General features: G+C 52.1%; 45 protein-coding genes. 38 read left to right on the top strand and 7 right to left on the bottom strand.

Translation table 11 applies throughout. The features are described 5' to 3' along the window. Window positions 1-479 precede the first annotated feature (479 nt). The 6 genes from larE to ACTQ3A_RS10860 all read left to right on the top strand — a co-directional run bounded on the left by larE (window position 480) and on the right by ACTQ3A_RS10860 (window position 7,316). Complete coding sequence (larE, locus tag ACTQ3A_RS10885; protein ID WP_441099760.1) at window positions 480-1,325, top strand: ATP-dependent sacrificial sulfur transferase LarE; 846 nt, start codon at window positions 480-482, stop codon at window positions 1,323-1,325. A gap of 104 nt (window positions 1,326-1,429) precedes the next feature. Continuing rightward, window positions 1,430-2,209, top strand: a complete 780-nt coding sequence (larB, locus tag ACTQ3A_RS10880) for a nickel pincer cofactor biosynthesis protein LarB (protein ID WP_441099648.1) — start codon at window positions 1,430-1,432, stop codon at window positions 2,207-2,209. A 164-nt stretch (window positions 2,210-2,373) separates the two neighbouring features. Beyond that, window positions 2,374-3,753, top strand: coding sequence for a nickel pincer cofactor biosynthesis protein LarC (gene larC, locus ACTQ3A_RS10875; protein WP_441099649.1), 1,380 nt, complete (start codon window positions 2,374-2,376; stop codon window positions 3,751-3,753). 136 nt (window positions 3,754-3,889) lie between these two features. Next, window positions 3,890-4,819: an alpha/beta fold hydrolase gene (locus ACTQ3A_RS10870; RefSeq protein WP_441099650.1), complete on the top strand. Its 930-nt coding sequence runs from the start codon at window positions 3,890-3,892 to the stop codon at window positions 4,817-4,819. 128 nt (window positions 4,820-4,947) lie between these two features. Beyond that, complete coding sequence (pgeF, locus tag ACTQ3A_RS10865) at window positions 4,948-5,832, top strand: peptidoglycan editing factor PgeF (protein ID WP_441099651.1); 885 nt, start codon at window positions 4,948-4,950, stop codon at window positions 5,830-5,832. Between the two features lie 194 nt (window positions 5,833-6,026). Next, complete coding sequence (locus tag ACTQ3A_RS10860) at window positions 6,027-7,316, top strand: aminotransferase (RefSeq protein ID WP_441099652.1); 1,290 nt, start codon at window positions 6,027-6,029, stop codon at window positions 7,314-7,316. Between the two features lie 597 nt (window positions 7,317-7,913). Here ACTQ3A_RS10860 and ACTQ3A_RS10855 read toward each other — a convergent pair. Continuing rightward, the gene (locus ACTQ3A_RS10855) at window positions 7,914-8,786 is read right to left on the bottom strand and encodes a phosphoribosylaminoimidazolesuccinocarboxamide synthase (RefSeq protein ID WP_441099653.1); all 873 of its coding nucleotides are present in this window, start codon (window positions 8,784-8,786) and stop codon (window positions 7,914-7,916) included. Window positions 8,787-9,209: 423 nt separating this feature from the next. Between ACTQ3A_RS10855 and ACTQ3A_RS10850 the strand changes: the two genes are divergently transcribed. The 3 genes from ACTQ3A_RS10850 (at window position 9,210) to ACTQ3A_RS10840 (ending at window position 13,557) form a co-directional block, all read left to right on the top strand. Beyond that, window positions 9,210-10,463: a cation diffusion facilitator family transporter gene (locus ACTQ3A_RS10850; RefSeq protein WP_441099654.1), complete on the top strand. Its 1,254-nt coding sequence runs from the start codon at window positions 9,210-9,212 to the stop codon at window positions 10,461-10,463. 116 nt (window positions 10,464-10,579) lie between these two features. Continuing rightward, complete coding sequence (locus ACTQ3A_RS10845; protein WP_441099655.1) at window positions 10,580-11,290, top strand: HAD family hydrolase; 711 nt, start codon at window positions 10,580-10,582, stop codon at window positions 11,288-11,290. Between the two features lie 176 nt (window positions 11,291-11,466). Further along, the gene (locus tag ACTQ3A_RS10840; RefSeq protein WP_441099656.1) at window positions 11,467-13,557 is read left to right on the top strand and encodes an LTA synthase family protein; all 2,091 of its coding nucleotides are present in this window, start codon (window positions 11,467-11,469) and stop codon (window positions 13,555-13,557) included. A gap of 242 nt (window positions 13,558-13,799) precedes the next feature. On the opposite strand, the gene ACTQ3A_RS10835 is transcribed toward ACTQ3A_RS10840, so the two are convergent. Then, window positions 13,800-14,897 carry a PTS transporter subunit IIC gene (locus tag ACTQ3A_RS10835; RefSeq protein ID WP_441099657.1) on the bottom strand — a complete coding sequence of 366 codons (1,098 nt, stop codon included), beginning with the start codon at window positions 14,895-14,897 and terminating at the stop codon, window positions 13,800-13,802. Between the two features lie 334 nt (window positions 14,898-15,231). Between ACTQ3A_RS10835 and ACTQ3A_RS10830 the strand changes: the two genes are divergently transcribed. From ACTQ3A_RS10830 to ACTQ3A_RS10745, 18 genes are all read left to right on the top strand, one after another. After that, window positions 15,232-15,669, top strand: coding sequence for a GatB/YqeY domain-containing protein (locus ACTQ3A_RS10830; protein ID WP_441099658.1), 438 nt, complete (start codon window positions 15,232-15,234; stop codon window positions 15,667-15,669). Between the two features lie 87 nt (window positions 15,670-15,756). Beyond that, complete coding sequence (locus ACTQ3A_RS10825) at window positions 15,757-16,464, top strand: Crp/Fnr family transcriptional regulator (RefSeq protein WP_441099659.1); 708 nt, start codon at window positions 15,757-15,759, stop codon at window positions 16,462-16,464. Window positions 16,465-16,466: 2 nt separating this feature from the next. Then, on the top strand, window positions 16,467-17,411 hold the full coding sequence (locus tag ACTQ3A_RS10820; RefSeq protein ID WP_441099660.1) for an AEC family transporter: 945 nt from the start codon (window positions 16,467-16,469) through the stop codon (window positions 17,409-17,411). A 233-nt stretch (window positions 17,412-17,644) separates the two neighbouring features. Beyond that, window positions 17,645-17,881: an acyl carrier protein gene (gene acpP / locus ACTQ3A_RS10815; protein ID WP_441099661.1), complete on the top strand. Its 237-nt coding sequence runs from the start codon at window positions 17,645-17,647 to the stop codon at window positions 17,879-17,881. A gap of 161 nt (window positions 17,882-18,042) precedes the next feature. Continuing rightward, complete coding sequence (locus tag ACTQ3A_RS10810) at window positions 18,043-18,615, top strand: acetyl-CoA carboxylase biotin carboxyl carrier protein (protein WP_441099662.1); 573 nt, start codon at window positions 18,043-18,045, stop codon at window positions 18,613-18,615. Window position 18,616: 1 nt separating this feature from the next. Next, entirely contained in the window at window positions 18,617-19,993 is a 1,377-nt protein-coding gene (accC, locus tag ACTQ3A_RS10805; RefSeq protein WP_441099663.1) for an acetyl-CoA carboxylase biotin carboxylase subunit, read from the top strand. A gap of 95 nt (window positions 19,994-20,088) precedes the next feature. Next, on the top strand, window positions 20,089-21,960 hold the full coding sequence (locus ACTQ3A_RS10800) for an acetyl-CoA carboxylase carboxyltransferase subunit alpha (protein ID WP_441099664.1): 1,872 nt from the start codon (window positions 20,089-20,091) through the stop codon (window positions 21,958-21,960). Window positions 21,961-22,025: 65 nt separating this feature from the next. Continuing rightward, the gene (locus ACTQ3A_RS10795; protein ID WP_441495316.1) at window positions 22,026-23,072 is read left to right on the top strand and encodes a beta-ketoacyl-ACP synthase III; all 1,047 of its coding nucleotides are present in this window, start codon (window positions 22,026-22,028) and stop codon (window positions 23,070-23,072) included. A gap of 189 nt (window positions 23,073-23,261) precedes the next feature. Further along, window positions 23,262-24,227 (top strand): nitronate monooxygenase, encoded by a 966-nt coding sequence (locus ACTQ3A_RS10790; RefSeq protein ID WP_441099666.1) that lies wholly within the window; start codon window positions 23,262-23,264, stop codon window positions 24,225-24,227. A gap of 88 nt (window positions 24,228-24,315) precedes the next feature. Beyond that, window positions 24,316-25,293, top strand: coding sequence for an ACP S-malonyltransferase (locus ACTQ3A_RS10785; RefSeq protein ID WP_441494828.1), 978 nt, complete (start codon window positions 24,316-24,318; stop codon window positions 25,291-25,293). A 156-nt stretch (window positions 25,294-25,449) separates the two neighbouring features. Further along, a complete protein-coding gene (gene fabG, locus ACTQ3A_RS10780) occupies window positions 25,450-26,193 on the top strand; it encodes a 3-oxoacyl-[acyl-carrier-protein] reductase (RefSeq protein WP_441494829.1) in 744 nt (247 codons plus the stop codon). 34 nt (window positions 26,194-26,227) lie between these two features. Next, window positions 26,228-26,377, top strand: a complete 150-nt coding sequence (locus tag ACTQ3A_RS10775; protein ID WP_441474282.1) for a hypothetical protein — start codon at window positions 26,228-26,230, stop codon at window positions 26,375-26,377. After that, complete coding sequence (fabF, locus tag ACTQ3A_RS10770) at window positions 26,374-27,636, top strand: beta-ketoacyl-ACP synthase II (RefSeq protein WP_441494830.1); 1,263 nt, start codon at window positions 26,374-26,376, stop codon at window positions 27,634-27,636. The genes ACTQ3A_RS10775 and fabF overlap by 4 nt, the downstream gene beginning before the upstream one ends. A gap of 148 nt (window positions 27,637-27,784) precedes the next feature. Next, window positions 27,785-28,222 carry a 3-hydroxyacyl-ACP dehydratase FabZ gene (gene fabZ, locus ACTQ3A_RS10765; protein WP_441099671.1) on the top strand — a complete coding sequence of 146 codons (438 nt, stop codon included), beginning with the start codon at window positions 27,785-27,787 and terminating at the stop codon, window positions 28,220-28,222. Window positions 28,223-28,531: 309 nt separating this feature from the next. Beyond that, on the top strand, window positions 28,532-29,050 hold the full coding sequence (locus ACTQ3A_RS10760) for a MarR family winged helix-turn-helix transcriptional regulator (protein ID WP_441487021.1): 519 nt from the start codon (window positions 28,532-28,534) through the stop codon (window positions 29,048-29,050). Window positions 29,051-29,577: 527 nt separating this feature from the next. Continuing rightward, window positions 29,578-30,465 carry an AraC family transcriptional regulator gene (locus ACTQ3A_RS10755; protein ID WP_441487020.1) on the top strand — a complete coding sequence of 296 codons (888 nt, stop codon included), beginning with the start codon at window positions 29,578-29,580 and terminating at the stop codon, window positions 30,463-30,465. Between the two features lie 124 nt (window positions 30,466-30,589). Continuing rightward, window positions 30,590-31,027 (top strand): MarR family winged helix-turn-helix transcriptional regulator, encoded by a 438-nt coding sequence (locus ACTQ3A_RS10750; protein ID WP_441487019.1) that lies wholly within the window; start codon window positions 30,590-30,592, stop codon window positions 31,025-31,027. Window positions 31,028-31,052: 25 nt separating this feature from the next. Then, entirely contained in the window at window positions 31,053-31,238 is a 186-nt protein-coding gene (locus ACTQ3A_RS10745; RefSeq protein ID WP_441494831.1) for a 4Fe-4S binding protein, read from the top strand. 295 nt (window positions 31,239-31,533) lie between these two features. On the opposite strand, the gene glgD is transcribed toward ACTQ3A_RS10745, so the two are convergent. Together glgD and ACTQ3A_RS10735 are read right to left on the bottom strand one after the other, a co-directional pair. Then, entirely contained in the window at window positions 31,534-32,649 is a 1,116-nt protein-coding gene (gene glgD, locus ACTQ3A_RS10740) for a glucose-1-phosphate adenylyltransferase subunit GlgD (RefSeq protein WP_441494832.1), read from the bottom strand. Between the two features lie 3 nt (window positions 32,650-32,652). Beyond that, window positions 32,653-33,792 (bottom strand): glucose-1-phosphate adenylyltransferase, encoded by a 1,140-nt coding sequence (locus tag ACTQ3A_RS10735; RefSeq protein ID WP_441494833.1) that lies wholly within the window; start codon window positions 33,790-33,792, stop codon window positions 32,653-32,655. Between the two features lie 617 nt (window positions 33,793-34,409). Between ACTQ3A_RS10735 and ACTQ3A_RS10730 the strand changes: the two genes are divergently transcribed. Next, window positions 34,410-36,350 carry a glycoside hydrolase family 2 protein gene (locus tag ACTQ3A_RS10730; protein WP_441494834.1) on the top strand — a complete coding sequence of 647 codons (1,941 nt, stop codon included), beginning with the start codon at window positions 34,410-34,412 and terminating at the stop codon, window positions 36,348-36,350. 82 nt (window positions 36,351-36,432) lie between these two features. Further along, window positions 36,433-36,666: a hypothetical protein gene (locus tag ACTQ3A_RS10725; RefSeq protein WP_441099679.1), complete on the top strand. Its 234-nt coding sequence runs from the start codon at window positions 36,433-36,435 to the stop codon at window positions 36,664-36,666. Window positions 36,667-36,790: 124 nt separating this feature from the next. Here ACTQ3A_RS10725 and ACTQ3A_RS10720 read toward each other — a convergent pair whose 3' ends face one another. Genes ACTQ3A_RS10720 through ACTQ3A_RS10710 form a run of 3 tightly spaced genes read right to left on the bottom strand, consistent with a single transcriptional unit; the run spans window position 36,791 to window position 38,900 of the window. Further along, window positions 36,791-37,570, bottom strand: coding sequence for a DUF4097 family beta strand repeat-containing protein (locus ACTQ3A_RS10720; protein WP_441494835.1), 780 nt, complete (start codon window positions 37,568-37,570; stop codon window positions 36,791-36,793). Next, window positions 37,567-38,568, bottom strand: a complete 1,002-nt coding sequence (locus ACTQ3A_RS10715) for a permease prefix domain 1-containing protein (RefSeq protein ID WP_441099681.1) — start codon at window positions 38,566-38,568, stop codon at window positions 37,567-37,569. The genes ACTQ3A_RS10720 and ACTQ3A_RS10715 overlap by 4 nt, the downstream gene beginning before the upstream one ends. Continuing rightward, window positions 38,565-38,900, bottom strand: coding sequence for a PadR family transcriptional regulator (locus ACTQ3A_RS10710; RefSeq protein ID WP_441099682.1), 336 nt, complete (start codon window positions 38,898-38,900; stop codon window positions 38,565-38,567). The genes ACTQ3A_RS10715 and ACTQ3A_RS10710 overlap by 4 nt, the downstream gene beginning before the upstream one ends. A 439-nt stretch (window positions 38,901-39,339) precedes the next feature. Here ACTQ3A_RS10710 and ACTQ3A_RS10705 point away from each other — a divergent pair, with 439 nt between their 5' ends. The 9 genes from ACTQ3A_RS10705 (at window position 39,340) to ACTQ3A_RS10665 (ending at window position 55,380) form a co-directional block, all read left to right on the top strand. Further along, on the top strand, window positions 39,340-40,509 hold the full coding sequence (locus tag ACTQ3A_RS10705; RefSeq protein WP_441099683.1) for a bifunctional lysylphosphatidylglycerol flippase/synthetase MprF: 1,170 nt from the start codon (window positions 39,340-39,342) through the stop codon (window positions 40,507-40,509). Between the two features lie 52 nt (window positions 40,510-40,561). Then, the gene (locus tag ACTQ3A_RS10700; RefSeq protein WP_441494836.1) at window positions 40,562-41,251 is read left to right on the top strand and encodes an alpha/beta fold hydrolase; all 690 of its coding nucleotides are present in this window, start codon (window positions 40,562-40,564) and stop codon (window positions 41,249-41,251) included. 393 nt (window positions 41,252-41,644) lie between these two features. After that, window positions 41,645-42,112 (top strand): GNAT family N-acetyltransferase, encoded by a 468-nt coding sequence (locus ACTQ3A_RS10695; protein ID WP_441494837.1) that lies wholly within the window; start codon window positions 41,645-41,647, stop codon window positions 42,110-42,112. A gap of 298 nt (window positions 42,113-42,410) precedes the next feature. Then, window positions 42,411-45,017, top strand: coding sequence for an ATP-dependent chaperone ClpB (gene clpB, locus ACTQ3A_RS10690; RefSeq protein WP_441494838.1), 2,607 nt, complete (start codon window positions 42,411-42,413; stop codon window positions 45,015-45,017). A gap of 209 nt (window positions 45,018-45,226) precedes the next feature. Next, on the top strand, window positions 45,227-45,409 hold the full coding sequence (locus ACTQ3A_RS10685; RefSeq protein WP_441495315.1) for a DUF4250 domain-containing protein: 183 nt from the start codon (window positions 45,227-45,229) through the stop codon (window positions 45,407-45,409). Window positions 45,410-45,783: 374 nt separating this feature from the next. Next, entirely contained in the window at window positions 45,784-46,569 is a 786-nt protein-coding gene (locus tag ACTQ3A_RS10680) for a class I SAM-dependent DNA methyltransferase (RefSeq protein ID WP_441099688.1), read from the top strand. Window positions 46,570-46,773: 204 nt separating this feature from the next. Then, window positions 46,774-47,667: an Hsp33 family molecular chaperone HslO gene (gene hslO, locus ACTQ3A_RS10675; protein WP_441099761.1), complete on the top strand. Its 894-nt coding sequence runs from the start codon at window positions 46,774-46,776 to the stop codon at window positions 47,665-47,667. Between the two features lie 83 nt (window positions 47,668-47,750). Continuing rightward, window positions 47,751-51,197, top strand: a complete 3,447-nt coding sequence (addB, locus tag ACTQ3A_RS10670; RefSeq protein WP_441099689.1) for a helicase-exonuclease AddAB subunit AddB — start codon at window positions 47,751-47,753, stop codon at window positions 51,195-51,197. 1 nt (window position 51,198) lies between these two features. Further along, complete coding sequence (locus ACTQ3A_RS10665; RefSeq protein ID WP_441494839.1) at window positions 51,199-55,380, top strand: UvrD-helicase domain-containing protein; 4,182 nt, start codon at window positions 51,199-51,201, stop codon at window positions 55,378-55,380. The last annotated feature ends 202 nt before the right edge of the window (window positions 55,381-55,582 follow it).

The raw sequence follows: 55,582 nt of genomic DNA, 5'->3' as shown, positions 1-55,582 counted from the left end.
AGGCCATTGGTTCACGACGCATACAGTCGCAGTCAATATGGCTATGACAAAAGAAAGACTGATAAACAGTGGCTTCTATGATTTAGCCACGGCCTATCAGTCTGTGCACGTCAACTATTGAAAGCGCCGTATACCGAACGGTACGTACGGTGTTGTGAGAGGACGGCGGTTAGTCACCGCCTCCTACTCGATTCGGGTAATGCGTATCGGGTAATGCGCATCGGATAATGCGCACCGGGTAATGCGTATCGGGTTATTTGCATCGTGTGATTTGTGTCCGTCGCTTTGCGTTCTGAGTTTTGTGCCGTGCGTTTTGCTGTTACCGGTGCTGTGAAGGTCAGTTGCAAATCAATCTGCCCGCATATATAATGTTCCTATATGGACATCATAGATGCGGGCTGTTTTTGTAAGAAATGCCTGCGGTTGTCGACACAGAGGAGGAGCGGATGATGACGGCGTTCAATGTACCGGTGGAGGGAATTGATCAGGAACTGGAAGGGAAGCTTCAGATCCTGCGAAGGGAGATCGAGGGCTTCGGAAGCCTTGCGGTCGCCTTTTCGGGCGGTGTGGATTCGACTTTTCTGGTGAAGACTGCGCATGATGTACTGGGGGACAGAATGATTGCTGTAACCGCAAGGTCAGAATCCTTTCCGGAGAGGGAACTCAGGGAGGCGGAGGAATTCTGCGAGAAGGAAGGAATTCGTCATGAGGTGGTGCTTTCGGAGGAGCTGGAGATCGAGGGATTCCGGCATAATCCGAAGAACCGCTGTTACCTGTGCAAGCATGAGCTTTTTGAGAAGATCTTGGGCATCGCGAGGGAAAACGGGATTGCTTTCGTCGCGGAGGGATCGAATATGGATGATAACGGCGATTATCGTCCCGGACTTACGGCGGTAGCCGAGCTTGGCGTTAAGAGCCCGCTGAGGGATGCGGGTCTTGATAAAGCGGAGATTCGCAGGCTGTCGAAGGCTATGAATCTCCCGACGTGGAACAAGCAGTCCTTCGCCTGTCTGTCTTCGAGATTTGTATACGGAGAGGAGATTACGAGGGACAGGCTTCACATGGTGGATCAGGCCGAGCAGCTTCTGCTGGATCTCGGATTTCATCAGGTACGGGTGAGAATCCACGGCGGGACAATCGCCAGGATCGAGGTTCTGCCGGAGGAGTTTCCAAGGCTGATGCGGGACGAAATCCGCAGGACAATTGTGATGAGCTTCAAGAATTATGGATTTGCATATGTGACGATGGATCTTCAGGGATACCGTTCCGGCAGCATGAACGAGACGCTCACCAGGGAGCAGAAGGAACATGGAACCGAGGCATGACTCGTAGATTTCCAGACTGTACAGGCGGAAGGGCGTGAGAATTACAGCGCACTGGAAAGATGTGCTGCAGCGGTTTCCAGATGTACGGGCAGAAGGGTGTGAGAATGTCGGATATAAGGAAAATACTGGAAAAAGTGAAGAACGGCGAGATCGGTGTCGCACAGGCGGAGAAGCTGCTCGACAGAGGCGGCATCGAGGAGATGGGGTACGCGAAGCTGGACATGAACAGGGATGCACGGACCGGTTTCCCGGAGGTTATCTACTGTGAGAGAAAGACGGATGATTTCCTGGTCAGTATCTACAGAAAGATGCTCGGACAATATGGAGAGGTGTTGGGCACCCGCGCGAGTGATCACCAGTACCGGATGATCAAAGACGTGATTCCGGAAGTGGTCTATGATCCGGTTTCTCATATCCTCAAGGTGGAAAAAAAAGATAAGGTGAGAAGCGGCAGAATTGCCGTCTGCACCGCGGGGACAGCGGATATTTCCGTTGCGGAAGAAGCGGCGCAGACGGCTGAATTTTTTGGATCTGCGGTGGACCGGATCTATGATGTGGGCGTCAGCGGGATACATCGGCTGTTCGCACATATGGAGGAAATCCAGGCAGCAAACTGTGTCGTTGCGGTTGCGGGAATGGAGGGGGCACTGGCGAGTGTTCTCGGAGGACTTGTCCGGAATCCGGTGATCGCAGTTCCGACATCGGTTGGTTATGGAGCCAGTCTGAACGGACTCTCGGCCCTTCTGACGATGATCAATTCCTGCGCGAACGGGATAGCGGTAGTGAATATCGACAACGGGTACGGCGCCGGATATATGGCTACGCAGATCAACCGTCTTGCTGTCCGGGGCAGTGTAACGGAAACGGACGCAGATGGCCGGTAAGAAGTCTGGATAGTCTGTGGTATGTGATTTTTCTATGAGGCAGCGGAAGCAGCCGGGCGGGGATGTCGTCGTCAGAAATCGTCAAAAAGGAAGGTCTTTGGATAAGGAGATCTTTGTTCTGACGGCTGCGAGGGAGCGAAGTGGAACCGGAAAGGAATGACAGAATGGGGATGAGGAATCAGGGGAAAAAATATCTGTATCTGGACTGCGCGTCCGGAATCAGCGGGGATATGGCAGTTGCGGCGCTTCTGGATCTGGGCGCGGACCGCAGAGCTCTGGACCGGGCGCTTGGAAGCATTCATGCGGAAGGCTTCCGTGTCGAAATCGGAAGAGTGAGGAAATCAGCCATAGACTGCTGTGATTTTCGTGTGATTCTGGACGAGGAGCATGAGAATCACGACCATGACGCGGCTTATCTTTACGGCAGCCGGGAAATGGCGGGGGAGGTGCCGGCACATAAAGCGCATCACGCGCACCGGACGCTGGAGGAGATCGAGAATATCCTGGCGGATGTCGATATGTCGGATCACGCACTGGAGCTCGCAGGCAGAATTTTTGAGATTCTGGCGGAGGCGGAAGCCAAAGCACACGGGGTTCCGACGGGGCAGGTCCATTTTCATGAGGTCGGAGCCATTGATTCCATCGTGGACATTGTGGCGGTCTCGGTATGTATGGACAGCCTTGAGACAGATGGGGTGATCATCCCGAGGCTCTGTGAGGGAAGAGGAATGGTACGCACACAGCACGGACTTCTGCCAGTTCCGGTTCCCGCGGTCATGAATATCGCTCAGGCTGGCGGATTGAATCTTGAGATCTGCGACAGGCAGGGGGAATATGTGACGCCTACGGGAGCAGCGTTTGCTGCCGCGGTCATCACCTCTGACCATCTTCCCGGAAGATTCCGGATCCTTGCCACAGGACTGGGAGCGGGGAAGCGGGAACAGGAGGTCCCGGGAATCCTGAGAGCTATGCTGATTGAACCCGTGGAGGTTCCGGAATCGGAAAGCCCTTGCGCCGGAGCTGCAGAGCCGTGTTCCGCCGGGAGCGGGATTATAATCGGAGCAGAAGCGGCGGGGGCAGAGAACAGGAACTTTTCCGACGGCCTTACGGCCGGTGACGGCATATGGAAGCTGGAAACCAATATTGATGACTGCAGCGGCGAGGCCCTCGGCTATACGCTGGAACGGCTTCTGGAGAAAGGGGCAAGAGATGCCCATTATACGCCGGTCTATATGAAGAAGAACCGGCCGGGATGGCTTCTCACGGTGCTCTGCGACGAGCAGGAAATTCCGGCTCTGGAGCGGATCATCTTTGAGGAGACGACGACGATCGGAATCCGCAGAGTCCGGATGGAGAGAGATACGCTTCCCAGAAAGGCGGAAAAGGTGATGACTCCTTATGGAGAGATTGAGGTCAAAACCGTGAGCATCGGCAGCAGGAAGAAGGTGTATCCGGAATATGAAAGCGTTGTCAGGGCAGCCAGGGAAACGGGGGCGGCCTTTGAGACGGTTTATCTGAGTGCCCGGGATTCCTATGAGGAGTGAAGGTAGGAGGAGTGTAATTGCGGTTTTAGAGGAAGGCAATCGGGGCTTAGGGAAAGGTAATTGGGGTTCAAGGGGAAGAATTTCATACGACAGTTGAACTGGAGATCAGGGAAACTGAGACAAGGGAGGTTTTTACATGAAAAGGGATTTCAGATATCCTTCAAAGGATGGGAGAACATCGATTCACGCGATCGAGTGGATTCCGGATGGTGAGGTCAGTGCAGTCGTTCAGGTGGTTCACGGCATGGTGGAATTTGTCGATCGATACGACAGAATTGCGAATCTTCTGAACACAAAGGGAATTTATGTCGTGGGGAACGACCATCTGGGACACGGCGCGTCCGTTGTCAGCGAAGAGGATTACGGCTATTTTGCGGAAAAAGATGGAAACCGCTGTGTGATTGGAGACATTCAGAGTCTGCGTGAGATGACTGAGAAAAAATATCCGGGCGTACCTTATTTTATCCTGGGACACAGCATGGGCTCCTTCCTGACCGCGCAGTATATTGAGGAGTACGGGGAAGGGCTTTCCGGGGCGGTGATCTCGGGAACCGGATATCAGAGCGCGGGTACGCTCAGGACAGGAAAGACGATCTGTAAAACGATCGCTGCTATTAAGGGCTGGAGGTATCGGAGTCCGTTTGTCAATAACATGGCACTGGGCTCCTACAACAAAAAATTTGAGCCTGCGCGGACAGCCAATGACTGGCTTACCCGCGATACGGCAATCGTCGATGCATACTGCGCGAACCCTTGGAACAATTTTATGTTTACCTTGAACGCATATTACAATCTCTTTACCGGGATTGAGACTGCTGAGAAGGAAGAGAATATCAGCAGAATACCAAAGGAGCTTCCGGTTTTGATTGTGAGCGGCGGAGATGACCCGGTAGGAAATTTCGGAAAGGGGCCCGCGAAGGTAGCGGAGAATTTCCGGAAATGCGGAGCGCGCGACGTGAAATGCAGGATATATCCCGGTGACCGGCATGAAATTCTGAATGAACTGGATCACGAGGTGGTTGACGGGGAGCTGATCGACTGGATCACGGATAAGAGCAGAAAGTAAAGCACCATGGCCCGTAAGCGGAGGGGCAACAAGCTGTATGCGCTGCGCCGGTTCTGATTTTTGTCCCAAAAATCAGGAAAAAACTGCAAGCGGGGTGCCACAAGCTGTATGAGTTATGGGAGGAATAGATGGCATATTCTTCAACTGATAAGATTAAAATAGCACTGAACAGGAAGGAGAATACGGACCTGCCTGTTCTGGCGGGTGAGCGGATTCCGCTTCTGAAGTTTCCTTCCCTGGACCGGACGGGGATTGTGGAGCATGGATTTACCACGAGGATAGGCGGTGTGAGCGGAACGGAGCCCGGAATGGAGCACCTTCGCTCCCTGAATCTGAGTTTTTCCAGAGGCGACCGGGAGGAGAACGTGCGGGAGAATTTCCGAAGAGTTGCTCAGGAATTCGGAGTTGATTCAGACCGGTTTGTTTTCTCTTCGCAGATGCACACATCAAATGTCCGGACCGTGACGGAGGCGGATGCTGGAAAGGGTCTGACAAGACCGCAGGATCAGAACGATGTGGATGCCCTGGTGACGGATGAGCGCCGTCTGGTGCTGAGCATTTTCGTTGCAGACTGCGTTCCGGTGGCGTTCGTGGATCCGGTGCACCGCGCAATCGGCATGGCACATTCCGGTTGGAGGGGAACTGTGGCAAGAATCGGAGCGGCTGTCGTACAGAGAATGCGGGAAAATTACGGAACCAATCCGGAAGATCTGATCTGTGCGATCGGACCTTCCGTCTGCCGGGACTGTTATGAGGTAAGCGACGATGTGGCACAGCGTATGGCGGATGAATTTCACGGACATGAGAGTGAGATTCTGGAGGACAGGCATAACGGGCACTATCAGCTGGATCTCTGGGAGACAAATCGGATCGTCCTTGAGGATGCCGGTGTGTCGGCGGAGCAGATCTCTGTAACGGGGGTGTGCACCTGCTGCAATCCGAAGGTACTTTTTTCTCACAGGGCCAGCCACGGGATGCGGGGAAATCTCGGAGCATTTCTGATGCTGAAGTAAAGATGAATATTAAATGAACAAAAAATTCTTTTCTGCAAGGTTTTGCCTGTCAATAATCCACAATTTTGCAAGATACTGATGAAATACTTGCATATCGGTGTTATAATAGCACTCGATGGTCTGAAAAATACGAATGGATCCTCCATTTTGTATCAGACAGGATCAGATAAACCGCATCGGAAGGAGTACAGGATATGAAGCCTTACAAGGAAATGAGCAAGGAAGAGCTTGCGTCGGAGATCGAATTACTCAGAAAACAGTACAAGAAGTACCAGGGGATGGAATTAAACCTGAATATGGCACGCGGAAAGCCCTGTCAGGAGCAGCTGGATCTCTCGATGGGACTGATGGACGCTCTTACGTCAGATGCGGATCTTACCTGCGAGGACGGGACGGACTGCAGAAACTATGGAGTTCTGACCGGAATCCATGAGGCTAAGGTTCTGATCGGAGATATGATGGAGAATAATCCGGATGATATCATCATCTATGGAAACTCCTCTCTGAACGTTATGTATGATACAATTTCACGCGCGTATTCCCACGGAATCATGGGGAATACACCGTGGTGCAAGCTGGACAAGGTAAAATGGCTCTGTCCGGTCCCGGGATATGACCGTCATTTCGGAATCACGGAATATTTCGGCTTTGAAATGATACCGGTGCCGATGTCTCCGACCGGCCCGGATATGGACATGATCGAGAATCTTGTCGCAAACGATGATTCCATCAAGGGAATCTGGTGCGTTCCGAAGTACTCGAATCCGCAGGGATATTCCTATTCCGATGATACGGTGCGCCGCTTCGCCAGACTGAAGCCGGCGGCAAAGGACTTCCGGATTTTCTGGGACAATGCCTATGGAATTCATCATCTCTATGACGACAAGCAGGATTACCTGATTGAGATTCTCGCCGAGTGCAAGCGTGCCGGCAATCCGGATCTCGTATACAAGTTCGCGTCTACCTCCAAGATCACCTTCCCGGGCAGCGGCATCGCGGCAATGGCTACGTCGCCGAACAACATGAAGGACATTCTGGAGACCATGAAGCATCAGACAATCGGCCATGATAAGGTCAATCAGCTTCGTCACGTGCGTTTCTTCAAGGATATTCACGGCATGGTGGAGCACATGAGAAAGCAGGCGGATATCATCCGTCCGAAGTTCGAGGCGGTGGAGCAGATTCTGGACGAGGAGCTTTCCGGACTGGAGATCGGTACATGGACGATGCCGAAGGGCGGTTATTTCATCAGCTTTGACGCTCTGGACGGCTGTGCGAAGGAAATCGTAGGAAAGTGCAAAAAGGCGGGAGTTCAGATGACTGGCGCCGGAGCTACATGGCCTTATGGAAAGGATCCGCACGATTCCAATATCCGTATCGCTCCGACCTATCCGCCGATCGATGATCTGAAGACGGCGGCGAAGCTTTTCACCCTCTGTGTGAAGCTGGTAAGCGCGAATAAGATTTTTTCTGAGATGCAATAAAACATATCGAGTCAGACGCACCCGGAGACATATTGTCTCCGGGTGCATTGTTTACGCGAACAGTGAGCCGCAGCCGAATGCGAAGTATTCGTGTGCGGCGAGCGTCGCGATAGCGAGATAAAACTCGCGCAGCGTGTTTTATCTCGTTGGTTTTTGAAACTGTTTCCGGTTTTATACGCACGCAGGGCATAGGATGAAGTCGATCATGTCGGCGTTGCCCGGGGCCGCTGTCTTATGCGTACGCGGGGCATAGATGCCCCGGCTGTGCGTTCAAAGAGTATATACGCAAAAATCGGGAAACAACCCGAAGAAGATAGATAGAAAAAAACGAAAAAATAAGAAACGGAACTGCTCCAGCATGCAGTTCCGTCTCTTATTAAATAAATAAAGGAAGGAGAAACCGATATGAAATCGGTCAATGAAAAAGAAATTAAGTAGTTTGCTTTGTACTATGGTTTACAGTCTAGCAGGGGGATGTGAATTACCTTTGATGATAAAATGAACATTATGTGAACGATTCCGCAGTTTATCGAAATTTACGAAAACCTAACACAGACAGAAATGCAGCTGCCCGGAGGACAGCTGCATGTACGTTCGTTATTTCAGATCGGAACCGGTCAGAAGCTTGTAGGCTTCCTTGTATTTCGCGATCGTCTTGTCGATGACATCCTGAGGAAGGTTGTAATCGCTGTCCGGATTTGCCTTGAGCCAGTCGCGGACGAACTGCTTGTCGAAGGACGGCTGTGAATGTCCCGGCTCATAACCCTCTGCGGGCCAGAAACGGGAGCTGTCGGGAGTGAGCATCTCGTCACCGAGAACGACATTGCCGTTTTCGTCGAGACCGAATTCAAACTTTGTGTCGGCGATGATGATGCCTTTGGAGAGCGCATACTCGGCGCATTCCGTGTAGAGCTTGAGGGTATAGGTTTTCAGGCAGTTTGCGTAGTACTCGCCGTGTCCCGGGTAAAGCTTCTCGAGAACATCGATGCTCTTCTCGTAGCTGATATTCTCGTCATGATCGCCAATCTCTGCCTTGGTGCTCGGAGTGTAAATCGGCTCCGGAAGCTTGTCACATTCTCTGAGTCCGGCAGGAAGCTTGATTCCGCATACAAGGCCTGTTTTCTGATAGCTTGCCCAGCCGCTTCCTGTGATGTATCCTCGAACAATGCACTCGATCGGGAGCATCGTCAGCTTCTTGCAGAGCATGCTGTTGCCGTCGAACTGCGGCTGTCTGAAGAATTCCGGCATATCTTTGACATCCGTGCTGATCATGTGGTTCGGCAGAATATCCTTGGTGTAATCAAACCAGAATCTGGACATCTGTGTGAGGACGGTGCCCTTCTTGGTAACTTTGTTCTTCAGAATTACATCAAACGCAGAAATACGGTCTGTAGCGACCATGATCAGGCTGTCGCCGTTATCATAGATCTCGCGGACCTTGCCTTCCTTGATTGGCTTAAATTCCTTCATGAATTTTCCTCCTGTTGGGTAATGGGTAACCCGTACATCATCTGCTGTTATCGCCTTATAGTATAAGAAGAAACACCTTCAAAGGCAAGAAGAAAAGAACAGAAATCAGGAGAAATCCCCGGGAGGGAAAGACAGAACCACGGTAATATCCGGGTGGATGAGGGGGAGATCCGCAAATGACGAGAAAATGTACAGAAAATAAAGGAAGATGGCTTGATATCGCTATCTGATTTTCTTATAATCGATACACATGTCGTTTGTGCCGGGTACGCACGGGCACAGGCAGGTTTTGGAAGAGAGAACTCAGAGGCACCATTATCTGGGATGACTGATACGCACTGGCGTGGGCACGCTTCAGAGGGAGCAGTAATGAAAGATAGTAAAACAGACAGAACAGGTAAAAAACCCGGAGAGAGGAAAAACATGGAAAGTAATGAAGCAGGAGAAGGGAAAATCATGGAAAATAAAAATCCCGGAGACAGAAAAGACATCGAAGGCGTTCACGAAGCCGGAACAGGCGAGACAGAAAACGCGGAGCGGGGACAGGAATTGCCGGAAACGCTTCAGGATTCTGGGCGTGACCGGGTGATCATCCGGACGAGTATCACGGGAATCATAGCAAATGTGCTTCTCGCGGTATTCAAGGCGATTGTTGGAATGCTGTCGAATTCGATAGCGGTCGTTCTTGACGCGGTAAATAACCTGAGCGACGCGATGTCCTCGGTGATCACCATCGTTGGAACAAAGCTTGCGGGAAAGGCACCGGACCGGAAGCATCCGATGGGTTACGGCAGGGTGGAATATCTGAGCTCTGCCATTATCTCCCTGATTGTGCTCTATGCGGGAATCAGCTCTATGCGGGAATCAGTGGGAAAAATCATTCATCCTGAAAAAGCGGATTATTCCGCACTGACTCTCGTGATCATCGCGGTTGCTGTTGTCGTGAAGATCGTTCTCGGACGCTATGTGAAGCGTATCGGTGAGAAGGTGAATTCAGATTCTCTGGTGAATTCCGGACAGGACGCGACGCTGGACTCCGTCATTTCGGCATCGACGCTTGCGGCTGCGTTCATCTATATGTTCTTCCATATTTCGCTGGAATCCTGGCTCGGCGCAGTGATTTCCGTTGTCATCATCAAATCCGGAATCGAAATGCTCAGAGACACCCTGAGTCAGATATTGGGAGAGCGTGTGGACAGCGAGCTGTCGCGAACGGTAAAGGAAAAAATCGAGGAGGTAGAAGGTGTCTACGGAGCCTATGATCTTGTCCTGCACAGCTATGGTCCGGATAAATGGTTGGGATCGGTTCACATCGAGGTAAAGGATACCTGCACGGCAGATGAAATCGATGAGCTCGAGAGAAGAATCGCGCATAAGATATACGGCGAGACAGGTGTCATTCTGACGGGCATCGGCATCTATTCCATGAATACACAGGATGATTTGGCGAGAAAGATTCAGACACGGGTGACAGAAATCGTCATGTCCCACGATCATGTTCTGCAGATTCACGGATTTTACCTGGATGAAAAGGAAAAAACGATTCGCTTTGACATGGTGATCGACTTCTTCGTACCGGACAGGGAGGCTCTTGTGGAGGATGTATGCGGAGATGTCAGAAGAGAATTCCCGGGTTATCAGGTGGTGATCCAGCCGGATACGGATGTGTCAGACTGAATGCAGGGGCATGCAGGCTGCGGGAGGTATAGTTTACAGATCCAGCCGGATACGGATGGGTCAGACTGAGCAAAGAGACATGCGCAGAGGAAGAACCTTGATTAAGTGGGAGGAACATGAGAAAAGCAGTATTTTTTGATCTGGACAACACATTGTACAGCTATGATAACGCCGATGACGCGGCACAGAAAACGCTGAACAGATTCTGTGCGCGGCAGTTCGGTCTGTCGGAAGAATTCACCGGGCGGAGAATCCACGAGATCATGGATCAGCTGATCGGGGAGATGGGATGGAAACAGGCTGCGACCCACGACAGGCTGATCCGCTTCAGCCGCTTCCTGCAGGATATCGGGCAACCGGTTTTCCCGTATGCAGGTATGATGTATGACATTTACTGGGACACGCTGATTCAGAATATGACGCCGGAGAAAGGCGTTTACCGGTTTCTTGGGGAGTTGAAAAATCGGGGATATTATGTGGCCTGCGCGACCAATATGCTGTCCTGGATCCAGTACAGAAAAGTCCGTAAGCTTGGGATGGGAAGTCTGCTGGAGGATCTGATTACGAGTGCCGAGGTGTGCACGGAGAAGCCGGACCCGGAATTTTTCCGCTTCTGTGTGAAAAAAGCGGGTTTCCAGCCGGACGAATGTGTCTATATTGGAGACAACTACAGGCTGGATGTACTCGGCTCGAGGGAGGCGGGCCTGCGGGGAATCCTGTATCAGACGGCGGAGCTTGCCGCAAGGCATGAAGGCGCGGAGCCTGGCGCGGCGGTGATCCGGGATTACTCAGAGCTGGAGAAAAATCTGAAGCTGATTGAGATGTAATTTGTGTTTCAAGGATTGCGCGGAAACAGGAACTGCAGGTATTTTTTGTGAATAAAATGTGAAAAAGACTTGATTCGACGCGGATTTATGATATGTTAGTAAACAGTGTCTAACCGCGTCATCCGAAAATACTTTTTCAGGATGAGAATTCACATCAGAAAGTTGGTACGGCTGAAATGAAGATATCTTTTAATATCACCAAAAAGCGAATGCTCTGCTTTGGCATTCTTCTGGCGGCGGCGGTTGTGATGTATGCGATCACCCGATATATGCTCTGGACGCTGCTTCCCTATGCCGGCGTGCTGTTTGTTGTCACGAATATTGATTTTGAGCTGAGCGACAGGGTTCCGTGGGTCTGGACGGCGATTCTGTTTGTTCTGAGCTGCAAGTTCACGGAGTTCTGCGTGCAGCATGTAATCCTGGCGCCTGATTTTTTTATCAAGACCTCAAAACATACACATTTGATGAATGTTCTGCTGATTCTGTCGGTCTATTTCCTGTTTCAGCTGATTCTCAGCCGGCCGTCCTGGTCCGCAATCGCGGCACACTGTGCGCTGACGGCTTTTGCGTACACGAACTATTTTGTATACACGGTTCGTGGAAATGAAATCGTATATTCGGATCTGATCACGGTCGGAACCGGACTGAGTGTTGTCAAGAACTACTCGTTCATTCTGCATGACAGAGGCGCGTATATCATTATGCTGAGCATCCTGTATGTGATGCTTGTCCGGAAAATCAAGGTGAAATACACCTGGCACTGGCTGCAGAGAATCATCAGCGCGGCCCTTATGATTGCGCTTTTCGGCTATGTGTTTCAGAAGACAGCGAACACAGAGACCCAGACATGGGAACAGAAGGGAACTTATCAGAACGGCTTTGTTCTGAATTTTGTCCTCAGTGTCCGCGACAACTTTGTCCAGCCGCCGGAGGGTTACTCTGCCAGTGCAGTGAAAAAACTGGAGGATACCTATAAGGACGCGGATGCGGTTCAGAATGTGACCACAAACGAGGAGGTCAAGAATCCGACGATCATCTTCATCATGGATGAGTCCTTTGCGGATCTTTCCGTACTGGGCAATCTGGAGACCAATGTGGGTGACTACATGCCGTTCATTCATTCCATGAGCGAGAATACGATAAAGGGCTATGCCCTGTCGTCTGTTTTTGGCGCTAAGACGCCGAACTCCGAGTGGGAGTATCAGACCGGAAATTCCATGGCGTTCCTGCCGTCCGGATCTGTTGTGTACCAGCAGTATATGAACAATACCCCGTTCTCCATTGTATCCACATTAAAAAATATGGGCTACACGACGGTTGCCATGCATCCCTACTACGCAAGCGGCTGGAGCAGAAAGACTGTGTATCCGAAGCTTGGATATGATGAAACGTATTTCATGGATGATCCGGCGGGATTTTTTGATCAGACAAATATCATGCGTGACTATATCACGGATCAGGAGCTCTTTGACAAGATTATCAACCGCTACAACGAGAAAAAAGACGGAGAGAGTCTTCTGATCACCGGCATTACGATGCAGAATCACGGCGGTTACACAGGCACGTATTCCAACTTCACGCCGACGGTAACGGCAGAACCGGGAATTTTCAGCGATGTCAATCAGTATCTGACCTGCGCGCAGGCGACCGATACCGCGGTGAAAAACCTGGTCGAGTACTTCGAAGGTGTTGATGATCCGGTTGAGATCGTATTCTTCGGAGATCATCAGCCGAGTCTGGACGAGTATTTCTACCGGTATCTGAACGGAAAGGGAATGTCCGGACTGACCATGGACGAGCTGGAGAACTTCTTCAAGGTGCCCTTCTTTATCTGGACAAACTATGATACAGATGCAACCACGATTGACTGCACCAGTTTGAACTATCTGTCTACTCTGACGCTGGAAAGAGCGAATATTGAACTTCCCGCGTATAACAAGTTCCTGGCGGAGATGATGAAGACCGTGCCGGCGATCAATTCCCGTGGATACTATTCGGAGACGACGAAGCAGTTTGAGCATCTGGAAAACGCAACCGGTGACGAGGCAAAATGGATCAGGAACTATAATATACTGGAATACAATTCGATGTTTGACAAGGACAACCGGAGTGATGTGTTCTTCCCCTACATCACCGGGGAGAGCACAGCATCGGATTCGAGTGCAAAGAGCGGAGGAACTGCCGCGGACAGTTCCTCCGGAGATGAAGAGGGAGGGACTTCTTCGGGAAGTTCCTCTTCCGAAGAGAGCAAAGAGGCGGCAGGCTGAACCTGCCGCCTCTTTGACCATATGTAATAAGATCGGTGCGAACGTGTGAAATCCGAATATGCGCGAACAGTGAGCCACATCCGCTCACACATTGTGTGAAGCGGTGGGGCTCACGCCGCGGAAGACCGACGAAGTCGGTCACCTGCAGGATTGCGGGAGTGCAAAGCACGGAGCAATCCGTAGCCTATACAGTGTGTGGCACGATTTATCGTAAGGGCGTGTATGTATGAGCAGGCGACGGGTCAATTCTGCTTCAGGGTGAGATCTCCGTCCTTTACCCAGCCTCTTCTGCGGCAGAACTGATTGATCAGCGGGCAGATGACGGCGGGAAGGATGAAGCAGATCAGAACCAGTCCGATCCAGTCGCTGGCGGTTATCGCTGTCTTCGTCCCGGCAGCGATATCATTCAGCCAGCCCTGGAAGACCCCGATCTGTCCGACGAGACCGCAGGTGCCCATTCCGGAATCAATCGCCGGCCCATTCATCTGCATGCGGAAGACGCAGGTGGCGATTGGTCCGGTAATGGCGGAGGTGACGATCGGGGCAATCCAGACCTTTGGATTTTTTACGATGTTGGGCATCTGGAGCATGGAGGTTCCGATTCCCTGGGATACCAGACCTCCCCATTTATTCTCGCGGAAGGACATCACAGCGAATCCGACCATCTGGGCGCAGCAGCCGGCAACGGCGGCGCCGCCGGCGAGGCCGGTGAGCTGGAGAGCCGCACAGATTGCGGCTGAGGAAATCGGAAGGGTCAGAGCAATTCCGACGACGACAGATACCAGAATGCCCATCAGGAGCGGCTGCAGCTCTGTCGCCCACATGATGAAATTGCCGACCATCATCGCAAGTTTTCCGAGTGGTGGCGCGATCAGGGCGGAAAGGGCGACACCGACACCGATGGTGACGAGCGGTGTGACAAGGATATCGACCTTGGTCTCTCCGGCGGCCATCTTCCCGATCTCCGCGGTAATGATTGCGACAAATAGTACTGCGAGCGGTCCGCCTGCGCCTCCGAGGGCGTTCGAAGCAAAACCGACTGTGATCAGTGAGAAGAGGACCAGGGGCGGGCACTGAAGAGCCCGTCCGATGGCAACGGCCATCGCCGGTCCGCTCATCGCCATGGCGAGGCCGCCTACGGTGTAGTCAACACCGGAAACGGTTGCCACGGTAGCGGAGAGAGCTCCGATGTGAAACAGGGTACCGATGGTGTTGATGATGGTGCCGATCAGAAGAGAACAGAAAAGTCCCTGAGCCATGGCGCCGAGCGCATCGATGCCATAGCGCTTCAGGGATATTTCTATGTTCTTTTTCTTAAGAAACGCCTTGAACTTTTCCATTTTTCTTTTTTTCTCCTTTTCTTCCTTTCCCCATTTTGTCTGCCGTTCCGATTTTCCACCTGCGCCGGAGCGGCTATTCTGCCAGTGCAGGTGTTCCGTTCGGAGCAGCTATTCTGTCAGTGCAGGTGTTCTGTCCGGATACGTGACAAGACACATGTCTGCGCAGATTATATAACACGAGGGAAAGAAAAGTCAATGGAATTGCTGGTGCTGCAACAGAGCGCGAAATGGCGCGGAAGTGCTCATTCCTGCAGGATTGGGAGAGTGCAGCTGTTTTATTTGCGCCGTGTGCGTGTGCCGTGATATACTGTAGACCGAAAAGAGGTGTTTAAGAATGCAGTTTGAGAAATTACAGAAGGATATGATCGCGGCCATGAAGGCTCGCGACAAAATCAGAAAGGATACAATAGCTGCGCTGGTTTCCGGGGCGAAGAAGATCGCGATTGATGAGGGAAGCCGTGACAATATTACGGAGGAGATCACGGACCGGGCGATCATGAAGGAGCTTCGCGCCGCGAAGGAGCAGTATGACAGCTGTCCGGATTCGCGCGCGGATCTGAAGGAGGAGTACAGGAACCGCTATGAGATCATCTCAGCTTATGCGCCGAAGATGATGTCTGAGGAGGAGATCCGCGAGGTTCTGACCGGCAGATTTGCCGATGTCATTGCGACGAAGAACAAGGGGCAGATCATGAAGACGGTCATGCCGGAGCTGAAAGGCAAGGCGGACGGAAAGACCATCAGTAAGGTTGTAGCGGATCTCTGCAAATAAGGTATGAACTCGAAGTCCTCTGCGGCCGGCCCGGCCAGTATGTGGCACGACTTACCAGATCTGTTTTAGAAGGGAGAGCTCCGGAACATGCGTGATAGAAATGCGGAAATCAGGAAGAATTGCAAGGACGCGATGAAGAAGAGCTATTTGTTCCGGGGGCTCGCGGAGGAAGAACTGGAGGTTCTTCTGGACAGTGATTATCTGCGTTTCCGGGAGTACGGAAGAGAAGAACGCATTTTTGAGGAATCAGACCGACCGAAAGATATCATGGTTCTGGTCACGGGAAATCTTCTGATTGCTCAGGACACCATGAACGGGAAGAGGATGATTTTGTCCAGAATCACGGATCCCGGGGATACCTTCGGGGAGATCTATGTGTTCAAGCAGCTTCCCGCGTATGATATGTATGCGGAGACGATGGAGCCGTCATCGATTCTGATGGTGGCCGCGGATCTGCTTTCCGGGGAATGTGAAGACGCATGTGCGAAGATCGCGGAAAAAATGATGCGGAATCAGCTTGGGATGTTCGCCGCGAAGGCCTATATGATGAACCGGAGACTGCGCATTCTCGGGAGCTCCAGCATCCGGGAGAAGATCGCCAGGCTTCTGATCGAACGGCAGGGCGGCGATAACCGTGTCCGGGTGATGCCGCGCGAGGAGATGGCGGATTACCTGAATGTGACCAGACCGTCTCTTTCCAGAGAAATCAGCGCGATGGTCCGCGAGGGAATTATCCGGAATGAAGGACAGACCCTTGTCATACTGGATCAGGAAAAGCTGGAGGAGTATGTGTAATTATGTCAAACCTGATCTTTAGCATGAATGCGACGCTTCCGATTTTCCTGGTCATGATGCTCGGATATTTTTTCAGAAAAAAAGATATCATCGGGGAGGCGTTTGCGTCCAGGATGAATACCTTTGTATTCCGGATAGCCCTTCCGGTGAGTCTGTTCGGCCAGCTGGATTCGGTGGACTTCTTCAAGGTGTGGGATACGGAGTATGTCTTGTTCTGTTTTCTGGCGACGCTGGTGAGTGTGGGAATCGGTATTCTGGTCTCGTTCGTATTCCGGGACAGAGAGGTCCGGGGCGAGTTTGTCCAGGGATCCTACCGGAGCAGTGCCTCGCTTCTGGGAATGGCGTACATTGAGAATATTTACGGGAAGGCAACCATGGGGCCTCTGATGATGCTCGGCTGCGTTCCCCTGTACAATGTGATGGCGGTTCTGGTCCTTTCGCTGATGGGCGGAGGCTCGAAAGGCCTCGACCGAAAGCAGCTGCGCCATGCGCTGAAGGGGATTGTCACGAATCCGATTATCTGGGGAATTGTGCTGGGGTTTGCGTGGGCGCTGACCGGATTGAAGATGCCGGTGATGTTTCAGACAACGATCGAATACATTGGCAGGCTCGCGAGCCCGATGGGGCTTCTGGCAATGGGTGCAAGTCTGAATTTCGGCAGCATCCGCGGCCGGCTGGCTCCGATTCTTACCGGATCGCTCCTGAAGCTGATCGGTTTCGCCGCACTTTTTCTTCCCGTGGCGATCTGGCTCGGATTCCGGACGGAGAAGCTGATCGCGGCGCTGATCATGCTCGGATCCGCAAGCACGGTTGCCGGTTATGTGATGGCAAAGAATATGGGACACGACGGAGTTGTGTCGTCGGGAATCGTGATGATCACGACTCTCTGCAGCGTATTTACGCTGACGTTCTGGATCTGGCTTCTGCGATCCATGGGCTTTGTATAAGTGAATATGAGCATTCTCCTTTCGGGAGCCTTGGGGCTGCCGCACGATATTCTGGTGCGGCAGCCCCTTTATCTTTCACCATCTTATATTTAAAAATATTTAAATAAATAATTTGAAATATATTGACATCTGCATTGAGCAGCAGTATAGTAACCCTCGAAACAAAAACCTAAAATTATTTAACTAAATAATTGAAGGTAATTAACGCTAGAATGACGATAAGGAGAATGAAAATGGATACATTTGAAAAGGTAAAAGAGATTATCATCGACACACTGAGCTTTGACGGTGACGAGATTCGCCCGGAATCGGATTTCTTCAAGGATCTGAAGGCAGATTCACTCGATGTTGTTGAGCTGATGATGGCTCTTGAAGAGAACTTCGGTATTTCGATTCCGGATGAGGAGCTTCCGAACCTGCATACGGTGGAGAGTGTTGTGAAATATATCGAGGATCACAAGGAAGACTGAGAACAGACGGACAGGATATCGGGCACGGACGGACAGGATACCGGGCACAGACGGACAGGATACCGCGCACGGACGGGCAGGATACCGGGCACAGACCGCTCTGGAAGGGATCGGCCGTAGTCGCATTCGTTCAGAAGTCCGGACGATTTTGGAGGGCAGGAATGAGTTATACAGTGGAAGAGCTTCAGATACTGATGGAGAGTTTTGGAAAATCGGGGCTGACCAGATTTCGATATTCGACTCAGGAAGAAACTCTTGAATTCAGAAATGAGCCGGGGACTGGTCATTTCTCTGTTGCGCCGGCCGGCAGGGAAGGAATGTCGGCAGTATCTGCGGATACAGATACAAAGTCCGGGACAGCGCAGGTACGGGCGGCTTCTGAATCGGATACGGCATCGGCTGGCTCCTCGGAAGACGTTGGAAATGGTTTTGGATCCGGGACAGGCAGCCCTGCCGGAGAGAAGGATGACAAGGCGGGCGGGAGTCCGGAAGGTACGGTTGCTGTAAGAGCTCCGCTGGCGGGTATTTTCTACCGGGCATCCAAACCAGGAGAGAAGCCGTATGTCGAGGAAGGACAGAGCGTGAAGAAGGGGGATATCGTCGGACTGGTAGAGGCCATGAAGATGATGAATGAGATCCCCGCTCCGTGCGACGGCATCGTTCGGGAGATCAAGGCAAAGGACGCCGCCTTTACCGGATATGACGCTGTTCTGATGACGATCGGGGAGAATTGAGATGTTCAAGAAAGTACTGATTGCAAACCGGGGAGAAATCGCGATGCGGGTTTTGCGATGCTGTCAGGAAATGGGAATTGACACCGTGACTGCCTGTTCCTCGGAAGACCGGAATTCCCTTCCGGTACAGTTTTCGACAGAATCTGTCTGCATTGGTCCTGCGCAGGCGGCCGCAAGCTACCTGAATCAGGAGGCATTGATCGAGGCAGCCAAGGCATATCACTGTGATGCCATCCACCCGGGATATGGATTTTTATCTGAAAATGCGGATTTCGCGGAAAAATGTGAGAAGAATGGAATCACCTTCATCGGTCCTTCTTCGCGGATGATCCGGGAAATGGGTGACAAGCAGAGCGCCCGCGCGCTGATGAAAAAGCATGGAGTGCCTGTGGTTCCGGGTTCAGACGGGATTCTGAAAGACTGGAAGGAAGCGGCTGAGGTCGCGGAGAAGGTCGGGTATCCGGTGCTTGTCAAGGCTACGTCAGGAGGCGGAGGACGAGGAATGCGGACCGCCTTTGACGAGTCGGAAATCCGGAACGCCTTTGAAAGCGCGGAGGCGGAAGCGAGAGCTGCCTTCGGAGACGGATCGCTGTATCTTGAAAAACTCATCCTGCATCCGCATCACATTGAGGTGCAGATTCTGGGCGATACAAAGGGCAATATTATACAGCTTGGTGAGCGGGACTGCTCCATGCAGCGGCGGAATCAGAAACTGATGGAGGAATGTCCCGCAAGGATTCTGAATTCCAGACAGCGGGAAGCAATTCACAAGGCAGCGCTCAAGGCCGCCAGAGCCGTTCATTACGTGAGCGCGGGAACGGTGGAGTTTGTTCTTGACAGAGAGAATCATTTCTATTTCATCGAAATGAATACGAGAATCCAGGTGGAGCATCCGGTGACAGAGGAGGTGACAGGCGTGGACCTGATCCGGGAACAGATCCGGATCGCCGCGGGCCTGTCCCTCGGGTACAAGCAGAGTGACATTCATTTGAATGGGCATGCCATTGAATGCAGGATCAACGCGGAAAATCCCGCGAGGAACTTCGCTCCGTGTCCCGGGGATGTACCTTTTGTTCATTTTCCGGGCGGCAACGGGGTACGCATCGAGAGCGCAATTTATTCCGGATGCACGGTAAGCCCGTACTATGATTCGATGATCGCGAAGGTGATTGTTCATGCGCCGGGAAGGCTTGAGGCGATCCGGAAGATGAGGGTTGCGCTTGAGGAAATGACGGTCGAGGGAATCGACACGAACATCGATTTTCTGTATCTGATCCTGTTTAATAATGATTTTCTGACCGGGAATGTCGACACGGGATTTCTGGAGAAAAATACAGATGCCATCATCCGCTGGGGTGAAGAAAGCCGGAAAGCGTAAGGTCCGATTCAGGGGTTCAGTTGGAGACGTACATGTTTCATTACGGTGAAGAAAGCCGGAAAGCGTAAGGTCCGATTTAGGGGAGCAGAGAAATCATGAGTAAGAGTATCCTGGGAACAGTATTGCTAGATGCTAAGGTCAATACGGCGGACGGCATTTTTTTCGGCAGAAGAAAAACTCTTCTGGGTTTCCGGAAGATGCGCGAAAAGAAGACTGCCCGCCGTCCGGTCGGCGAACACCTGACAGCCCTCTTTGACGGAGGAAAATTTTCAGAAGAGTTTGCGCCGGATCTGAAGACAGATGATCCGCTGAGTTTTCCCGGGTATGGCAGGAAGCTTGAGGAGAACCGGAAAATCTCGGAGAAACCGCAGGGATGTGTCGCGGGAGTCGGGAGGATCAACGGAATTCCGGCGGTCGGTGCAGAACTCAGCAGAAATTTCATGATGGGCAGCATGGGAAGTGCTGAGGGAGAAAAACTGACGATTGCGATCGAAGAAGCAGACAGAAGAAAACTTCCACTGATTATTTTTTCTGCGAGCGGCGGGGCGAGAATGCAGGAGGGAATGATTTCCCTGATGCAGATGGCGAAGACGAGTGCCGCGGTGGAACGGTTGCGGGAGCACGGAGGACTGTATATATCGGTGCTGACGAATCCGACTACCGGAGGTGTGAGCGCGAGCTATGCGAGCCTGGGAGATATTACGCTGGCAGAGCCGGGTGCACTGATCGGTTTCGCAGGGCCGAGGGTGATCGAACAGACCATCGGCGAGAAACTTCCGAAGGGATTTCAGCGGTCTGAGTTTCAGCTGGAACACGGCTTCGTGGATAAAATTGTGCCGAAGCAGGATCAGAAGAAAGAGATCACGCTGATTCTGAAGCTTCACGGGTTCAAATCGGACAGAAACGGAGACGGAGAATATGTACCGGAGCTGGAGGACGGGAACCGGAATGCCGGAAATCGCGAGCGCACGGCACTCGCAAATGCCGAAGCTTCGAAACAGAATGCTGCGTGTGAGGAGCCGGAAGCTTCGAAGCAGAATGCCGCGTGTGAATGTCCGGATAGTTCGGGGAAGACTGCCGTGATAGAGAAGCCGGGAACCGGGGCTGCGGGAGAGGCAGCAGGTTTTGCGGAGACGGCATCCTCCTGCAGGGAGGACACACAGAAAATGGATGAGCCCGGCAAGCCGGGCGCGTACGACCGGGTGCGGCTCGTGAGAGACAAGAACCGCCCGAAGATTACGGACTATATCGAGGGAATTTTTGAAGAATTTCTTGAGCTTTCCGGAGACCGAACCGGGAAAGAGGATCCTGCGATTCTCGGGGGTATCGGACTCCTGAATGGAAGACCGGTTACAGTGATCGGACACAGAAAAGGCAAAAATCTGGCCGAGAACATGAAATGCAATTTTGGAATGCCGGAGCCTCAGGGCTACCGGAAAGCGCTGCGCCTGATGAAGGAAGCTGAAAAGTTCGGACGTCCGGTTGTAACCTTTATCGATACACCGGGGGCTTATCCCGGGAAAGAGGCAGAGGAGAACGGACAAAGCGCGGCGATTGCCGAAAATCTTGCGGCTATGAGTGCGCTGAGGGTTCCGGTGATCAGCATTGTCACCGGGGAAGGAAACAGCGGAGGAGCCCTGGCAATCGGTGTCGGTGATGAGATATGGATGCTGGAGAATGCCGTGTATTCGGTGTTATCTCCGGAAGGATTTGCCAGTATTCTCTGGAAGGATGCCTCGAAATGCAGGGAAGCTGCGGAGGTTATGAGGATGACCGCGGAAGACCTTCTGAATCAGGGCGTTGCCGATCGTGTAATTCCGGAACCGGAGGGCGGCGCGCAGCGAGATCTTCCGGGGATGTGCCGGATTCTCCGGGAAAATCTGGAGACAGAGCTCGAAAAACTGGAAGAAGAGGACGGCGAGGCTCTTGTGGAGCAAAGATACCGGAAATATCGTGAAATCGGCTAGAGAAGCTGATATGGAACAGGTGGCGGCATGTGGAAAAGAAAAAAGACAGGAAATCATACAGACATATGAATGGTATTGAAATCATTGGTCTGGGAAAGGCAGTGCCGGAAACCAGACTGACTAACGAGGATCTCAGGCAATATATGGATACTTCAGACGAGTGGATCCGCAGCAGAACCGGTATTGTGTCGCGGCATTTGTGCACAGGTGAGGAAAGCCTCACGGATCTGGCGACGGAGGCGTCCCGGAAGGCCATGGAGGACGCCGGAATCGCCCCGGAGGAAGTCGGACTTGTGATCTGTGCAACCTGCACCACGGATTACATGGTTCCGTCCGTAGCCTGTGCCGTACAGGAGAATATTGGAATTCCGGGCGGTGTTCCCGCATTTGACATTAATGCGGCGTGTTCGGGATTTGTGTATGGACTCCAGCTGATTTATTCGCTGATGAATGCAGAAGCCGCCTGCCGGTCAGAGCGGAAGTACGCGCTGATGATCGGAGGAGAACAGCTCTCCAAGATGCTGGATTTCTCGGAGAGATCCGTGAGCGTGCTGTTCGGTGACGGAGCGGCGGCGGCGATTGTGCGCGGCTCGTCTCAAAAAAGATTTTTCTGCCACACTGCAGCGGAGGGAGACCGCAGTGCCCTCTATGCGCATACCGTCGGAAGAAACCAGATTCCGGCCATGGAGTACAGGGGCAAAAGGATTGTATCCGAAAACCCGCTTCAGATTACGGAATCGTATGCGGCAGGAATCATGAAAGACGGCTATCTCAGGATGGATGGCAGGAAGGTATTCCGCTTTGCGGTGCGTGTACTTGCTGCCGAGATCGATCAGATGGCGGAACAGAGCAAAGTCCCTGCGGAAGAGATTGACTACATCGTCTGTCATCAGGCAAACAGCAGAATTATCGACTATGTCCGGAAACAGAAAAATCTTCCGGAGGAGAAGTTTTTTATGAATCTGCAGGAATATGGCAATACGTCCGGGGCCAGCATTCCCCTGGCACTGGCGGACATGAAAGACAGAGGGATGCTGAAGCCGGGCATCAGGATCTTCTGCATCGGATTCGGCGCAGGTCTTACCTGGGGCGGCTGCTATCTGGAATTCTGAAGAATCAATGTATAGCGAAACGGAAGAGCATGCCCGGGAGTGTTGCATATCCATCTGGATTCTTAAGTATCTGCCAGGAAATGCGCACCAGCGGAAAAAGGGTCAGAGGTCAGCCTTGCTGTGGCAGACCGCAGGTGAAAAAGCGGTTTTGTCAGCGGCAGGCATGTATACAGAAGAAAGGCACAGAACATGAAATTTCTGAATGAGATAACAGGAACAAAATATCCGTTTATTCAGGGCGGAATGGCAAATATTGCTACAGGGGAGTTTGCGGCGGCATGCTCGAATGCGGGCGCGCTCGGCATCATCGGCTCGGGCGGAATGAATGTTGAAAAACTGGAAGAAAATATTCACATCTGCCGTTCTCTGACGGATAAGCCTTTCGGAGTAAATCTGATGCTGATGAATCCGGATACCGATCAGATGGCGGATCTGGTCGCGAGGGAGAAGATACCCGTCATCACAACAGGTGCGGGAAACCCCGGAAAATACCTTTCCAGATGGAAGGAAAGCGGGAGTCTGATTTTTCCGGTATCTGCCAGTGTGCTGCTTGCGCTTCGTCTGGTACGGGACGGCGTTGACGGAATTATCGCAGAGGGAACGGAGAGCGGAGGCCATGTCGGTGAGATGACGACAATGACGCTTGTGCCCCAGATGCGGGACGCTCTTCCAGAGAATGTTCCGGTGATTGCAGCCGGAGGAATTGCGGACGGAAGACAGCTTGCGGCTGCTTTTGCTCTCGGCGCATGCGGAGCGCAGATGGGAACCTGCCTTCTGGTGAGCAGCGAATGTCCGATACATAAGAATTATAAGGAAGCAATCTTGAAGGCGGGGGACAATGCCACGGTTGTTACGGGGCGGACGGTGAATTCGCCGACCCGTATCCTGAAAAACAAGATGGCCCGGCAGTATATCCGCAGGGAGAAAGAGGGAGCCGAACAGATGGAGCTGGAAAAATTCACGCTCGGTTCTCTTCGAAAAGCGGTGTTTGATGGAAATACATCTGAGGGATCGCTGATGGCGGGCCAGGTCTGCGGACAGCTGAAGGAAATCCGTCCAGTCGCGGAAATCTTCGAGTCTATCATGCGCGGGGCACAGGAAACAGCCGGGAGTCTTTCAAGGAATATCGCATCCGGGAGTGCGGATCATCAATAAGAGATATAAGAGAAATAAGAGATCAACAACTGATCACTAAGAAAAATAAGAAATCAGCAGGAGTTCAATAAGAGAAAGGGAGTCAGTCATGAAAACAGCATTTTTGTATGCCGGTCAGGGAAGCCAGCATGCCGGCATGGGCAGGGATTTGTATGAGGCATATCCGACATTTGCCGAAGAAGTGGACAAGGCGGACGCGGTGCTGAATTTTGATCTGAAGAGAATGATGTTTGAGGGACCGGAGGAGGAGCTCTCGCGGACTGCTTACACCCAGCCGTGTCTGGCTGCCTTTGCCGCGGGAATGGCAGCGGTTCTGACCGAACGTGGAATCCGTCCGGATTATGTGGCAGGACTCAGCCTCGGCGAATATAGCGCGCTGCATGCGGCGGGTGTTTTTTCCACCGAGGAGCTGATCCGGATTACGGCATTCCGCGGGCAGGCGATGTCGAGAGCCGGAGAGGGACTGGATACAAAAATGTGCGCCATTCTGGGACTTCCTGCTGAAAAGACGGCGGAGATCGCGCAGAAGGCTGCAAAAGAGACCGGGAGTATTGTGGAAGTATCCAACTACAACGCAAAAGGACAGAATGTAATCTCCGGTTTTGCAGAAGCTGTGACCCGGGCGGAGGAGATTGCAAAGGAAGAGGGCGCGAGAAGATGCATGGAGCTGAAGGTCAGCTCTGCTTTTCATACATCGCTGATGGCTCCCGCTTCCCAGGAGCTTCATGAACTGTTCGGCAGGACAGCGTTCGGAAAAATGAGCATTCCGGTTCTTTTCAACACGCTGGGAGGTCCGTCGGACACGAGAGGAAGACGGATCGATGATACCTCCCTGAGCCCGTCTGCGTACACGCAGGCTGATGTAAAGACGATTGGCGCTCTGCTTGAAAAACAGGTGATGTCGAGTGTGAGGATGGCGCAGACGATCGAGTGGCTGAAGGATGCCGGCGTCGAGAAAATCATCGAGATCGGTCCGGGACATGTGCTTGCCGGATTTGTCAGCCGGACGGTAAAAGGAATGGAAACCGTCTCACTTGATACGGCGGAGGATGTGGCGGCCCTGTGAGAGCGCGGCGGCATTGCATCGTTTACAAGAGCGGTTTAACAGAGAAGAAGGTTGTGTCTCTGTGAGAGCGCGAAGACTGCTATGCAGAAGGTTGTCAACTACCAGCAACCAAAAGGCAGTGGGTTTCCGCCTGCAGCAAACGAAAGGATTATATTTATGAATTCAGAAAATCAGACAGCAATAGTAACCGGAGGCAGCGGCGGAATCGGCAGAGCGGTCTGCAGAGCGCTCGCTGAAAAGGGAATTCATGTCGTGATCAATTATTCTCATAATGAGGCGGCAGCGAAGGAAACGGAAAGACTCTGCCGGGAATGCGGAGTTCAGACGCTTCTGGTGCAGGCGGATATATCCGACAGCGCGGATTGTGACCGGATGTTCCGTGAGGCGCAGAAGCTGACCGGAAGAATCGATATTCTGGTGAACAATGCCGGAATCACAAAGGACAGCCTGCTGCTGATGATGAAGGAGGAGGACTTCGACAGAGTCATTCACGTGAATCTGTATGGCACCTTCTACTGTATGAAGAAGGCGTCGAGGATTATGCTGCGGCAGAAATATGGAAGGATTGTCAGTATATCGAGCATTGTGGGAATTCACGGGAATCCGGGACAGGTCAATTACGCGGCTAGCAAGGCGGGGATTATCGGGATGACAAAATCCCTGGCGAAGGAACTCGCAGGGCGGAATATAACGGTAAATGCCGTTGCCCCCGGAATGATCGATACGGAGATGACGGAAGCTCTTTCGGATGCCGCAAAGGAGGCCATGCTTTCGGGGATACCGATGGGACGTGCAGGCAGGGCGGAAGAGGTTGCCGCGGCGGTCGCCTTTCTGGCATCGGAGGAAGCCTCCTATATCACCGGTCAGGTGCTCGGCGCAGACGGCGGAATGGGATGCTGAAGAAGGAACGGCGGAATATAAGACTCTGGCACAGATGGCAGAAGAAGAGGCCGGAGAGGTCAGCAGTACAAGATACCGGAGTGGACGGCAGAAGATAAAGTTGCCGGCGCAGATGGCAGAAGAAGATACCGGAGTGGACGGCAGAATAGATTCTGAGAAATGGACAGATTGGAGAAACACATGAGACGAAGAGTAGTGATTACCGGGCTCGGAATTGTATGCCCGATCGGAAATGACAAGGAAGAGGTCTGGAGCAGTGTAAAGGCAGGCGGATGCGGGATCGGACCGATCACGCTCTATGATCCTGCAGAGCAGAAGGTAAAGCTTGCCGGTGAAGTAAAAGATCTCAAATTGGACGACTACGTGGATAAGCGGGAGGCACGGAAGATGGACCGCTACACACAGTTCGCCATGGTGGCAGCGAAGCAGGCGATGACCGATTCCGGTCTTCTCGGGCTCGATGAGCCGAGAGACAGGTGGGGCGTCATCATGTCGAGCGGCATCGGGGGCATCGGGACAATCGAGAACGAAAAGGTTCGCGGGATGGAGAAAGGCTATGACCGTGTATCGCCTTATTTCATACCGATGTCAATTGCAAATATGGCTGCCGGTCACATCGCAATTGAATACGGACTGCACGGAATGTGTACTTCTGTCGTAACCGCATGTGCCAGCGCGGCAAATGCAATCGGAGAATCCTTTCGACATATCCGTGATGGATACGGCGATGTCATGGTAGCCGGAGGAGCCGAAGCGGCAATCACACCTCTGTGCATGGGAGGATTCACTTCCCTGAAGGCACTTACGACAGCTGCCGATCCGGCACGCGCATCAATTCCGTTCGACGCAGAAAGAAGCGGATTCGTTATGGGAGAGGGAGCCGGCGCACTGATTCTCGAGGAATATGAGCACGCCAGAAAACGCGGAGCTCAGATTTACGCGGAAATTGTGGGCTATGGGGCAAACTGTGACGCCTATCACATCACGGCGCCGTCGCCGGAAGGAACCGGAGCAGAGCAATGCATGCGTCTGGCAATGGAGGATGCGGGTATCTCACCTGCAGAGGTAGATTATATCAATGCACACGGGACATCCACAAAGATGAATGATTCCTGCGAGTCAGCGGCGATCCGCCGGATCTTCGGCGACGATGTGAAACGTGTCCGGGTAAGCTCCACAAAATCCATGACCGGTCATCTTCTGGGCGCGAGCGCAGCGGTAGAAGCGGTGATCACAGTGGAGGCAGTTCAGAGGGATTTTGTTCCGCCTACTGTGAATTATAAAGTTCCGGATCCGGAATGCAGCCTGGAGGTTGTTCCGGGAAATGGCTATCCGATGAAAATCAGCTACGCCCTTTCGAACTCCTTCGGATTCGGCGGACATAACGTCACCCTTGTATTTCGGAAAGCAGAAGACAGTTCCGATGAAGGGAAAAACAGCTGACAACAAACTGTTGTTTGAATGTGAAAAAAATCATGGCATCGTGCATGGGAATGGAAAGTAAAAAAGGTCACGGCATTGTGCCATGGAAATGAGTGAAAATCAGATACAGACGCAGCTTTATTCAAGTGAAAGAAAAGAGCAGAAAACCATGCAGTTTAATTCAGATGAAATTAAAAAAATACTTCCCCATCGCTACCCGTTTCTGCTGGTGGACCGGATCACAGCCTGTGAGCCCGGTAAGTATGCAGACGGCCGCAAATGCGTCTCGGTCAACGAGATGCAGTTCTGCGGACATTTTCCGGTACAGTCGGTGATGCCGGGCGTTCTGGTCCTTGAGGCTCTTGCGCAGACCGGTGCCGTCGCATTGCTGACGGAAGAAGAGAATAAGGGGAAGCTTGTATTTTTCGGCGGTGTCAAACAGGCGCGGTTCCGCAGACCGATTATACCCGGAGACGTCATTGAGATGCATTGCGAGATAATCGGAAGAAAAGGCCCCATAGGTTTTGGAAAAGCAGTCGCCACTGTGGACGGCAAGACTGCTGTTACGGCCGAACTCTCTTTTGCAATAACAGACCCGAAAGAATAAATCAGAACTCTGAACGCAGAATGATTTTCCATTTACGATGCAGAATCAATTTTCATTCACAACGCAGAGTGAAAGATCCGAAGGCGATATGGACAAATTGCACAGAGATTCTTGATGTGCTAATATTTAGTGTATAAGCTCTTCGAAAACGCAGACAGGTCGCCTGCCGCGAAGCGCGCGTAAGAGACTGTATGCGATTTCGAAGGCAACAGGTATGAGCACGAAGTGACGCTGGGACTTATACAGTGTATGGCACAATGTATCGTATGGGGGATTATTCTATATTTCGCAGTCCGGGGGGAGGTATTTATGAGTTCTGCAGGAGATGAGCTAAAAGAAAAAGCAAGGAAGACGAAGGAGCTTTTCACAGAGGTGTATACAAACTTCAAGCTGCACTTTTACCGGGAGGTGTTCCGGAATTTTGACAACCGTGAGGCGACGCTCACCACGGTGGAAACCTTCTGCATGGAAGTAATCTATGCCATGAAGAATCCGACGATCAATGAATTCGCCAGTTTTATTCAAATCTCGTCGCCCAATGCCGCCTATAAGGTGAACAGTCTGATTCGGAAGGGATATCTGCAGAAGATCAGGTCAAGGCAGGATCACAGGGAGTATTACCTTCAGGTCACGCAGAAGTACATCGATTACTATAATGTCAGCAGCTCGTATGTAGACAGAGTTCTGGACAAGGTTGAGGGCAAGATGAGCGAGAAAGAGATCGAGGATTTCTATCATACCCTGACAATTATCCAGGAGGAGCAGATGAAGGATGTACCGTTCTACAGCAGGGATCGGGAAGTAATGCCAGGAGATAATGCAGAATAAAACGGAACAGAAAAGACAGAACAGAAAAGACAGAACAGAAAAGACAGAACAGAAAAGACAGAATAGAAAAGACAGAGTAGGAAGGACAGAGTAGCTAAAACAAGACAGATAAAACAGAATAACGAGATAAAACACGCTGCGCGAGTTTTATCTCGCTATCGCGACGCTCGCCGCACACGAATACTTTGCATTCGGCTGCGGCTCACTGTTCGCGTAAATAAAACGGAAGTCCTGTATAGTTGAAATTGAAAGGGGGATACTATACAGGACTTCCTTTGATGAAAGTGAAAGGATTTATATGAAAGCCATAGTAAATGGCTGTGGCTGGCCGGTTAGATGCAGCGCAGTGTCGGACATCTGATCATCCAACACACTCCTGCGGAGCATTGCGTCAGGGATTGTAAAAACCCCGGATCACCGCTTACGAATAACCTTGTTTCATTTATGTTTGTAGAATACACCGGTATTTGTTATAATACATGCCAGGTACTTTAAAAAAAGAAGACATTTTTTGCGGAGGAGGATGTATGCTTCCATTATATACCGAGACTAAGAATAATTTGCAGATTGAGCTGAGACAGTCCGTTCATGCTTCTCCACATCTTCACAAATCGCTGGAGTTTGTATATGTCATGAAGGGTACGCTGGAGCTCGGGGTAGGAGATATGCTGTACCACATGGAGGAAGGCGATCTGGGCATTGTCTTTCCGGAGCTGATTCATCATTATCAGGTATTCGACAGCTCTGAGTGCATGGCATATTATCTTCTTGCTTCGCCTTCCATGGCAGATGCTTTCGGGGCTGTCATGCAGCAGAAATCTCCGGAATATCCGGTTATCGCAGCTGAAAATGTGCATCCGGATATTCGTTATGCGCTGGATACTCTGTACAAGCTGGACCAGGGAAGCTCTCTCTATTATAAATGGCGGCCGGAAGGCTCTCCGGAAAACAGAATCCGGGAGGTTCTCCAGCAGGCATATGTGAACGTGATCATGGCGAGATGTTTGCCATGTATTACACTGATTGACAAGTCCATGGTAGGCAGCGATGATATCATTTACCGGATGGTTTCGTATATTACCGGAAAGTTCAGGGAGCCGCTCACACTGACGCAGATGGCGCATGATCTCGGAATCAGTCCGTATGCGCTGTCCAGAATCTTCTCCGGAACCTTCCACCGGAATTTCAATCAGTATCTGAATGAAGTCCGGCTGGAATATGCCGCGGAGCTGCTTCACCGGACCGATGAGCCGATTACGGACATTTGTATGGATGTCGGGTTCGGCAGCCAGAGAACCTTTAATCGTGTATTTATGGAACATTTTCACACCTCTCCCCGTGAATTTCGCAGTCATCAGTGGGCGGCCGATGAGGCGCACGGCCGGGGCAAGGATGATGAAACAAGGAGAGCGTAACCGGAGGGGAGACCAGCGGGAAACCAGCGGTGAACGGCCGGAAATGCAAGGTTGACAGAATTGTAATATCGGGTATAATCTAATTGCAAGCAATTAATTGCTGCGCTTGAAGGAGTTTTTGAGAATGAGTAAATATGATTGTATCCGGCTGGAAAATCAGCTTTGTTTTCCGTTATATGCAGCCTCGAAGGAGGTTGTGCGAAGATATAAACCGATCCTCGATGAGCTGGATCTTACATATACCCAGTACATTACCATGATGGTTCTCTGGGAGAAGAAGCAGACGAATGTCAAGGAGCTTGGCAAATGTCTGTTTCTGGATTCCGGGACATTGACGCCGCTTCTGAAGAAACTGGAGCAGAAGGGATATATCATCCGGCATCGCTCGACCCATGATGAACGCAACCTTATGGTGCAGATTACGGAGCGCGGCGAAGATCTGCAGGAGAGGGCGGTTCAGGTTCCGAAGAAGATGGAAAAGTGTGTGAATCTTGAGCCGGATGAGGCAAAAGAACTGTATCGGCTGCTTTACAAGCTTCTTGGAGGAATTGAAGAGGATTGAGACGGGCGGTTGACGGAGACGTATCATGGATGAGGAGAATGAATATTATATACAGAGCAGCTGCATGGCATGCGGGAAGTGCATCACCAAGTGTCCGCAGCACTGTATTGATCTGAAGGGCAGCATGGCGGTGATCCGTCAGGAGGACTGCAGACACTGCGGAGAGTGCAGAGACATATGCCCGGTTGGAGCCGTGGCGGTATTTGACTGAGGAGTCTGTAGGGCCGGGCGGACTGAACCCGGATTTGGGAGATGCAATTCCGGGTTGATTCTGAGGGTGCCTTATGGCGGTTTTGAACCGGATAAGTGAACTGGATAAAAAAGAGGGCTTTCACACGATGAAATTCGTGTGAAAGTCCTCTTTTTACGCGAACAGTGAGCCGCAGCCGAATGCGAAGTATTCGTGTGCGGCGAGCGCCGCGATAGCGAGATAAAACTCGTGCAGCGTGTTTTATCTCGCTATGTCAGAGTGTATTGTCAGGTCAAGGCACTGCCTGTCCCTTTGGTCAGAGGATGTCGTCGCGCTTAATGTATCCGGGCTTTTCCGGAGTTCCGATGATCTCCTTTGCGTGGATGATCTGCGCCCATTTGTCGACAACCTGATTTTCGATATGTACGTCTTTGCCGATCCTGGAATATGCGAGGACGACGCAGTTCTTCACGACGGCACCGTCCTCGATGGTTACACCACGTCCGATGACACTGTTCTCCACAAGGCCTTTGATCGAGCAGCCGTTGGAGACAAGGGAGTTCCTTACCTCAGCCTGCTCGTAATACTTTGTGGGTGCGGCATCACTGGTAACGGTGTAGATCGGCCAGTTATCATGGAAGAGGCTGTTGGCATTGTCGACATCAATCAGATCGAGATTCGCCTCAAAATAGCTCTTGAAATCGGTAACTGTCGCGAAATATCCGCGGTGAGCGACACCTCGTACATCCAGATCATTTACCTCAGAATTGATGTATTGCGACAGGGTGTAGATCGAGGAGAGCTTCTGGGCTTCCCGGACCAGAGAGATGAACAGATCCTTCTTCATCACGTAGGTGTCCATGAAGATGTTCTTCGCGTTGGCGGTTCCTGTGTTGCGCTCGATGGAAAGAACGCCCTTCTGCTTGTTGAGGTCGAGGGTGTCGCAGTGCAGATAGGATTCCTTCGCGTTATTCACATGGTGATACAAAAGAGTAATGTCTGCGCCGGAAGCAACGTGCTGCTCGAGGAGCTCATTGTAGTCCTGCGTATACACCATATAGCTCGGCGCGATAATGACATACTCCTGTCCCTTCCTGGCAATGATGTTCATGTTCTCGGCAAATGCCGCAATATCTGTATTATATACATCATTGGCGGTGCTGTTGTCAGAGAACAGAAGCTGGAGCTTACCCTTCTTGGAGTTGATGTTGAATGAGCCTTCATTGCCCAGGTGCTCAGCCAGAGAACGCGGATTCTCTCTTACATAAACCTGAATATTATCGATGCCGCTGTTGCTCATATTGGAAATCGGAAAGTCGATGACACGGTATCTTCCGGCAAAGGAGAACGCGCCCATAGGCCGATAGTCCTGCATTCCCGCGATTTTGATATGATTGGCGGACGAAGTAATAATTCCAAATGCGGTTGCCATGATTTATTCCTCCCCCTTTACATTCTTTGCGACAAGCTCAATGCTTTCGCTGTTGGCGTCACCGACAACGGCGTTCGGGCCGATCTTGACATTGTTTGCTACGAGGGCACGTGTGACAACGGCACCTTCTTCCACGACGGCACTGGGCATCAGAACCGTATCTGTGACCTTCGCGCCGGGCTTCACGACAGAACCGGTGAAGAGAACAGAACGCGTCACAGAACCGTCAATCTTGCAGCCCTGTGTGATGAAGGCGGTTTTGATCTGCGCGTTCGGTCCGATATACTGCGGGAGTGCGGAGGCATCCTCTGTGTAGATCTTCCATGCGGGATCCTCAAGGTTCAGACCGCTTTTGTCATCCAGCAGATCCATATTCGCCTCCCAGAGAGAGTCGATGGTTCCGACATCCTTCCAGTAGCCCTTGAACTGGTACGCCCACAGGGACTTGCCGTCATTGAGAAGCGTCGGAATGATGTCCTTTCCGAAGTCATGGCTGGAATCCGGATTCTTCATGTCCGCGACCAGAAGCTTGCGGAGAAGTTTCCAGTTAAAAATGTAGATGCCCATCGATGCAAGATTGCTCTTGGGCTCCGCCGGCTTCTCTTCGAACTCCATAATTTTGCCGTTTTCATCGGTATTCATGATACCGAAACGGCTGGCCTCCTTCATCGGTACGCCGATGACCGCAATGGTGGCGTCAGCGTTGTGCTCCTTGTGGAAGGCAAGCATGTTGTCGTAGTTCATCTTGTAGATGTGGTCGCCGGAGAGAATCAGAAGATATTCCGGATCATAGGAATCGATAAAATCGATGTTCTGGGAGATGGCGTCTGCTGTTCCGCGGTAGACATCGAGATCCGCATCGGCCTTCTCACGAGGCGGCAGTACGAAGACACCGCTTCCGTTGGAATCGAGACCCCAGCGGCGACCCTGTGCTACATAGCTGTTCAGAAGCACCGACTCGTACTGTGTCAGAACACCGACAACATTGATGCCGCTGTTGGCACAGTTACTCAGAGGGAAATCAATGATGCGGTATTTTCCGCCATAAGAAACGGCAGGTTTGGCAACCTTGTTCGTCAGATCTTTCAGACGGCTTCCGCGTCCGCCGGCCAGGATCATGGCCAGCATATTATTTTGACTCATAAAATGAACCCCGCTTTCTTTGGAAATTTCGTGAACATCCATCTTATATGCAGTGTACATCTGTGTTGGTAAGTCAGAGGGATGTTTTGATATAATTATACAATATTTACAGTGCGGGGTAAATGTTTTTGATACAAAATATTGATATACAAGTGCGTGAAAACTGCGTTAATTATGTATAACGCATAATGGACAACGATATTTGAGTGGGAAACAGAGCATTAGTTACAATTTTCAAGGGGCGTATTTGATGGGGCGTGGGCACAATTCACAAATATTCGTGCTTATACATGGGCGTTAACAACAATATTTTATTAACAGCAAGCTCTTCAGGGTTTTTATCTGAAAAAACAGACGCGGGCAGAGGAAAGCCGGATCAACTGCATTCAGGTGATGGTAAACATGGGGTGATTTTGGTATAATATACCGGCGCGTAAGCGACACGGAGGTGCGAATACCTGTTAGCGGCACGAAAGCTGCGAAGTGACGCGGGGATTTATACAGTGTGTGGCACGACTTATCGTATACGGTTTTTCTTTATTTATACGGTTTTACTTTATTTATGCGGGTTTACTTTATTTTAGAAGAGATATTTAATAAGGGAGAAGAAGGGCAAAATGAAGCAGTTATATACGCCATGGGGGATGGCGCTGAACAGGGATCATGTGCTGGAGGAGTATCCCAGGGAGCTTCTGAGGCGGAAGAGTTATATGAACCTGAACGGGTACTGGGATTATGCGATCACGAAGGGGGAGGAGAAGGTTGAGAAGTTTGTGAGCCGGATTCTGGTCCCTTTTTCGCCGGAGAGCGTGCTTTCCGGCGTGTCCCGTCAGCTGATGCCGGATGAAACACTTTGGTATCACAGATATCTTCCGGAGCTTTCAGGACGGGATCCACGGCACAGGATCATTCTGCATTTCGGAGCGGTGGATCAGTGCTGCGAGGTGATGATAAACGGAAAGAGCGTCGCAAAGCATGTGGGCGGATACCTGCCGTTCTGGATGGATATCACAGACTATCTGAAGCCGGTCCTGCCGGAAAATGATCAGAAAGCCGGCTGCTTTTCGGAAGATCCGGAAACTGCAGGGGATGGGTTTTGGGGAAAGAAGAGAGGAGCGACTCAAGATGGCGGTGTATTTCACACAGAGAGCGACAGAGATCTGTACAGCAGCGGCGGCACCGAGGGAGACGGAGCGGATGAGCTGATTGTAAAGGTCTGGGATTTCAGTGATACCTCTTTTCACGCCCGCGGGAAGCAGAGACTGAGACGCGGGGGAATGTACTATACGGCGGTCAGCGGCATATGGCAGACGGTATGGATGGAGGAAATTCCTGATCAGCACATTGACAACATTGAAACCGTTCCGGATATCGAACACGGATATGTGAGCATTCTGGTGGAATCGGACAGCGACCTTCCGGTGCGGGTGAGAATCCGGCGGCCGATCATCGCGCAGGATGAGACCTGTGAGATTGAAGAGGATACGCTTCTTCAGGGAGTGATCGTCGCGGGCATGTCCAATCACTGGATGAATGTGAGAATCCCGAAGATGAATCTGTGGAGCTGTGAGGAACCCTGGCTGTATTTCTTTGACGTGACGATGGGTGAGGATCTGGTTTCCAGTTATTTCGCAATGCGGAAAATTTCAATGGAGAGGGATGAAAGAGGAATCCCGAGGATTTATCTGAACAACCGGGAAATTTTTCTGCGAGGCGTTCTGGATCAGGGGTACTGGCCTGACGGTATCTATACGGCTCCGTCAGACCGGGCCATGATCTTTGACCTGACAGAGATGCGAAGGTTCGGGTTTAACTGTGTCAGGAAGCATGCGAAGATCGAGCCGGACCGGTGGTATTATCACTGTGATCGTCTCGGCCTTCTGGTCTGGCAGGACATCGTCAGTGGCGGAGAGAAATACAAGGACTGGTTCGTGACGGAAGCCGGAACGCTGCTTTCGTGGATGAATGTGCGCGTCAGTGATCAGAAGGAAAAGCTGCTCTCGCGGGAAAACGAAGCGGGCAGGCAGGAATTCCGGAGAGAGATTGTTATGACCGCCGAGATCCTGAAGGAGCATCCGTGTATATTTGCCTGGACCATCTTCAATGAGGGATGGGGGCAGTTTGAGACAAAGGAGTGCACCGACCTCCTCAGGAGGACGGATCCGCATCATCTGATTGACTCCGCGAGCGGATGGTTTGACCAGGGGTGCGGAGATTTCCGAAGCGTGCACTATTACTACCTTACGTTTCATGTGAAGCCGGAGGCAGACAGAGCGTTTGTCCTGTCTGAATTTGGAGGACTTCCCTTCCGGATCCCGGATCACAGTGCGGGCGAGGGGGCCTACGGTTACGGAACCAGATATCAGGACCGGGAGGAGTACGGGAGAGCCTTCCACGCTCTGATTGACCGGATGGAGGTCTGCCGCGAGGAAGGACTCTGCGCATATGTTTATACACAGTGGACTGATGTTGAAGATGAGGTAAATGGAATCTATACCTGGGACCGGAAGATCCGAAAGGCGGATACCCTGCTGGAGGCCGGGTACAGAGAGATCTGAAGATAATGGTTTAATTGCGTTGAATCCGGGCGATGATTGTGACGTTTTTACCGGAATAAGAAAAAGAAAGAAGGTATGAAAGATGGCAATGAATCCGATGATGTTGATGAAACTGAGAGAGAGGCTGCAGCTGTTTCAGAGCCAGCATCCGAAGTTCCAGCTGTTCCTGAGCGCGGTGGGACAGCAGGCAATTGAGACGGGCACGATCATTGAGGTGAAGGTGACCCGTCCCGATGGGAAGGAAATGGTGACAAATCTTCGGCTGACAGAGGACGACGTGGAGAGCATCCGGATGGTTTCTGAAATGCAGAAGTGATGTTAATTACAGCCGGACAGATCATTGTGCGGAGAACATCCGGATGCCATTTTCAGACAGGTGATGGCACTGTGAAATTCCTGTCTGAAAAGCTCCGAATGAACGGAAAGAAGAGAGACAGGGTTCAGTCGTTCTCGATTTCGATATCTCCGTTGTCCGTCTGCGCGCTCATTTTCTGAGAGCCGCTGCCGACGCTGATAGAACCTGCATCGTAGTCGCTGTCACCGATCGAGGTTTCACCGGAATCGGTGTATGCGGATATGGTATAATTCCGTATATTGTCGGCCAGATTGACCTCGATGTCGCCATTCCCCGTCTCCAGAGTAGAGGTGGCGAAAGTGATTCCTTCCATATTAATATCGCCGTTTGAGGAAGACGCGGCAAGGCTTTTCCCGTTGCAGCGGTCGAGCTCCAGATCCCCGTTGCTGCTGTTGAGGGTCAGGGAATCGACGTTCAGTGTGCGTCCGGTGTCTATGGTGATGTCGCCGTTCCCGGAGGAGAGAGAGACCTCCTTAAATTTGGAAAGATCCTTTGGAACGGTGAGAACCAGAGAGGCATCTGACGAACGCGAATCCTTTGATTCCGGTTCTGTTGCGGTCAGAACACCGTTTTTTACAGAAAGAGACGGGCATTCCTCTTTCACCCCGCGGTAGACCATGGAATATCCGCTTCCGCTCTGAAGCTCGATGTCCGCTTTACTGAGGTTAAGATCAATGCTGTCAAAGGCGTCGAGATTTCTGCGAATGGTGGTCTGGTTCGGTGGAACGTAGGTGAAGTAGAAGCTGTCCCCGGTCATCGTGAGAGACAGGTGGCCCGGACTTACATGCTTCCAGGTTCCGAAGCAGATGGCAGCCACCGTTGCGGCGGAAATCAGTGCAAGATAGATGCTGCGCTTTTTTTTCATTCGTGTGATTCTCCTTTCGTTCCGAAAATTGATTCCAGCAGATTGCGGATGACGGCAGCGATGGGCCAGATGATCCAGCTGATGGCCCAGGTGAAGGTCAGGAAGCTGATGATCAGATACAGGCAGGTGATGGTCGGCCAGTAGACAGACATGATCGCCCGCACGGCTGGATTTCTGAATTCGATTCTTCCGCTTTTGGCGGAGGAATATCCGGAAGCGGTGAAGGTGCCGCTCAGATCGAGAAGCCGGCTGCAGCTTCTGACTCTTGAACTGCTGACGGTGAGCAGAAGGACGGCAAGAGCAACCATGAACAGCAGAATGATGACGCCGAAGGCGGAAGCAATGGCTCTTTTGTCCAGAAGAGCCAGGAAGACAAGCGGGATGTAGCAGGTGCAGAACAGCAGCACGGCGATGGTCCGCTGAAGAATAATGCTGTCGTGGGTGCTGCGCCGGAGGTCGTTAACCATTCCGGCTGTTGCGTAGTCAATGGTGCAGGGCTCGTTTTTCAGAAAGCTCCATCTGCCCATGCGAAGGCTGCTGTACACATGGAGTGTAACACAGGCGGCAATCGCACCGAGCAGGAAGAAGATTCCGGCGGCCATGAGAGCGAGGGAACCCGTTCCCGCTGAGGCTGTCAGAATGATACCGCAGGGGCTGATAATGGCAAAAAAGGTTGCAAGTCCATGCAGCAGGGCGTAATGGGAGCTGTCGTCGAGATACCGTTCCGCGTCTTCAGCGGATACCTGGTGTGCCTTCTGCATCGCCTGATTCTGTTCATTCAGAATCTGGCTGATTCCCAACGCGTCTGCCAGCTCTTCGAGATTGCCGAACTCTGAAATAACCTGGGCGACGGCTTCATTATCTGATTTCCCATCATTGATCAGTTCCGTATATTTGTCCTCCATCATCTGGCCGAGCTCGCACTTGGCACGGATGACTTCGGGAGTGTTCGGAAGATTTGCAAACATCGATTCGAGATAGTTGCGAATAGTATTCATGATTCATTCTCCCTTATAAAATGTTCGATCACATTCTTGGTAAGCTTCCATTCGTCACACTTTTCCCTGTAATATTTCCGGCCGGCTTCCGTGATCCGGTAGTAGGTCCGGCGTTTTCCGTTGTCCGCGAAACCCGGATAGGATTCGATATAGTTGTTCTTCTCCATGCGGGTAAAGGCGGAATACAGGGTGGTTTCCTTGATAATGTAGGCATCTGCGGTTATCGTGCGGATTTTTCTGGAGATTTCGTAGCCGTAGGATGGCTCGTCCAGAAGCAGACACAGGATGATCGTGTCGTTGTAGCCGCGGATGACATCGCTGCTGATTCCCATCGGCACCTCCCTTCTGTCAGGAAAAATATCATGCATCCCGGGGATTGTTCGGAGTGTGAAGATACATTGTCTGACGTATTACGACTGTCGTAGTATCTTTACAAGGTAAATGTACTACGACAGACGAAGTATGTCAAGATGAAAGATAAAACCAGAGAATCTTTTGCTCGCGGCATATCCGGAAGTCTTGTCCTGCCGGTTTTTGCGCGGCGGTTTTTGTGCGGATCAGAAGGGACGTGAAGAGGCGGAATGCGGATTCGACAAAGAAAAGGAAATGCGGATTCGGCAATGAAAAGGAATTGACAGTCAGCATAAGCATGCTATTCTGTATGTCGGATATCCCACAATCGAACAACAGACTTGCGTTGTGGGAATAAACCGGGGACTGCGGGCAGAAATTCTGACCGGGATCGCAGGCAGAGAGAAGAGGATGATAAGTATGTACGGAATAGACACACGAAGGAACAGATATAAGACAGCTTCAGCGGCATCTGCATCGACGGAGGAATGGAATCGGGCATTGTCCTATCTCAGGAGATATGCGGAGAATTCCCTGGCGTATCTTTCTCTGGAGCCGGACAAGGAGTGGTTTTTCTCCGAGGAGCCGGAGGGAATGATCAGCTTTGCCAGATCAGGGAACACGATTGTCGTTTGCGGTGATCCGGTCTGCGCAGATGAGGATTTCCCCGAAATGCTCCGGGTGCTCCGTTCTTTTGCGGTGGCGGAGAGAAAGCATCTGGTGTTTCTCATGACGGAGGAAACACATGTTGCGGAATATCAGGCGGAGGGCTTCGGCTGCTTTAAGAGCGGAGAGGAGGCAGTCTTTGATGTGCAGTCCTGGTCCATGCGGGGCGGGAAATGCGCCAAGGCAAGATCCTCCTGGCATACGGCGGTGAATTACGGGCTCAGCGTGCAGGAGTACAGGCCGCAGGAGAAGCGGGATGCGGAGATTGAGCGGCAGTTCCATGAGATCACCGATGCCTGGCTTGAGGAAAAACATACGGCGAGGCTTCAGTTCGCGGTCGGGAGTCTGATGCTGGATCACCCCTGTGACAAGAGATACTTTTACGCTTCCGATGCGGAAGGCACAATCCAGGGGATCAACGTGCTGAATCCATATCTCGGCGGAAAGGGATGGATTGTGGATATCATGCGGAGGCGGGAGGGATGCCCGCACGGTGTGATGGAGCTGCTCTTTCATGATATCATGGAGATCCTGAAGGCGGAGGGTGTGTCACAGGCAAGCCTCGGGGTCGCCCCTTTTTTCAACACGAATGACGGAGATCATCCGCGGCTGATCGAGAGGGCAGAGCATTATATCTATGAAAATATGAATTATATCTACGGCTTCAAACCTCTGCATGCCGCAAAGGATAAGTTTAATCCGCAGTGGAAGAATATTTACGTCGTCTGCTATCCGAAGCATATGTCTTTCTGGATGGAAGAGGCGGCCTTTGCCGTTCTGGATTCTCAGGGATTCAGCGACTATGTGCACGCGTTCCTGGAGATGCGGAAGGTGCAGCACGAGGAGAAGGTGGATCGCAAGAAGGAACAGCGCAGGGAGAAGGTGGACCGCAAGAAGGAACAGCACGAGGAGAAGGCAGAGTGAAAGAAGAAGCAGCGTGGAAAGAAAGTGGAGCACAAGGAGGAGCATCACAGGGATGACAGAATTGAAAAAGCTTCATGTAAATAACATTGATATATCCTACGAGGAGGCCGGGGAGGGGCGTCCCATGGTCCTGATCCATGGTAACGGGGAGGATCATACGATTTTCGACCGGACGGTTAAGATTCTGGAGAAAAAATTCACCTGCTATCTTCCGGATTCGCGGGGCCACGGAAAGAGTCACTGGATCGGAGAGCTTCATTACAGGGACATGGCGGAGGATCTGGTACAGTTTCTGGAGAAGCTGAATCTTCACAATGTTGTGGTGGTCGGCTTTTCCGACGGCGGGATTATCGGTCTGATCGCGGCGAGCAGGACGAGGAGGATCTCTTCGCTGATTGCATGCGGCGCAAATACGCGCCCGGAGGGACTTCACGGGCTGTTTCTTCTCGGATCCCGGATTCTTCATTTTTTCGGAAGAAGTCCTTTGATTCGACTGATGATAAAAGAACCTGATATCCGTGATCAGGAGCTCCGGCAGATCCGGGCGGACACGCTGATCGTCGCGGGAGAGCATGATCTGATCCGGAAAAGCGAGACTGACCACATTGCCGCGGAGATCCCTGGAGCCGCGAAGCTTATTTTGCGCGGAGAATCCCACGGAAGCTACATTGTACACAGCGAAAAGCTCGCAGACATCATTCAGCGATTTTTGAATAAGCGGAAGGGCGTGAACGAAAGCTGAAACAGCTGCTGAAACGGCAGCCGTAACGAAAGCTGATACGGCAGCTGAAACAGAAGCTGAAACGGCAGATTCAGTCAGATGGCCGGATATGTCCGATTGACAAACGAAATCCGCCCGATATAATCAAAAAATAGAAGACAATATGAAAATGCACCGGGATATAAGTATACGGAAGGCAATATTGTCAGAACTGCCGCCCATATTGGACGGCAAAGAATAAAAATATTACAGGAAGAAAGACCTGCCATTCCCTATCAGCGCTTCGAAAACGCAGACCGGATTACTGCTCGCGAAGCTCTTATAAGAGCCGGAATCGATTTTGAAGGCACAGGTATGGGCGCAGAGCCGCTTGACCGGTGACAGCAGCCGTATCTTCCGGAAAGGAGACGTAACATGGAAATCACGTATAAGCGTGCGTCGATGAAAGACATTGACGTTCTTGTGGACACCCGGCTTGAAGCGCGGGATCATTCTGATAAAACGGAGGATTCTGCAGCCATGATGCGTCGCCGCCGGCAGGCCTACAGCTACTTCCGGAGAAATCTGTCCGAGAATCAGAACGTGGCATATATTGTCTACAATGGATCTGAGATAGCTGCTTTCGGAGACGTCATTTTCTATCATCGCCGTCCGTTGTTTAATCAGAATAAGGAACGGGCATATATCTCCAATCTGTATACAAAGCCGGAATACCAGGATACGGAGATTCCGTTCCGGCTGCTCGATCTTCTCGTGCTCGCTTCCCTTGAGAACGGAGCGGAGGAGATCACGGCTGACAGGGAAATCGCGGCGGATCCACTCTACAGAAAGTACGGCTTTACCAGAGGGGATTCCGGGTGGAGTCTGGTGGAGTATGCGTGAGATTCTGTGAAAAATATCTGCGCAAGAGACAGCAGAGGGAACAGGGTAAAAATTTATATGCGATGGCGGAGTCAGTTGTGAAAGTCGCGGGGTGCCGTGTGCCTTTCACTTCCGCGCGCGTGCAGGCATTCCCCGGAGCAAAACCCGGGGAAAAATTTTTAAAAGAAATTAGCACTCACTTATTGACAGTGCTAACAACGAGTGCTATATTAGCTTCGTGAGAGGAAAAGGTTACATAATATCAGAACGTCAAAATCTTTTCCTGACTTAAATACTGCATTTCAAGGGAGGTGTGAGTATGCAAGCTGACAGATTTACACAGAAATCACTGGAAGCCGTGAATTCGCTGCAGAAGACAGCGATGGACTTCGGCAATCAGGAAATTGAACAGGAGCATCTGCTCTATGTGCTGCTGAATCAGGAGAACAGCCTGATTCTTCAGATGATCGAGAAGATGGGCATTGATGCCAATCTTTTCCGGAATGAAGTCGAAGCGGCTATAAATAAAAGAGTCAAGGTTCAGGGTGGACAGCCTTATGTCGGGCAGTATCTGAACTACACCTTGAATTACGCGGAAAATGAAGCAAAGAAGATGGGAGACGAGTATGTGTCCGTCGAGCATCTGTTCCTTGCCATGCTCCGGCATCCGAGTCCTTCGATGAAAGAGCTGTTCCGTCAGAACGGCATCACCGTGGATCGTTTTCTTCAGGCGCTGCAGAGCGTGAGAGGGAATCAGAAGGTGACCTCCGATAATCCGGAGGAGACCTATGACAGTCTGAGAAAATACGGCGAGGATCTGGTGGAGAAGGCAAGAGATCAGAAGCTGGATCCTATCATCGGCCGTGACGATGAGATCCGGAATGTAATCCGGATTCTTTCCCGTAAGACAAAGAACAACCCGGTGCTGATCGGTGAACCCGGTGTCGGCAAAACCGCAGTTGTGGAAGGACTTGCGCAGCGTATTGTGAAGGGCGATGTTCCGGATTCCCTGAAGGACAAGACGATTTTTTCACTGGACATGGGTGCTCTCGTGGCCGGTGCGAAATACCGTGGTGAATTTGAGGAGAGACTGAAGGCGGTTCTGAACGAGGTGAAGAAGAGCGAGGGCAGGATTATTCTCTTTATCGATGAGCTGCATCTGATCGTCGGAGCCGGAAAGACGGAGGGCTCAATGGATGCGGGCAACCTGCTGAAGCCGCTTCTTGCCAGAGGTGAGCTGCACTGCATCGGCGCGACAACGCTGAATGAGTACAGGGAGTATATCGAGAAGGATGCCGCCCTGGAGCGTCGTTTCCAGAGAGTTATGGTAGATGAGCCGACGGTGGATGAGACAATCACCATCCTTCGTGGTCTTCGTGAGAATTACCAGACGTACCACGGCGTGCGCATCACGGATAATGCGCTGATCGCGGCGGCTACGCTGTCGAACCGTTATATCACGGACCGTTTCCTTCCGGACAAGGCGATTGACCTGATCGATGAGGCGTGCGCCCAGATCAAGACAGAGAAGGATTCCAAGCCCGAGGAAATTGATGAGCTGGAGCACAGGAATCTGCAGCTTCGTCTTGACAAGATGTCTCTGGAAAAGGAGACGGACACGCTGAGCAAGGAGCGTCTGGAAACCGTTAAGAAGGAGCTGGCGGAGAATGAAGATAAGCTGAAGGTTCTCAATGCCAAATGGGAGAATGAGAAGAATGCCGTGAACCGTCCGGCGAAGATCCGTGATCAGATCGCGGAGGTTCATAAACAGATGGAACTTGCGGAGCGCCAGGGCGATCTGGCGAAGATGTCCGAGCTTCAGTACGGCGAACTGCCGAAGCTGGAGAGGGAACTTCAGGATGAAGAGAACAAGATCAATAACGACGATCTGAAGCTGGTGCATGAGGCGGTTGATGAGGATGAGATCGCGACAATCGTGTCCCGCTGGACCGGAATTCCGGTGGCCAAGCTGACACAGGGCGAAAGAGAGAAGATTCTTCATCTGGACGATGAGCTGCATAAGAGAGTCGTGGGTCAGGATGAGGCGGTCGAGAAGGTTTCGGACGCAATTATCCGTTCGAAAGCCGGGATCAAGGATCCCACAAAGCCGATCGGATCCTTCCTGTTCCTCGGACCCACCGGTGTCGGCAAGACCGAACTTGCGAAGACGCTGGCGGAGAAGCTGTTTGATGACGAGAACAACATGGTTCGTATCGATATGAGCGAATACATGGAGAAATATTCAGTCTCCCGTCTGATCGGAGCTCCTCCGGGATATGTAGGATATGAGGAGGGCGGTCAGCTGACCGAAGCTGTGCGGAGAAAACCTTATTCGGTTGTGCTTTTTGATGAGATTGAAAAGGCGCATCCGGATGTCTTCAATGTGCTGCTTCAGGTTCTGGATGACGGCCGGATCACGGATTCCCAGGGCAGGACCGTAGACTTCAAGAATACGATTCTGATCATGACGTCGAATATCGGTTCGCAGTATCTGCTGGACGGCATTGAGCCGAACGGCGAGATCAGCGAAAAGGCACAGGAAATGGTTCATAAGGATCTGAGGGCGCACTTCCGTCCGGAGTTCCTGAACCGTCTGGATGAGATCATCATGTTCCGTCCGCTTACAAAGGACAACATCGGCCACATCGTGGATCTGCAGATCGCGGATCTGAACAGAAGACTCGCGGATCAGCAGCTCAAGATAGAGCTTACCGACGCTGCGAAGAAGTATGTCGTGGACGGCGGCTACGATCCGGTTTACGGTGCGCGTCCGCTGAAGAGATTTGTACAGAAGAATGTCGAGACACTTTCGGCGAAGCTGATTCTCGGCGGAGACGTTCACGAGGGAGATACCATTGTGATCGACGTCGGCGCCGACGGAAAGCTGGCGGCAAGCGTGCGGCCCCAGGTCGAGGTCGTGGACTGATTTACGCAATCGCTGAGAGAACGGGATAAAATCACGGAATCGGGTTTTATCCCGTTTTGACGGAAGGCACAGCGGATTCTGATGGAACAGAAATCTGCAATGTGTACAAAAAATGAAGCGATTTTGAGGCAAGATTGTCGAACCGGTCTGATGATATTCTTTCTGCGATATTTTATAATGACAGAAAACAGTTCATCAAATAAGAGAGGATGATAATAATGATGCCAAGAGATCCTGCTATGTTGTTAAGCTTCGTAAATATGCGTCTGCGTGATCAGTATTCCAGTCTTGATGAATTCTGTGAGGCTGAAAATGTAAATCGAAAACTTCTCATGGAGAGACTGGCTGAGGTGAATTACTATTACGACGAGAAAACCAACCAGTTCAAGTAACTGCGATGAGAAAACCGGAACAGGCCGGTGTGAAGGAAGCAGTCCCCGTGTCTGTCATTGCCGTGAGACAGTGACAGATGCGGGGATTTTTTTTACGCGAGCGACGCGATAGCGAGATAAAACTCGCGCAGCGTGTTTTATCTCGTTTGCAGTCGGCGCCCGTCAGACAGTCTCCGCGGTATACCCGATGCCGACGTGAGACAGTCTCTGCGGTACGTCCTTCACTGCTGTCGGGCCTTCGTTGCGGTACGCCCGATTACATCCGATTCGGAAGAAATCGTTTTGTTTTTTGGCTTCCGGTATGTCATGTGGTATACTTTCTTGCAGGTGATATGCCGGTTGTGCGGGGAGATCAAAACGGAGGTTATGGAACGATGAGCGCGTATGAGAGCTTTGCGTCGGTATATGATATGTTTATGGACAACATCGACTATCCGTCATGGAGTCGGTATCTGATCGGGCTGCTGAAGGGGCACGGGGTTTCCGACGGACTGGTCTGTGAACTTGGGTGTGGAACAGGAAGCATGACGGAGCTGCTGGCGGATGCCGGATATGATATGATCGGGATCGACAGTTCCGTGGAGATGCTGGAGCAGGCACAGGACAAAAAATATGAGTCCGGCCACGATATCCTGTACCTGAATCAGGATATGCGGGAGTTCGAGCTGTACGGAACCGTGCGGGCGATTGTGAGCGTCTGTGACTGTATGAACTATATATTGACCGAGGAAGATCTTCTGAAGGTTTTCCGGCTGGTGAATAATTACCTGGATCCGGGCGGGGTTTTTATTTTTGATATGAATACAGAGGCGAAATACCGGGGGATCGGGGAGTCCACGATTGCGGAGAACCGGGAAAACGGGAGCTTTATCTGGGAGAACAGCTATGACCCGGAGAAGCGGATCAATGAGTATGTTCTCACGTTGTTTATCCCTGAGGAAGAGGGAGAGGATCTGTTCCGCAGGTATGAAGAGGTTCATGTTCAGAGAGCTTATCCGCTGAAAAGAGTGGCGGAGCTGATCCGGGAGGCCGGCATGATTTATGAAGGAGCCTATGAAGCGTTTACCGGCCACGCACCGGACGAGAAGTCGGAGAGAATCTGCATCATCGCGAGAGAAAATGGTAAAAGAGCTGAGAAAAATCGCGAGAGAAAATGGTAAAAGAGCTGAGAAAAATCGCGAGAAAAAATGGCAAAAGAGCTGAGAAAAGAGGAATGATATAAAACGATGAGTGAGAAAGACAGAACGACAGCGGGCAGCGCTGCGAGAGAAGAAAGCACCACAGAAAGACCAGGAGACGAGAATACGAAAGCAGAAAGAAATGACGGAAAGGTAACCGATATGACAGAGTGGAAGAAGGATCATATGGACTATATTGTAAGAGCAACAGCATGTGGCGGCCAGATACGTGCGTTTGCCGCGACGACAAAGAACCTGGTGGAGCAGGCCAGAGAGATTCATCAGACCAGCCCGGTATGCACGGCGGCACTCGGACGGCTGATGACGGCAGGCGCCATGATGGGCATTATGCTGAAGGGCGAGGATGACCTGATGACCATGACGATCCGGGGAGATGGTCCGATGCAGGGACTGACGGTTACCGCGGATGCCAGGGGAAGAGTAAAGGGATTTGTATACAATCCGAACGTCTGGAATGCGCCGAAATACAAGGGAAAACTGGATGTCGGCAACGCGATCGGGAGAGGAACCCTGACCGTCGTGCGTGATCAGGCTTTCGGCGAGCCATATTCCAGCCAGGTGGAGCTTGTGTCCGGAGAGATCGCGGAGGATCTGACCAGCTATTTTGTGACAAGTGAACAGGTTCCGTCCTCGGTGGGACTGGGTGTTCTGGTCAATACCGATCAGTCGGTTGAGCAGGCCGGCGGGTTTATCATTCAGCTCATGCCCGGATACACCGATGAAACCGTGAACCGTCTGGAGGAAAATCTGAAGAAGATCCATTCCGTCACGAAGCTTCTGGAGGACGGTCTTTCGCCGGAGGAAATCCTTCAGACCATCCTGGCAGATATGGATCTGGAGCTTCTGGACACCGTGCCTGCGGAATTTTACTGCAACTGCAGCAGAGAACGTGTGACGAAGGTTCTGCTGAGCATCGGAGAGAAGGACTTGCAGGAAATGATCGACGAGGGAAAGCCGGTAGAGCTTGCCTGTCACTTCTGCGGCAAGAAATATTCCTTCAGCGTGGACGAACTGAAGATCCTTCTGGCTGCGGCAAGGGCAAGGAAACAGAAAAGCTGAAGCATGGAGGAGATTTAACACGCTGAACATGCTGTACGGCATGATAAAATGTGTTTGAATATGGATATCAAGGGAGGATGCGCATGTCTCTTGAATTTGTAGCGGGAAGAAGCGGAGCCGGAAAATCATATCAGGTTTACCGTGAAATCATCCGGGAATCCATGGAAGAGCCGGAGAGACAGTTTCTCGTCATTGTTCCGGAGCAGTTCACGATGCAGACCCAGAAGGAAATTGTTCAGATGCATCCGAGAAAGGGAATGATGAATCTGGACGTGCTCAGCTTCAACAGGCTGGCGTGGCGAGTCTTCGAGAAAGTGGGAGGCAATACGCTGCCGGTTCTGGATGATCTCGGGAAGAGCCTGATTACCCAGAGGGTGATCGGAACGGAACAGAAGAAGCTCAGGGTTCTCGGCAGAACCTTGTCCCGTCAGGGCGCGGCGGAAGAAATGAAGTCTCTGATCTCCGAGCTACTGCAGTACCGGGTGGAAGAGTCGGATCTGGACCGCTGGATCGAGGAGTCCGGGGAAAAAAAGCAGAACCGTCTTGCCATGAAGCTTACGGATATCCGGATCGTCTATCACGGGTTCCGCACCTTCCTTGCGGATCACTATCTGACGGCAGAGGAGGTTCCGGGCGTGCTCTGTGACGTCATCGGCAAGTCGGATCTCGTGAAGGAAAGCCGCATCGTTCTGGACGGCTTCACCGGCTTTACTCCGGTACAGCTGGAGGTCGTGCGGGAACTCCTTCGACTGGCGGACCGTGTCACGGTGGTTCTCACCGCAGATACGCCGGAGAACCTTTACGGCAGCAGAAATATTCACCGGCTTTTCCATATGTCGTGCGAGACCTATCGGAAGGTCAGTGCGCTGGCGGAGGAGACGCGCACGGAGATCCGGCCGGTGAAATGGGTCGATCCGGGAGACAAAAGCCGGTTTGCGAATAGCCCGGAGCTTCAGTTCATGGAGAAGAATCTGTTCCGGTACTGCCGGGATGGTTATCACGGCAAGAAAGAGGATGGTCATCAGATTCACATAACCGAGGCGGCGGATCCTGAGCAGGAGATACGCGCCGCAGCCGGTCAGATCTGCCGGCTTGTCCGGGAGAAGGGCTATCATTACCGGGATTTTGCGGTTGTCACCGGCGATCTCGATACCTATGGAAGAGAGGCTGTCAGGATCTTCCGGTCTGCGCAGATTCCGTGCTTTCTGGACCAGAAGAAAAAAGTAATGTCCAATCAGATGGTTGAATTCATTCGGGCGGCCGTGGATATGATCCGGAATAATTATTCGTATGACAGCGTTTTCCGGTATCTTCACAGCGGACTGTCGCTTCTGGGAGAAGAGGAGATTCAGAATCTGGAGGACTATTGTCTGGCTCTCGGCATACATGGAAGAAAAAAGTTCGAAGAAGCATGGACCCGCACATCCCGCAGCATGAAGCCGGACATGCTTCTTTTTTACAATGAGCTGCGCGAAAAATTCGCGCGGGAGACACAGGCACTTCACGACGGACTTCATGAAAGAAATGCGACGGTGCGCCGCAGGACAGGGCTGCTCTATGAGTTCCTCGTCCGTCAGGATGTGCAGAACCGCATGCGGAAGAGAGCGGATTCGTTCCGGGAGATGGGGGATGCTTCATCAGCGAGGGAATACGACCGCATTTTCGAGCAGGTCATGGGAATGTTTGACCGGCTGGTGGAGGTACTCGGCGATGAGAAGATGAAGCTCTCGGACTATCAGGAAATTCTCGACGCCGGATTCGGGGAGATGAGCATCGGCCTGATACCGCCGGGAGAGGATCAGGTTCTGGTCGGTGATATCGAAAGAACCAGGCTGAAGAAGATCCGGGTGATGTTCTTCGTCGGAATCAATGAGGGGATTATTCCAAAGCCGATTCCGGCGGGAGGCATCCTGTCAGAGCCTGATCGGGAGAAGCTTTCGGATCAGAAGGCAGAGCTTTCACCCACATCACGCGAGCAGATGTACAGACAGCGGTTCTATCTGTATCTGGCGATGACCAAGGCATCAGACGCGCTCTGGCTGTCCTGGAGCAGAAGCGGAAGCGGTGGAGAATCCCTGCTCCCCTCGTATCTGGTCGGAACGATCCGCCGGATGTTCCCGGATGTACCTGCCCTGGTTCAGGAGGAACTCGAGAATAAGGATACCACGCTCCGCATGGAGACGCGCGATGGTCAGATGGAATATCTGCTCGAGGAGCTGCAGCAGATGCCGGAGAAGATGCCTTCCGGAGCTTCCGTTGAGCTTCTGCGCCGGATGCTGCGGGATCCGGAGGGAAAAAGGAGGGCGGAAGCTCTCCTTGAAGCGGTTCGCGCGCGCAATCCGGAAAAAGGGCTGGGATATCTTCTGGCGGAGAAGCTTTACGGAAAAGAACTGCTGAATTCCGTCACCCGGCTGGAGGAAATGGCTTCCTGCGCGTTCCGGCATTTTCTGGACTATGGGCTGCGGCTGAAGGAGAGGGATGAGTATGTCTTCACGCCGGCAGATTTCGGAACGGTAATGCATGATTCCCTTCAGGTTTTCTCGGAAACGCTTGCCAGGAAGGGACTCGACTGGGGGTCTCTGCCGGACGGTGAGCGTGACCGGATTGCGGATGAATCGCTCACCCGCGTGACAGACGGTTACAACAACCGGATTCTGTTCAGCACGAAACGAAACGAGTATATGATGAAGCGGCTCCGGGAGATTCTGCGCCGGACCGTCTGGGCTCTTCAGCAGCAGGTGAAGAAAGGCCGGTTCCGGCCGTCGGATTTCGAATTTGATTTCGGCGATGATCTCAGCGCGGTTCATTTCCGGCTCGATCATGGGGCCTCGATGAGGCTGATCGGAAGAATCGACCGCCTGGATACCTGTGAGACGAAGAGCACCAGATATATCAAGATTATCGACTACAAGACCGGAAGTACAAAGCTGGATCTGGAGGATATGTATTACGGGCTTCAGCTTCAGCTTGCGGTCTACATGAACGCGGCACTGGAGGCGGATCAGAGAAAGCATCCCGGAAGCAGAACCGAGCCGGCCGGGATCTTCTATTACCACATTGAGGATCCGGTCATCGAAGAGGAGAAGGCCAGTACCGAGACAGAGAGGCTGGAGGAGATTCTGAAACAGCTCCGGCCCCAGGGCCTGTGCCGGTCAGAGATGGAGGTTCTGAAGCTTCTGGATCAGACTCTGGAAAAGGGTGTAACCTCCGATGTGATTCCGGCAGGGGTGAAGAAGGACGGTTCACTGACGAAGTCGTCTCAGACGGAATCTCTGGAGAATTTCGGCCGGATCCGGGATTACACAAACCGCAAGGTGAAGGACCTCGGAAACCGGATCGTACAGGGGCATATCAAGGCGGATCCGTATGTGCGGGAGGGGAAGGACCGGAATGCCTGCACCTTCTGTCCGTATCAGGGCATCTGCGGTTTTGACCGGCGGATTCCGGGCTTTGAGTACCGAAGACTGCCGAAGCTGAAACGGGAGGATATTCTGGAGGCAATCGGAAAGTCAGAGAAGGAGGATTCGTGAGATGGCGGTTAAGTGGACGGCGGACCAGGAGCTGGTAATTCGTCAGAGAGGTACAAATATTCTCGCTTCCGCAGCGGCGGGTTCCGGAAAAACAGCGGTTCTGGTCGAGCATATTATTCGCCGGGTCACAGATCCGGATCATCCGATCAATATAGACCAGCTTCTGGTGGTTACCTTTACGCGGGCGGCAGCAGGAGAGATGAAGGACAGAATCGGGCGTGCGCTGGAGGAGAAGCTCAGGGAGAACCCGGAGAATGTTCATCTGCAGCGGCAGGGAGTTTTGCTTCATCATGCGCAGATCAATACCATTCACGGTTTCTGCACGTATGTCATCCAGAACTATTTTCACCGGATCCATCTGGACCCCGGCTACCGGATCGCGGAAGAGGGCGAGCTGAAGATGCTGAAGGCCAGAGTTCTTCAGGACATGCTGGAGGAACAGTATCAGCTTGCCTCCGGGGAAGGCGGAGCACAGGAATCTGCGGAAGAAGACGCGAAAAGAGCGGGCTATGTGGAAGAAGCGGACAGCGCAGACAGTCTGGAAAAATCGATGGTATCTGGGGATACAGAAAAACAGGACAGCACAGATGATTTGGAAAAGCAGACCGGAATGTTCCGCCGTTTTATGGACGCGTACGCACCGGGAAAATCTGACAGCCGCGCCGAGGATCTGATCCTGAAAATCAGCAAATTTGCCATGAGTGATCCGGATCCGCGCCAGTGGCTGAGAAATGCGGCAGATGCCTGCCGTATCGATACGGCGGAGAAGCTTTCGGAAACGGACTGGCTGCAGGATATCGTAAGGGAGGCCGGCATGCTTGTGGAGGATGCCGCGAGTCTGGCAGAGCAGAATCTGGCGGATGCCGGAAACGCGGGAGGACCGCTCGGATACATCTCGGCTCTGGAGAGTGATCTGGAGCTGGCGGAAAAGCTTGAGAGCTGCCGCAGCTACGGCGATTTTTATCGGGTGTTAAAAGAGAATAATTTCGCAAAACTCTCTTCCCGGAAGACTGCGGGTGAGGATCCGGTTCTCCGGGAACAGGTCAAAAACAGCAGGGATCAGTTCAAGAACATGATTAACTCGCTGCGGGCGGACTGCTTTTCTCGTTCGGAGGAGGAAATTCTCAGTGAGCTCGGCCGTATAAAACCCTATGCGGAGGAGCTGGTGCGGCTGACGGAGCTGTTCATGGACCGGTTTGCCGAGGCAAAGAGGCAGAGAAATATTGCGGATTTCAGTGATCTGGAGCATTTTGCCCTTCGAATTCTGCTGGAAAAACAGGAGGATGGTACATACCGGAGAACAGATGCGGCGAGGGAGCTTGCCGAGCAGTACGCGGAGATTATAACCGACGAATACCAGGACAGCAACTACATTCAGGAAGCAATCCTGGAGGCGGTCTCCGGGACGGAGGAGAAAAGATATGACCGGTTCATGGTCGGAGATATGAAGCAGTCCATTTACGGCTTCCGTATGGCACGGCCGGATCTGTTCCTTGCGAAATACATGGAATATCCGCTCCTGTCAGCATCTTCAGAATCTGGAAACATGCAGAAAGCAGCCGGGAAGAACAGCAAGGCAGCTGTGGGAAACAGCGGGGCGGCCGGAGAGAACAGTGAGACAGCTGTGGAGAACAGCGGGATAGCCGACAGAATGCGGAGCGTAAGGATCAATCTGGACCGGAACTTCCGAAGCAGAAGAGAGGTGCTGGACTGTACGAACGCGATCTTCCACAGACTGATGATACCGGAGCTGGGCGGGATCCGCTACGACGACGCACAGGCACTTCATTACGGCGCGGATTATCCGGAAGGCGAGGATCCGGATTTTCCGAAGGCAGAGCTGCTTCTGATTAACAAGGCTGCTCCGGAATTTGAGGATGACAGGAGCAGTGAGGCAATGGCAAGAGCGGAGGCGCTTGCCATCGCCGGAAGGATACGGGAGCTGACGGCCTCCGGGAAGGTCTGGGACAGGGACGCAGGAGCATTCCGTCCGCTGACATACCGGGACTGCGTGATTCTGATGCGTTCACCGGGCCGGTGGGGGGACATCTTTGTCAGCACCCTTCAGGATGAGGGGATTCCTGCCTATATGACTTCAAAGGATGGGTATTTTTCCGCGCTTGAGGTCACGACCGTCCTGAATTACCTGAATATCCTGGACAATCCGGGCCAGGACATTCCGCTGACAGCGGTTCTGCGCTCACCGATCGTCGGATGTACCGATGCGGAGCTGGCGGAGCTACGGATTTCAGATCCGGAGGGAAGCATGTATCAGATCGTGCGGGAATATGCGGACGGCGGTGAAAAAGAGCAGAATCCGGCACTTGCGGCAAAGCTGCGTGCCTTTCTCGGGCAGCTCTCTGATTTCCGAGAGAGGATTCCCTGTACAGAGGTTCATGAGCTGATCGGACAGGTGATCGAGGAAACCGGGTATGGAAGGTATGCCGCGGCGATGCCGGCGGGCGCGCAGCGGGAGGCAAACCTGAAGATGCTCGTTGAGAAGGCAGTGGATTATGAGAAGACGAGCTATCACGGGCTGTTTAATTTCATCCGTTACATCGAAAGGATGAAAAAATATGAAGTGGACTATGGGGAGGTGAACCTGTTCAGCGAGGCGGAGAATACGGTCCGGATTATTTCTGTGCATAAGAGCAAGGGCCTGGAATTTCCGGTTGTATTTGTGGCGGGGCTTGGAAATCATTTCAATTTCAAGGACGCGCAGAGCAGAGTCGTACTGCACGCGAAGTACGGAATCGGGATGGAAATGGTGGACCCCGACCGTCATACCAGCTGCAGCTCCGTGATGCAGGCTGCGATTCGGAAGGCGATCCGGCGGGATACTCTGGGGGAGGAGATCCGTATTCTCTACGTGGCGATGACGCGCGCGAAAGAAAAGCTGATTCTCACCGGAATTGTGTCTGATAAAGACAGAATAGAAGAGACAATGCGTCTGCAGGAGGGTACCGAGATCCGGACGGCTCCCGGAGAGACACCGGAGGAAGCAGTTCGCGGCCAAAGAATACAGCTTCAGAAACCGCTTTCCTATCACAGGCTGGTAAGCGCCAAATGTCCGCTGGACTGGGTGATGATGGCGGCGCCGTCCGGGAAGGTTCTCACGATCCGTGAAGTGAGGGCGGAGGAGATGGCGGACAGAACGATGCAGTCGAATGTTGAAGCGGACCGCATGGTGGACGCCCTCAGGCAGATGATTCGTTCTGATGCGGTCTGCGACGGACAGGTCCATGATTTTCTGGATCGAAGAGAGAACTTCCGCTATCCTTATCAGAGAGCGGCTGAGCTGCCGGCGAAGATGACCGTGACAGAGATCAAGATGCGCTCCATGGAGGTCATGGAGGAGGAAAAGGGAGCGGAGCCCTTTGCGGAGGAGCCGGAGGTTCCGTATGTTCCGGAGTTCATGAGAGAGAAAGGACACAGAGAAGCTGCAGGAGCAGCGAGGGGAACCATTTACCATCATGTGCTGGAATGCCTGGATTATCTGTCCGTGGACAGGATTTTCCGGAGAGAGGAAACCGGAGGCAAATCGTCCGGGGATCCGGAACTTCAGGAAGAGTTTGCACAGAATCCGGAACTCAAGGAAGGGTTTGCGGAGGAGCCGGGAGCTCAGGAAGAGTTTGCGGAGAATCCGGAACTCAAGGAAGGGTTTGCGGAGGAGCCGGAAGCTCAGGAAGGGCTTGCGGAGAATCCGGAACTTGAGGAAAGACTTGCAGAAGAGATCCGAAGACAAGTGCAGGATATGGAGACGCGGGGGCTTCTGTCAGAAATTGATGCGGCGTGTGTGATGCCGGAGGATTTTGTGAGGTTCCTGACATCAGGAATCGGGATCCGGATGCGAAGAGCGGCGCTGGAGGGAGTCCTGCGCAGAGAGCAGCCCTTTGTCATCGATATTCCGGCAAAAGACATTGACAACAGCTGGCCAGAGGATGAGAACATTCTGGTGCAGGGTACGATTGACGCATATTTTTCCGAAAACGGAAAATATGTGATCGTCGACTACAAGACGGACAGAGTCCGCACCAGCGACGGCAGAGATCTGGTGGAGAAGTATCAGAAGCAGCTGGAATATTACAGCCGGGCTCTTTCCGGAATCACCGGAGTCGAAGTGGCGGAGACGGATATTTATTCGGTTGCGCTGGGGAGGGAGATCCGCGTCAGTGGATACTGATAAATCAGATGTTCTGGCAGGTTGTGAAGAAATATTTTAACGGCCGGTAATGCTCTGACAAATGGGATCGGAAATTTCTGCTTATAATAAATAACTAAAACTTCCCACACTCAAAAGGTGTGTTGAACCTTGAAAACTCAATAATGTAGGCAATTAAAAAGGCATAGACGCTGTGCCTTTGGTATAATTGAGTTGACTAGAA

It is taken from the genome of Bilifractor sp. LCP21S3_F8 (assembly GCF_052117805.1).
Lineage (GTDB): Bacteria > Bacillota > Clostridia > Lachnospirales > Lachnospiraceae > Bilifractor.
Note: the sequence above shows the minus strand (reverse complement) of the source record. Positions and strands in the feature narration are given on the sequence as shown.

Bases quoted from the DNA above. Each gene is read 5' to 3' on its own strand.
- larB (WP_441099648.1), top strand. From the start codon at position 1,430: ATGTCGGATATAAGGAAAATACTGGAAAAAGTGAAGAACGGCGAGATC.
- larC (WP_441099649.1), top strand. From the start codon at position 2,374: ATGGGGATGAGGAATCAGGGGAAAAAATATCTGTATCTGGACTGCGCG.
- ACTQ3A_RS10870 (WP_441099650.1), top strand. From the start codon at position 3,890: ATGAAAAGGGATTTCAGATATCCTTCAAAGGATGGGAGAACATCGATT.
- pgeF (WP_441099651.1), top strand. From the start codon at position 4,948: ATGGCATATTCTTCAACTGATAAGATTAAAATAGCACTGAACAGGAAG.
- ACTQ3A_RS10860 (WP_441099652.1), top strand. From the start codon at position 6,027: ATGAAGCCTTACAAGGAAATGAGCAAGGAAGAGCTTGCGTCGGAGATC.
- ACTQ3A_RS10855 (WP_441099653.1), bottom strand. From the start codon at position 8,786: ATGAAGGAATTTAAGCCAATCAAGGAAGGCAAGGTCCGCGAGATCTAT.
- ACTQ3A_RS10850 (WP_441099654.1), top strand. From the start codon at position 9,210: ATGGAAAGTAATGAAGCAGGAGAAGGGAAAATCATGGAAAATAAAAAT.
- ACTQ3A_RS10845 (WP_441099655.1), top strand. From the start codon at position 10,580: ATGAGAAAAGCAGTATTTTTTGATCTGGACAACACATTGTACAGCTAT.
- ACTQ3A_RS10840 (WP_441099656.1), top strand. From the start codon at position 11,467: ATGAAGATATCTTTTAATATCACCAAAAAGCGAATGCTCTGCTTTGGC.
- ACTQ3A_RS10835 (WP_441099657.1), bottom strand. From the start codon at position 14,897: ATGGAAAAGTTCAAGGCGTTTCTTAAGAAAAAGAACATAGAAATATCC.
- ACTQ3A_RS10830 (WP_441099658.1), top strand. From the start codon at position 15,232: ATGCAGTTTGAGAAATTACAGAAGGATATGATCGCGGCCATGAAGGCT.
- ACTQ3A_RS10825 (WP_441099659.1), top strand. From the start codon at position 15,757: ATGCGTGATAGAAATGCGGAAATCAGGAAGAATTGCAAGGACGCGATG.
- ACTQ3A_RS10820 (WP_441099660.1), top strand. From the start codon at position 16,467: ATGTCAAACCTGATCTTTAGCATGAATGCGACGCTTCCGATTTTCCTG.
- acpP (WP_441099661.1), top strand. From the start codon at position 17,645: ATGGATACATTTGAAAAGGTAAAAGAGATTATCATCGACACACTGAGC.
- ACTQ3A_RS10810 (WP_441099662.1), top strand. From the start codon at position 18,043: ATGAGTTATACAGTGGAAGAGCTTCAGATACTGATGGAGAGTTTTGGA.
- accC (WP_441099663.1), top strand. From the start codon at position 18,617: ATGTTCAAGAAAGTACTGATTGCAAACCGGGGAGAAATCGCGATGCGG.
- ACTQ3A_RS10800 (WP_441099664.1), top strand. From the start codon at position 20,089: ATGAGTAAGAGTATCCTGGGAACAGTATTGCTAGATGCTAAGGTCAAT.
- ACTQ3A_RS10795 (WP_441495316.1), top strand. From the start codon at position 22,026: ATGAATGGTATTGAAATCATTGGTCTGGGAAAGGCAGTGCCGGAAACC.
- ACTQ3A_RS10790 (WP_441099666.1), top strand. From the start codon at position 23,262: ATGAAATTTCTGAATGAGATAACAGGAACAAAATATCCGTTTATTCAG.
- ACTQ3A_RS10785 (WP_441494828.1), top strand. From the start codon at position 24,316: ATGAAAACAGCATTTTTGTATGCCGGTCAGGGAAGCCAGCATGCCGGC.
- fabG (WP_441494829.1), top strand. From the start codon at position 25,450: ATGAATTCAGAAAATCAGACAGCAATAGTAACCGGAGGCAGCGGCGGA.
- ACTQ3A_RS10775 (WP_441474282.1), top strand. From the start codon at position 26,228: ATGGCAGAAGAAGAGGCCGGAGAGGTCAGCAGTACAAGATACCGGAGT.
- fabF (WP_441494830.1), top strand. From the start codon at position 26,374: ATGAGACGAAGAGTAGTGATTACCGGGCTCGGAATTGTATGCCCGATC.
- fabZ (WP_441099671.1), top strand. From the start codon at position 27,785: ATGCAGTTTAATTCAGATGAAATTAAAAAAATACTTCCCCATCGCTAC.
- ACTQ3A_RS10760 (WP_441487021.1), top strand. From the start codon at position 28,532: ATGAGTTCTGCAGGAGATGAGCTAAAAGAAAAAGCAAGGAAGACGAAG.
- ACTQ3A_RS10755 (WP_441487020.1), top strand. From the start codon at position 29,578: ATGCTTCCATTATATACCGAGACTAAGAATAATTTGCAGATTGAGCTG.
- ACTQ3A_RS10750 (WP_441487019.1), top strand. From the start codon at position 30,590: ATGAGTAAATATGATTGTATCCGGCTGGAAAATCAGCTTTGTTTTCCG.
- ACTQ3A_RS10745 (WP_441494831.1), top strand. From the start codon at position 31,053: ATGGATGAGGAGAATGAATATTATATACAGAGCAGCTGCATGGCATGC.
- glgD (WP_441494832.1), bottom strand. From the start codon at position 32,649: ATGGCAACCGCATTTGGAATTATTACTTCGTCCGCCAATCATATCAAA.
- ACTQ3A_RS10735 (WP_441494833.1), bottom strand. From the start codon at position 33,792: ATGAGTCAAAATAATATGCTGGCCATGATCCTGGCCGGCGGACGCGGA.
- ACTQ3A_RS10730 (WP_441494834.1), top strand. From the start codon at position 34,410: ATGAAGCAGTTATATACGCCATGGGGGATGGCGCTGAACAGGGATCAT.
- ACTQ3A_RS10725 (WP_441099679.1), top strand. From the start codon at position 36,433: ATGGCAATGAATCCGATGATGTTGATGAAACTGAGAGAGAGGCTGCAG.
- ACTQ3A_RS10720 (WP_441494835.1), bottom strand. From the start codon at position 37,570: ATGAAAAAAAAGCGCAGCATCTATCTTGCACTGATTTCCGCCGCAACG.
- ACTQ3A_RS10715 (WP_441099681.1), bottom strand. From the start codon at position 38,568: ATGAATACTATTCGCAACTATCTCGAATCGATGTTTGCAAATCTTCCG.
- ACTQ3A_RS10710 (WP_441099682.1), bottom strand. From the start codon at position 38,900: ATGGGAATCAGCAGCGATGTCATCCGCGGCTACAACGACACGATCATC.
- ACTQ3A_RS10705 (WP_441099683.1), top strand. From the start codon at position 39,340: ATGTACGGAATAGACACACGAAGGAACAGATATAAGACAGCTTCAGCG.
- ACTQ3A_RS10700 (WP_441494836.1), top strand. From the start codon at position 40,562: ATGACAGAATTGAAAAAGCTTCATGTAAATAACATTGATATATCCTAC.
- ACTQ3A_RS10695 (WP_441494837.1), top strand. From the start codon at position 41,645: ATGGAAATCACGTATAAGCGTGCGTCGATGAAAGACATTGACGTTCTT.
- clpB (WP_441494838.1), top strand. From the start codon at position 42,411: ATGCAAGCTGACAGATTTACACAGAAATCACTGGAAGCCGTGAATTCG.
- ACTQ3A_RS10685 (WP_441495315.1), top strand. From the start codon at position 45,227: ATGATAATAATGATGCCAAGAGATCCTGCTATGTTGTTAAGCTTCGTA.
- ACTQ3A_RS10680 (WP_441099688.1), top strand. From the start codon at position 45,784: ATGAGCGCGTATGAGAGCTTTGCGTCGGTATATGATATGTTTATGGAC.
- hslO (WP_441099761.1), top strand. From the start codon at position 46,774: ATGGACTATATTGTAAGAGCAACAGCATGTGGCGGCCAGATACGTGCG.
- addB (WP_441099689.1), top strand. From the start codon at position 47,751: ATGTCTCTTGAATTTGTAGCGGGAAGAAGCGGAGCCGGAAAATCATAT.
- ACTQ3A_RS10665 (WP_441494839.1), top strand. From the start codon at position 51,199: ATGGCGGTTAAGTGGACGGCGGACCAGGAGCTGGTAATTCGTCAGAGA.